Raw genomic sequence first — 55,612 nt, forward strand, 5'->3', positions numbered from 1 at the left:
AGTAATTTTGTTTATCTTGCACGACACCGTTATTAATGACTGTACCGGGCGTTCCAGATAGTGTTTCAGTCGCTACAGAATACCCAGATCCGTTCCTCTTAATCCCATTGAGCTTAACAAGTATATCAAGGCCAGAACCAATAGCAGTTCCCGGTCCTCGGCTATCATAGACAAGCTTAATTGCTTGTAATGTATCGCTCATTTTTAATGCAAACGTAGAAATATACTGATAATCTTGACTGTCTGTTCCAAGGTAAATGTCTTGTCCATAGATGGCTCTAGCCTGTTGGATCTGTTCTTCCATGATATCTTGATAGGTCGGGCAGTGGAGTCCCGTAGCATCAATATATGGCGCGAAGTATGCCATCTAAAAGGTCACCCCCGTTACCGTTACCGTCTGTCCAGTGTTTGTTAATACTGTGCAATTCTCTACGTTGTATCTTCGGTTTGCGTATGAACTCTGGAAGCTCTGAATCTGTGAAACACCTTGGGTGCTTAGAATTCGATCCTTAATAAGTAAGTCTGTAGAGGTTAAATGCTCTTGAGTTCCAGACTGTCCCAAGATATTTTGAAACAACGGAAGCCCGTCACCCGTATCTTCCCACCACTCGCCACGTAAGAGCAGGAGGCTTGTCTTTATGGCCTGTGCGACTGCATCCTCATCTGCGAGAAAGTCCTGCATACTCTTACCAAAGGAGTAGTCCCCGTTAGCGTCGAGTGTACGATATTTAATTTAAACCACCCCCTCCTCAACTAGGACCGCTAGTCAATCCTGCTGGCAATCCTGCCGGAGCCATGTGCACATGATTACTGAAATTAACGCCATTAATCTTCACTGTATTCGACACGATATCAATCTCATTGTCTTTGATATCGATAAGTGATGAGCCATTCTCTGATCTTAGCTGGGCTGAGGTCGTGCTGTAGTCCGCTAATCGACGAGGTTGACTCCATGTCCCAAGGATAGCGAAACCGTCGCTCAGGTCATGTCTGCGTTTCTCCGCCTGAACCTGCACTCCACCCTGTGACCACCATGCATCCATGCACATATCAGAAAAAATTACTAGGCACTCATCACCTGGCTTTACGGGCATCGTTAAAGCAAATCCACCGGCCCTTGGGATAGAGATCGGAACATCGAGTAGTAAGGGTAGGTTTACTATGCTCACGTTTCCTTCCCCATCAACGATTCTCTCTTTTATTGATGGTTGGACAGTTACGGTCTGCTCAACAGGATCAAAGCTTTGAACTATCCCGGGCATTGCTACCCTCAAATCAGTTCCCCATTTTTCTCCCATGCGTTGGTAAAATTCAAACTCGCTCTTGATTCTCTCCGCGACTGTTCTCACGTTATCACCTCACTTACCACGCTGATTGCGTCCCGTTTGCTACCATGGCCGGAAGCTTACCGGCTTGCGTTACTGTTTCAACTTCTGTATACCAGTCATTACCACGCGTATCTCCAATGGTTGTGATCTGTATCACGCGATAAATACCATCAGGATCTAACGCATAAACCTGTTGCCCCTGCTCAAATTGTTGGGCCCGAACTAGGGTATTGTCCACATGGACTAACATGTTACATTTAATTCGAGGATTTAAGAGGCATCGAATAGTAATCCCATAATCTGACTGATTCGGAATGTCTACTAAGCCTGATGCCGCAGATAAATCTATAATTTCGCCCTCTGGAATATCATCCGCCTTAACGATGTTTACTTTCCCGCCATCGATATACGCCGTTGCGTTTTCGGATTGAGCTATTTGCCGAATATAGTCTCGTGTAAGTCCAAAAATCACCTTTCCACGCGTTAGCTTAGATGTCGACAGTGAATCAGATATACTGCCCAGCTCCGAGGGTATCGACGCTTTGCTTGCGCAACCTTCAATGACATTACGAGAGTTCTGCCCTCTGACCATGGAGAAATTTAAGGTACTGTAGCTCATCCACCTATCAGCATCGGCGGCGACAAGCGTTAATGTGTACGTCGTTCCATCCTCTTTACCCCGGATCGCTTGCACAACATCTCCGTCAAAGATTAGACCATACTGACTTCCTTCGTACCCAGCTTCAACCGTTACGCGGAAACCTTCTTCAATCAGTATGTTCTCAGACTTCGGTGAAAGGTTATAGATCACGATACTAGAAAACTGAGGCTCCAGTTGCATCGACTTAACACAATTAAACGTGATCCTTAGTTGTGATACATCGAGTGCCTTTTCTCCGTCAAGACTACTAACAATGATTCGGTATCGTCTACCCCAAAGGACATCGAGTGATGTCCATGTGCTGTTCGGGATTATGCCGTATTGTGTTTCCGGAACCGCCAATTCGTTGCTCATTAGGCCGAAAGAATCAATTGTCCTGCCCGTGTAGCTTCCAATATCGTATTTTGTTAGGTTATTGGCTTCTATCGTAGAGATGAGAGCGTTGGCATAACCCTGATCCGTCGCATACCCATCAGACTGCAGGTTATTCGCAACTGAAACGTAATCAGTGTTCCCGATAATATTTGCATACCGAGAATTATTCGCAAGAAAGAAGCCATGGTCCGTCATTGAATCGGACCATGACAGATAGCGTCTATAGTATCCACCGTCATCTGTGGCGTAAGAACCTTGAACTATGGACATTCCATGAGGTTTAGCCCCAGACATTTTTATTCCGAAGAGGTTTTTATCGTAGTTAGCGCAATATGAGGTACCCCAACCACTCTCTAAGATCGCCTGAGCTATGGTTATTGAGGGTAATACTCCATATAAGGAGTACCCCTGCTGGGCCCCTGCAACTAGACTCGATACGAATTCAGAACTACCCAATGGTATCCCCCCAAGCGAGTAAAAAATCAGTCCCTAGATTCGTCGAATCAGGACTATCCATTACGCTATTGCCAACGTTAACGATAGTGGCGCTCCCTAATCCGAGATACTTAAACTGACCTAATAAGTCCGCTGCTGGATAACCTCCCGTGAGCAAAGGGATATTGTCTAAGATTAAATTACTTGTGCTTGGGTCCGTTATTGACATAGTCCAATAGTTTGCCGCCGAATTGTAAGATATACCGAGTTTTAATTTTAAGTTTTTTCCGTCGACGGGGATTGTTGTCGTAAGTGACTGGTAGGGGGCAGATGTTAGCGGAATTATTTTCACAGATTATATGCACCTCCTTAAAAAAGGATAAAGAAAAAACACCCGAAGGTGTTTGGTGGTTTCATTAATTTACTTTTTCAAGATGTCCAAAATGAATCTCCAAGTACTGGCTATCCTGAGTTGTAATATATTTTTGTCCATAGACTGCTCCATTATCAATTATGCTGTTCTTATTTCCACTGGAGTCCTTTGATAATTTAAAATAACAACTTTTATCGTCTGAAATTATCTTATATTCACCCGCAGATATGTCTTTACCAATCCTATACTCCCCTTGCGGGATAGAACTTAAGGTACTACCATTTATATTCTGTTTTGGGGATACTGCTTGCGCTTGTGCCTTTGCTGTTCCATTACGAAAACCAACATAAGCTCCAGTCGAATAACTTATAGCAACCAACACGATAATGATTATGATTTTCCCGTATGCTTTCTTCCCCTTAATTCCATCTTCCATAAAAGCACCATCCTTGCTACTATAATAACATATATTAACAAGAGTGGTGTTATAGAATATAATTTATCAGTGTGTTAACTACCCTCACTATGCGTTAAAACTTCCAAGCATTTTATCTACATATCCCTTGAGGTTTTGCTCTATTTGATATAAAGCACTTGCGTTCGGCTCCTGTGGCACAACCTCCCCTCTATTCGTAGTATCCGTAACGTGTGGCCTTGCACTTGTCTTCACGGTCTTAACTGAGGCCACGAAGACTTCCTTCAATGAAACTGTGGCCTTTAGAGCGTTGCCTGTCGTGTAATCATCCGGCACCGCAATTGTCTCAATCAGCATGTTCTTGAATAGCCCAAATTTTGTTGACATAACATCCATCGGAATCCTTAGGCTCTGTAACTGAGTAAGCACCTGAAATGCCGTTTGCGATCGTGAGCTACCTTGCGCGAACTGACCAGGAATAATACTTGTCGCACAATCTGTCATCCCAATCAGCATCGTTAGCTCAACAGGATTTACATAAGCATGGTCTGAGATAGCGGCTCCTGTCTCCACAGGATGCTGGGTAATAGTCAATGAACGTGTATAGTTCGTCTGCAGGATGGCATCAAAAAAGTATCCTGCGATATTTGTCTTAACATAGACGAGCTGCTGGGCCAGTGCACTACCTGAAGGATCACCAGATGAATCGCTAAGAGTCGTAAACTCTGGTGAGCGCACTAAAGCACTTTCTCCTGTACCGGATGTATCGTATTTAGAATGGAGAGCACACACGTATTTCGTGCCGGGAGTTAAGCCGTCTATCATGTCAGAATAATATTGAGAATTAGGAGTGTGGATATTAAGGCGCCTAAAGACTACTGTGTTGGGATCAAAATATGACATTGTGTTGGTACCTGACAGAGGGTAGCATACGATATCTGTGTAATTCGTATCGGTTCCCGTTGAATACCATTGAAGATATACAGATGTTTGAGTTAATTTATAAAACGAAAAATCCTGAGGAGGGGTAGGCATTATCGGATCACCCCCTGGAACGTCCTAGTCATCATGGCTGTACTGGATCTGTTAACAGTTGTTGCCACTGCCTCTGGGTTAGAAGCACCATATATATGATAGGTCTGTTTCATGGATATGGGGGACAGGGATGTATTGTTTTGTGGGTAAAGATAGTTCATGGATGCTCCTACACCTGCTAATGATCCTGAATCGCTATAGCCCTTGATGCTCTGAAACAGGCCCTTAGTAATGTCACCGAACTCTTTTGGGATAGAGTTCATAAAGGCCACGAAGCCTTTCCTTAAGGAAGACCAGTCAACCGTAGATACGTCAGATGCTCCAGGTATACTATCTCTGAAAGAACTCCATGAGGGGGTAGGTCCTCCCCCAGAATCAGACGTATGGCTTGACCTTGGAGTCATAGCCTTCTTTAGTTTATCAGTCGCTTCATCCTTGGAATCCTCACCTCTAATAGCCTTACCTATTGGATTATCCAAAGCCCTTGAAAGACCCTTTCTGAATAATTCAGCACCTTTTTCTAGGCCACTGAAATCACCCGTTGTTAGCCCCTTGATTCCACCGGCAATGATTGTCACTAGCCCTGCGATCTCTTCTAGCGTTCCTGTGAAAACGTTTAATGCTGAAATAATACCGGACGTAAGAAGATCACCTAGCCCCCCTTCTCCACCAAGGGAATTAAGTAGGTCCCCAATAGCGTCTGTAAGGTCTACTACGCTGCCCCACGCCTCACCGAGAGATTCTCCAAAACTATCTAAAGCACCGCTATCTCTTAATTGCTCTCCAAGGTCCATTAACCAATTCCATGTATTTTGAATTCCATGCCAAAAGATTACGATTAAATCATTGCTATCACTTAAAAAGTTCTTAAAGGTATCAGACTTACCTATTTTCTCTAGCCAATCTCCGAATTCCTTAACGTCTACCAAAACGTCCTGTAGAAGATTCTTAAATTCACCTATGGTACCATCGTCCTCTAAGCTCTTTTTAAATCTCTCTACCCACTCCCAAAGCCTAGGAAATGCTGACTTCCCGCCGTCTTTGAAGGTATTGAAATCGTCAACTAAGAGCAGTAACGCTGTCATTCCCAAGATAAGCAACCCTAACGGATTAGTCAGCATGCTTATCATCTTAAACCCGGCAAGCACTCCTACCACAGCACCTAATGCATCCCTAATACTCCACGCTGCCTTCCCTAGTCTAACGAACCAACTGGCAACTTCGGCAACCCTCTTGGTCCATATTGGCATTGTTCTCTGGACCTCATCGTTCACCTTAGTCAGCCACCCCTTAATATCTCCCAACGGCCCAGCAAGATACTTCGTCAGATAATAACCGATCCATTGTAAAGCATACGTTCCTTCGAGCTTCAATCTCTGGAACTGGAAAGTTATATCTCGAACGCCACGCATTTGCTTATCATACTCTTCCGCAGGGACGCCCATGTCTCTGGCTTGGCGATTAAGGTCAAGGTATTTATCCATTAACTCTGTGCTTAGGTACAAATCATTCACGCTAACCCCGAGCGCATCGATCGAAGACTGGTACGCCTTGGCCGCATCCTTGGACATCCACATTTTTCGTGCAAACATTTCAGTTTGTAGATCAGCCTGAGCCAACTCTACGATAAACTTACCCAGCGCAAGATTCGCGGTTGCCACAAATGTCACGACTCCCACAGCGGCCTTGGCAAAACTCTTGACGCTTGAATTGGCAAAGCTATCAACTGAATTCTCAGCTTTCTTCATGGCGGCCTGTGCTGCATTGAGGGAGGAATTGTCTGTCTTAAATCCTAGGGATACAAGATACTCTTTAATGGTTTCTATCATTGCCTTTCCTCCCTCCCAGCTTCGTTCGCCCTCCGCTCGTTTTCGGCCTTAACCGCAAGCATCTCATGCGCATTCGCTAGATCATCTAATGTATACGTTCCATCCCAAACCTCATGTTGCTGCCACATACCAGCCATTACCGGTCCGTACAGAAAATCATCTACATTTTCGCAGTAGACAACTTCGAACCGAATAATCCCCCTAGCACTGAACCCAAGGGGCTTCCGGAGAAAAAACTTGTCACGTTAAAAATCAGAGTATGAGCAACCAATGCGAGTGTTGTTGCGGAATCTGTTTCTAGGCCGATTACGCCAAAGTTACCGTCTGGGTTCAATACCCGGGTGGCTCCCGATGGAAGAGTCTCAAAACAAACCTGTAGGCATTTGTCGTGGATGTAGTTAAAGTCTGGCTCAGTCAGGGATGTTAAGCCCGACACTACGCCGGCAATATCAATGTCTTTCAAGTTGACCTCTTCCCCTTCCTTAGTTTGGAGATTATTCAGGTCGAGTCCTTTGAGCATTGGAGCAATCAATCCTGTGACCTTGATAAGCATAAAAGAACCGGTTCGTGCGTCAAACTTACGAATAACGAACTTCCGATTCTTTATCTCAACTTCTTTGGTATCTTCATAATTTCCCATGAGCTCCTCCTTTGATCTCCAATTTTGGAGATTCTCATTGATTAAACAACGTCTCGCTGAATATCCGCGGCCATAAGGGACCATGTTAAGTTCTGCCCCTGCGCTTGGCGTGGGTTACTTGGCAGCTTGGTAAATGCTACCCCTGTGCATGTTTCGAGTTCTCTCATCCCTGGAGTTCTGATAATAATTTTCGTCTCTGCCCATTTTGAAGTGCTGGACGTTTGAAGATAGTTGTAGAGCTTGATTAACCACTGGTGGAAGGTTGATGTTTGTTGTACAGCTATAGCCACTGTTCCATTTTTCGCTTTAATCTTAGAGATCATTACTTTCCCATCAGCTGCTACGTCTTGTATTGTTTGTTCTGTCGTCATCTCTGTTGTTATTGATCCGATACCTTCTCCCGTGGCGACAAACTGACCAAAGCTCGGATGAGAAATGGCAATTGATACATCACCAAAGCTGTATGTTTCGTAAGACATTTAGGCAACCTCCTATCTATTAACATTAATCTGGATCGCCACGAACTCGATAGCTCCAGCAAGCTTGACGCACACATAAATCGGAGGAGCAATGCGGTTTGTCCTGTCCGTTTCACTTTGGCTATCAATTGACTCGGTTAAGATGAGGTAGCCCTTAGACAGCGTATCTCCTGTGTTTAGGTTTAAAATTGATGCAGCATTCCAAACTCCGGGGGATAGGAACCCTCTATTTAGTGCTGACTCGCATGGTTCCGTGATAGCTGAGATTAGAAGTGTCACACCGCCTTCATTCTGAGGTATCTTAGATATTCCAGTAAGCAAATCCATAACAGCAATCTGGATATCATTTTTGAGCATATCGAGATTAATTATCTCGTCAAAGGGCATACCATTTGCCATAATTCCTTGCTGGAATAAGTTGTAGGTGTTACCACGATTGACGTAATAGTTACCGTTCTGTTCCTTCATGAGGGTTACCTGAACTGGAGTCATATCTTCCGGTATTACACCAATTTCCTTCTTATGGGCTAATGTATAGGCCGTATTAGCTAGACCAGTATTAGCTCCCATTGCATAGCCCATAATAGACACTGCAGCATCTTGATAAGTTGAATACTGACCGATCGTGCGCATATATCCTGCGGCTTTTAGTGTGAGCATTACGTTTCCTGCTGTTCCAGCTAAAACGTCAGCATCGGCAGTCGTATAAAAGAATGCTGAATCCGGCTCAACAACTTCGATATATGGTGCAATCGCCAAAATATCAGCCTTAACCGCTCCGCATAAATAGCACGCATACCAATCTGTATTCTTAGCCCTGCATGCCGCGACCGCTTGCAGGGCTGTCTCTGATCCCGTCTTATCCCATCTCCCTATCGCGACCTTGCTGGGCTTAGGTATTTGACGAAAATACAGGTCTGCAGCCTTATACTCAGCCTCGGATACAGTGAAACCGTCGGCAATCATTCCGTCTGCGCTCGTATATAACTTAACCCTGTCAGACGCTGTAATGTGAGTACTTGAGCCAACAATAAGTCCGAGATTGAATCCCGAGCGAATAGTGGCAACTGGAGAAACGACTACGCTTATATCAACAATATCGCTAAGTGGTAGAGTCGACATCGATAGTCACTCCTTTCTCTGTTTTAATTTTGATATTTACTCCATGGAGCGTTGGGATGGTTTCCTGTCGACGTACTTTCTCGTAAAACATGGCCGAAAAGTCCGAACGCTCCCACCATTGTCCACTGAATAAATCAGGGCAACGTATCGGGACTGGGACATCAATCACGAGATGTAAGTTAGAAGCCCGAAGGATATCGCCTGCACTGAACAGCCCATTACGAATTGCCTCTATGTTGTCAAAACTGTTTGGTCCATAAGCAATCCATGAAACTTGACGTGGGAGAGTGTAGGAGGTTATTTTGTTGGCCTCAGTCTGGCTGTTTAAAGAGTACTCAACGTCACGTTGCTTGGAATAGGAGTTAGCAATAGACACAACCCTCAAAAATACTACATCCTCAGTTATCTTCCATCCCGGAGCGCCGCCAGTAGGCCAAGCTATACGGACCTTACCGTTATTTGCCGGACTGACAGGGTTAAGGCCTAGGAGTGTGCAAGTAAGTTTCCTGAATATATCTTCTAGTTTTTTAAGAGTTAATATTGTATCGGCCATTACGCACACTCCTATCTACTGCTTAAGTCCCGCCCATTGAGGTACCGACCATTCGATAGTAACCAAAATCAGACCAATCCTTACCCTGAAATAGCCTATATCGTTGTCCGTGCCACTCAATCTCGTCCGATGTTCCCTTGCCTTCGACATCATCGTGTGTAACGTACAGCGGTAAAGTGCTGTGAAATACCACGATTTGAGAGACCCGATCACCCTCGGGTACCTGCATGATATCTTCAGTTCCCGCCGCCGTTACCACTCCCGACATGGGGATCGGGTTCTCCGTCTGAACGAAGCGTCCTTCAACCCAGTCCCCAGCTTTGCGCCAGACTATGAAGGGTTTTGGCTGAGCTAGGTTTCGACTATTAACAACTCTTCCGACGTTGATCATGCTATCACTTCTCCCGAATTACATAGGTTACGGCCTTACGTAGCTGATCAGTGTCAATCATAGGTCTTGTCATTCCCTCGAGCCCAGTAATATCTGATAAACTTCCACCCTCGTCAACATACCTTACTGCGGCCTGTGCGATAGAAGAATTATCTTTCCTGAGCTTTGCCAGAACAGTTCCTGGAGTATTAGGAGGCCATCCGTTCTTAGAATTCGTAAACCAATCTCGAACAACGTTTTGTCCCTGCAAGCCCGCTCTAGCCAAGAATCTAGACACCGCTTCGGAATCTTCGTCAAGTGCAGACTCGGCTGCTTTTCTCAATTCCACTGCGATCATTTCTCTATTTTCAGGATCTTCAATTGCTGGCTCAACGAACGGCCTTGGTGGAATCTTATTAAGTGGGGATCCTTTGGTGTGAATGAAGGCAAGCTCAGCATTCGTAACCTTGCCGCCTTCACGACTGGATTCTTCCTCGGGAATGCCTACAAGGACGTCGATCTTGGAGAGTGATCTAAGACTGTCTAAGATACCATTTAGGCCATCTCCAGCGGAGCTGACACCTGCGTTTCCGTTGATCATTTTACATACATCCCACCCATGCCAACCATCTTACCAATCGTAGCAAATTGCTGTCCATAGCTAGTAAGGTTGAACGCTGCCCAGCTGCTCAGTGATGCCGCAATAGTGGTGTAATCCATACTCACGGATACATCACCGACTGACTCCGAAGTAACAAGTCCCTGCGCCCTCCCAGCTTCGATAACTTGCCCGGCTGTGCTTCCCGGGCTTGCGGTACCTTGTAACCAAATCGTTGCAAAATGGGCCATAAAGAAGCCCATGCATAATGCCCAGTAACTTCGGTAGCGAGTCTGCTTGACGCAAGCTGTGGCAAGGTTGATATACATTTGTAGAATGATCTCCGGGATAATGTCGTTACCATCAGCACCCTGCCCGAATTGAGGATACATAGCAAGAAAATCACTCAGTACGTAACTAGGATTTGTTCCGGATAAAACATTAGACGCGATGGCCGTCAATTGATCGACCCTCGAGTCTACATTTTGCCCGTATGGGCTGATATTTCCATACAGCATGGCTTACACCTACTTTGTAGTTTTGCTTAGCTTGGAAGTCTTGGCCTTGGCGTCATGATCTGGGTTTAGATCTGCGTCAGAGTTAGCGTCAGCGTCAGAGTCTGGATCACTAGCCTCACTACCATTCAATACAGACATCATATCCCGTTTTTCTTCCAGCGCTGCAACCTCTGCCTTAAGCGCCGCTAACTTTTCTTGCTCCTTAAGGACAGCTTCTGATTCCCCTGGAGAGGTAAACGATTTCACTGAACCATCGATAGTGGCTAGTTTAAAGTAATCCGTTTCAGCTGCCCAATCAGGTAATTCACAGAAGCCTATGTTCGTCCTGACGGTCTTCAGGTTCCCTTTGGCATCCTTCTCGCCTCGGTCGAAGGCTAGGACCTTATTTGCTAGAACTTTAATTGTCATGATTGTAATCCTCCTTAAAGTAATAAATACACAACAACAATTTAAGTTGTTGTGTATCATCATGAAATCGCTTAGATACCGTCTGTATAAGCCGCACACGTATAGAACAAGAACTTAACTTGTGAGAACTGTGAAGCGAAGATCGTTTCATAGCTCCCACTGGTGGTATTCGGAGCCGTCATTACGCGGGAGAGAGGAACTGGCAAGTCGATATTAACCTTACTTTCCTCTTTAACATACGCCATCATACGTTGTGTACCGCCTACGCCTGCACCGGTGCACCATTGCAACGGAAAGATCTCTAGCGGTCTACCTTGCTTCGTTGCGATGTTATTCTCCAGCAGATAGCTCAGGATAGACTGCGTACCAGCGATCGTAACAGGAGTATTGGCTATATAGCCATAATTAGACCAATCAATTAGGATACGACTTGCCATACCGGAGAGATCGTACCCAGAGGCGATGACCGTATTGGTAAGCAGCTGATTAATGTCATTCATGATCTCGGTCGGGGTCTTATTGACCCATAAGCGTGAAGCAGACGCTCCCAGTGCTGCATTTGCAGCTACGATTAAAGGATTGTTAATTAATCCATACGTTCCAGTCTTTGAGATACCAACGTAGACATTACGGTCAATCATCTTGCTGTGCTGGAGACGGATACCAGTATCGAGGATTGTGGATAGGCTTTTACCAATTTGCTGAAGTTTCAGCTCGTCGAAGAGTGGCACGCGTAAGATCTCAGAGAACGTGTGGACCTTGAATACGTCCTTGGAGATATTAGCTTGGGATACTGGGATGTTATTTGTCTCGCTACCGATAATAGAGTCCTCATCGGATCCAGAAGTAGCATAATCGACAAAGACGTTTGAGGTGATCGATGTCCATCCACCACCTGGCTTCATGTCGATGTCGCGAGGTGCTGTTAATGAGGTCATTGGCTCAAGTAGACGAGGGTCTTGTTTTTCGAGTTCTCCAGCCAAGAACACTAAGCCAGTGCTCGTTCCGCCTGCGTCCATACCAGGTCCATAAATCGCACCGGGTGATTGTGGCATAATCCCACGTTGACCAGATAACATGACGGCATCCATGGCCTTTTTGTAAGCTGTTTCCATGTATATCATTCCCTCCTTACGCGTTTGCTTGGGTAAGCAATACAATTTCGGCAATTCCTGATGGGTCCATTTTTCCGTTTACCCATCGAGCATTAGTAACTTGGACAGCTGTTCCACCGTCTGGGGTTGCTGTTGCCACGAGATCTCCAACAGCAGCAGCGGTACCTTCAACCGTCACGATATACACTAGGCCATTAGCCGTTGGAGTACCTTCCTTGCAGAACACAGTCGTTGTGCCAGTCTGCAGGACATCGCAAGGAGAGTTTGGTTCGAACTGCCCACCGCTAACATTAGAACCATAGCTATAGGTCATAGATTGCTTGACCTCGGATACTGCGATACCTGCGAAGTTCGCAAAGGTTGCAGCTGATACGCCGGATCCGGTAGCACCAAAGAGAGAGTAGGTGTTATCAGGATTCGTCACGACAGTGGCACCAAATGGGATTACGGGCTGAGTTTCATTGCCGCTACCATCAAGGATTGACTTTACCTGACGTGCATTAATTTTATTGATGCCATTGCGGGATACCTTGCCCGCATAACCTAAGCTAAGATTTTTACCAATTACTGATCCTGGCATTGAAAACCCTCCTTCATTTTGTCGCCAGCTTCATTCCATTTCGAGGAAGCTTGCTGGCTTTCTTCGCTTACCCCACGTTCTTTCTTAAGCTTTTCATATTCATCAGAATAGAACGCCGTTGTTCTGATTTCAGGCATTGACGTTTCCACGGATTCGGGGGGCATATTATTTACCCCCTCTCATTTTTTCGCCTGCGGCAGACCAATTCTTGCAGGCCTCCTCGGATTGTTCGGCGACTGGTTTTCTCTGTACGTTAAAGGCGTCCATGGCCGCTTTCTTGTTCGCGGCCGTTGCTAGCAAGATGTCACCGTAACCATTATCCGCACGAGATGAGCGTGCATCGTGGACGGTAGAGGCGAACTTCTTAGCAGTTTCAAGCCGAACCTTCTCATCAGGAATCGCCATGATGATCGGCTTCATGTCTGCTACGAATTTACGAAGACCTGCGTCGGCAGCTGGTTTTTTCTCGGGATCAGGATCAGCGTCTTTGGCTGGCTCTTTCTTGTCGTCCTCTTCGGGGTCAGCATCTTTAGCTTCCTTGTCAAGGTCTTCTTCGATTGCATCCATAACCGCTTCGGCGTCTTCCTTGCTATCGCCAGCTTTACCCTTCTTGAGCTCAGCCACTTCATCTTCCAAGGCCTTGATCTTGTCGGCGAGCTTTTTGAACTCAGCATTTTCCTGCGCTTGGTTGTCAGGAGCAGGATCGGCGTCTTTGGCTGGCTCTTTCTTCTCAGGCTCAGCATCCTTGGCTGGCTCCTTCTTTTCATCTTCCTCGCTCATTGCATCCATTGCCTTCGCGATATCCTCTGGCTCCGCATCGGCGGCGTAGTGCTTGAATCCAAGGGCTGTTAAAAACTGTTTAGACATTTTACCCATCTTCTTTTTCCCTCCCGTATTTGGTTTTGAATCCGTGTTCGGTAGCGGATTATTCGGTGCCAGATCATCGGTCAGCGCAGAATCCATGATCGCGATCTTAGGTCCCGCTCTTCCCGCAGAGACTACTGCAACATGATTTCCGATGATCTCGCGTTGCTCATACACTCCTTCACTGACTTTATGCCAACTGCAGTCGTAACCACTTGATACCTCGCGCTTAAGCTTGTTCTGGATCTCAGATATCAAACCAGCGTCATTGACGTGTAGGTCGGCAATTAAAAAATCGCCATCACGGCGAATGTTTTGAGTATGACCTCGTTCGATCATAGATACTGTATTAACGTCGAGGTTTGCAGTCGGGTGCGTGTTTGTGACTGGTTTTCCCTCGAAGCTCGCTATGGTCGCTACGCTGAATAACTCTTCCGGTCTTCGATAAACCTTGAAGATATCACCAGATGGCTCATTGAAGGCCGCAGGCAGTTCTCTCCCAAGGTATTCCATGTATCCGGTGCGTCCAATTGGAACGTTCTCGCATACTAGGTAACCCTCGGGTGTCACTCTCATGTTTTCTGATATCTTATCGCCGTAATAATTCACGGATACACCTCCTTTGCGGCGATGGTAATTAGGCTTGGCTTAGGATCCTACTTAGGATCCTACTTAAGACCTATCTTCGACTTACGAGTTGTCTTCCTCAAATTCAACAGCATACGTAATCGTCCCACCAGCGGGTACCGCTTGACCGTTTAGGTTAATCGCTAACGCTTGAGTAGCGCCACGCAGGATAAGGGCTTTGTCGTTGCGAGTTGCAAAATCAAAGGTAACTGAACCACCAGCTCCAGCAAGACCTAAGTTAAGTTTTTTGGTTGCGATAACCACCCCTGCTCCTAACGCTGTAGCATTTGCTGAGTACTGGGCTAAGGCAGCAGTTGCGGCAGCATCGCTTGAATCGAACTTGCCTGGTACCGGGGCTGATGCTGTTCCAGCTGTATTAACTGCGGTACGCTTTACAATTGATACGTCCATGCTACCGGCTGTCGTTGCCTGACCGCTTACTGTTACGCTTTTAACACGAACCGTTTTGGTTGCTGATCCGCTGATGGTAAGAAGGTCTGTTGGAGTCGCTGCTGGTGTAATCGCGACTGCAGCATAGCCATAAGTCGATTGCAATCCCTCGACATTCGTTACTTTCAGATTGCCGCTTGCGTCATAATTACCCATGTTTAAATCTCTTGACATTTAATTACCTCCCTATGTTTTAGTTTATAAGCAAGAGTGGTTTACGTGGGTGATCTCGTTTGTGATAGTGGCAGAGAAATCACCGCCTTTCGGATTTTGGCATAAGAAAAACACCTCGTTATGAGGTGCTCAGTTGTTACGTTTAGATTGGGTATACCTTACTTACGCCTAGTTCTAGTAGTTTACCAACGTGAACTTCGCAAGTATGGGTTTCCATGTCACTAGATTGACCTTCACTTAATATCCCGAATTCAGCCTTACTTGTACATCCGATTACGCAACATTCTGGCACAATTAATCCCTCCACTACGCTATTCGCTCGAACTGTATCCTCGTCATCATCGTTATCGACCCGCCTCTGTACACCTTCACGGGCCACTTAATATAATCAAGATTAACCACTGGCTCAGGGTAACAACGACAATTCGGCGCTTCACCTGCGTGATATTTACCAAGGGTTGATTTAACGCTGATTAAGGCTTCAGGTGCAGGTGGATCGCTCCAGAATACTATCACACCATCCATATGACGATGACTTTTTCTGACCCTGCCATCCTCTGAAGTTCTCCAAGTGTATGCCGGAATATTAATGCTTTCAGACCTTGACCTCGTCAATGCTGTTGATGTCTTACTAACCTCACTCCTAGCAATTAACGCCGCCTTATTTCTTGTTATACTAGGGAACTTCGCCCGTATGTCATCGGCTATATCCTCAGATCTTCGGCCATTGATCGCCTCATCGCTGATATAGTTTGTCACCTGTCGAGCGATGTCCAGTGGCATTGACTTAATGATCTCAGCGTTACGATTAATCTGAAACGCGACTGATGAGCCGACAGGACCTTGTAGCTCTTTCCTGAGCGCATCGTAAATCACGCGACCGTTTGAGTTCTCACGAGCCGCCATTCGCCATGTTGTGGCACTGGTCTTAAGGAGCGTAGTAACGAGTGATTCCGCAGTTTTCTCTGCATAATGATGAAATACCATGTTTTTGAGCCATGATCTGATTACGGTTGTGATCTCGAAGGGATCCGTTAGACCTTCGATGGATTCCAGCATACTCTCTCCAACCTTGGACAGTGAGCGCTGGAGTTGATGCTCAATGCGTCGTTTGGGTTCCCATTGGTTGTTGTCCATTAGACATCACTTCCGCCAGTCTCGAAGTCACCAAAATTCCCACCGTCGGGAATCGGCATATCCCCCATACCAAACGACTCATCAGCCTTCTCGATATCCTCATCAGTAATCGAAGTAAACATATTCGTCGTATACGACAGCTCGTGCAGCTCAGTCATTGCCATTCTCTGATTAATGATGCCATCGTTATACGTCTTGGATATAGACTCAACCTTCTTGCCGACAATCTCAGCAACCTTGTCCTCTGTCGGCGTATCAATTGGATTAAACTTCGTGCCCAGGTCATCTGGTATATAACCAAACTCAGACATAAACATAACGGGCAAGAGTTTATTTAAGTGAGGTTTCAACTTTGTTATCTGCTGCTGGCCGACCATATCGCGATAGTTCTGCATATCTGACTCACCAGTTGCATTCATACCCGCCGGTGACCTACCGAATAACCTAGTCATGGGTATGTCAGCTGATCCAGATACGTCTAACATCTGAGTTTCCGAGATATCCGAAAGACCAGCGAAGGTGTAGTTAAGAGCCGTTAACTTCTCATCCTTTCCAATGATCATCATGCCGTTGTTTGACCTCATCTGATTCTGAGCAGATTTAACGTTGTAAAAATTCGCCTGTATCTCTGGATCAGTGGCCGCGAGCATTTGATCCATACCGTCAACCTGATCAACGAGTAGATTGGCCTGAAACACCAAGGAAGCGATATTCCACGAGGTGGAGTCTCGCTTGACTAACTCCTCGTAAACATGCTCCATGATCGAAGCCCCCCAACCTATCTCCGTGACTTCCTCATAGAAAGGGAGCTTCTTCCCGGTAAACCTCAGTACTCTGGAGTGATGGACCTTTGAGATAAATCTTCCCGAGGAGTTGTCCTTGACCTCGTAGTACTTCGGCATTCCCATCTCTGGGTCTCTGTGATCTGTGATTAGCTCTAGCGATGGATAAATTCCGGACCATCGATCAACGACCATTAACCCACAAAACGAGTTCGGAAGGATGTCATCGTACTCAAGTGGTTCATCGAGCTTATCCTCATGGCCGTCAATGATCATAATAGCACCGGCACCACCATACAGGCGACCCCAATATAATCCCTCAAGGAGCTTCTCTTTAACGAGCGTGCGCTCCTCTAGCTTAACGATGCGGTCCGTCTCTTCCGGCTTAAGTTCAGCCGTGATCGACCAACCATTCTTCATCATATCCTCAGGAATAACGTTGACGATCTTGTTACAGATCCATGAATTACGATACAACGAGTTCATGAGCATGTAGTTTCGCGTTAATCGTGTGAGGGGATACGTAGCTGCTGAAATAATATTCTCCGATGCGCTACCAAGTCGGGCGAGTGGATTATTGAAAGCGTCGAAGACTGATCCGCGCTGTTTGGTTTGTGGTGGGGTGGATGTATGGGAGTCCTGCACAGCACGGTTTCCTCGGTTTTTTCTGCTTCGTTTACTCAATTCATCACCCCCTAAAATAACGGACTAGTTTTTATGCTTTAAAATACTTAACTATTGTCTTAGCCCAGTACCTCAACGCGTCAAGGCAGTGGTCATTTTCCTTAACCGGCTCCTCTACGCCTCTCTCGGCCGACTTTGCATTCCAAATGTAAGCCGGGAATTCTTTAAGTAAATTAGGGCATCTAGTCTTATTTACAAGTAACTTCACAACGTGTAGTAATGTTGATACAAGGCGAATACCATTCAGAACTTCGTTGTCCGCGTTTATGAGTTCATCTGCCTCGCGAGCCTTAAGCGAGCGTTTTCTTAGCTCTGCCTTAAAGCTAGCTGCGCTTGGATCGATGATGATTCCTGAATATCTCCCGTCCCCGATAAACACCTTTAAGTCATCTGCATATTCTGCATCTGTTTTCTGCTTGTTGTGTTTTTTGGAGTCATAATAAAACTCATCGGCAACATAATACCGAGTTACTCGTTCAATGGTCTGCTCGATGATCTCAAGACAAGCGAAGGGATTGATTGTACCATAGTCGATCGTATACCAACGTGTATAATACAAGCTTAAGTTTGGTCCACCGCTGCCATCTTCGCGCCACTCTATGCCATCTTCATACTGATTATCAATACAAAAACCTGAGTAGATAACGCCTTCTGCGTTTTTCCTCAGGCCTAGAATATCTCTTTGGTACCAGACTGATTTCTTGTCATAACTTATTAACGCTTTTCTTATCTTCTCATCCGAGAGACTAAGGTTATCCGCTATGGTAAAGTGCTCATAATTTAGACCATAATTTTTAATCTTAAGATTGTTATCTTGATGCACATTAAGTATTTCTGTGTAAAACCAATGCAATTCAGCCTTGGGATTAAGGTCAAACAGGATCTTACGCCTACTACTCGATAGCGTGCGGTCAAATATTTCTTTCACGAAGGGTTGAGCGCACTCATTAACCTCCGAGATATAAACACTGCCAAGGGTTAAACCTTTAACAAATCTCTCGTCTCCATTTTTGCCGCCACCAGAGATAAGGATTACTTTCTCTCCCAAAGGGGTTTGTACTATAACTGCATCTTTGTCCTGGTATTTACCTTGTCTGCAGCGCCCCTTGAAGTAACTCAGGACACCAAAACCATCGCTGTCAATAATGTTAAGCTTAGCAGTCGCCACAGATACACCAGCGGCCAAATGGAGCTTGTCTGGATGATTATCTATAATCGTGCACCAAGCTATTATGTTAATTATGTTTTTGGATGCGCGCTTGCCGCCTTCAGCTACTGATAGCCAGTATTCATCCCGCAGGCAGTTTCTTATATAATCTGATTGCTTCTGGTTGAATGGTGCGTATTCACTCATCTTACTCAAGGTCCTTTATGCTGCGATTTGGTGCAGGATTATTAAGTAACTGGGCGAGAGTTTGGATTTTTTGGACGCTTTCGTCGATACCGCCACCTGTGGCCTTAAGTTTTTCTGACTCGAACTTGGCCTGGTCGAGTTTGAGTTTTTCTTCCTCAATGCGGCGTTTGTGGTGATCCGGCAAGAGGTCTGTGTAGAGCTCGAGTTTCTCTAGGGCCTTCATTTTGTCGTGAAGTTTAACTGAGATGCCGGAGCGTCCCTCCTTAACTTCACTGATAAGAGCGCCATCAACATCCTCGTGATTTTTTAGATTAATATAGTTGACTGGCTCCTTTAGATACTCTCCGTTATCACCCTTAACTTTCGACCCTTCTCGGTACACGAACTGCTCAGCTTGTCCAAACTCTACAAAATCAGTTACGTCCGCAAAGGCTATGTCTATATACCTTTGAAGGACATCTCCCTTCTCCAGCATTACTCCTCTAAGCTTATTCTGTTTAAGTCTTTGTATTTCTTTTTTAATTCTTGGATTTTCTAGGAGAGTGTAAACATCGGACAATGAATAACTTTTACTATATCCAGCTTTAAGAGCCGCCTTACTTGCGTTGAAGTACTTGACGTAGTAAATACAAAAAAACCTTTGTATTTCGCTTAATCCAGAATCATCGCCCTTATTTATTCCCCTATTATTTACAATGACTTTAATCTTAGGTTCACGCTTCTTAACGTTGCCCTTGGGTGCAACGTTCTTCTTCTTCGTTGCACGTTGCATCGTGCGTTGCGTTGCATCATGCGTCGCGTTGCGCGTTGCATTTTCGCGTGATCCGGCATCACGAAGACCTTGCCACTTTTCTCTATTTTTCCGACTCCGCATGGTGCTTTCACTTACTCCATGTTTGACGGCCAATTCCTTAAGTGATATTTCGGTGGATTCATATTCTTTGCGTAGTTTGATCCAATCCATTGCTACATGTCACCACCTCCGTTCAGATAATTTCATTAAAACAAATGGAATATTTTAATTGGAAAGATATAATATTTAAAGAGGGAATGACTAAAGGCAACTCTACATTGAGGAGTTGTCCGATATGACACGATTAAAATCTTTATTTAATCCTAAGACTCAACTTATCTTATTTATACTAGTTCGAGAGATTTCAAACAATTGCCATGTGCTAATCTACCTCATAGACCACCTGTTTGGGATATTCGTCTAACAAATTGTTTTATCAATAAGCCTTTAGTGATTGCCCTCCGAGAATAGAAAAAAACTATTCTCGGAGGGCAAATCAAACGGAAATAATAATTTTACTCTGAAACAGCTTCGAAATTAAGTCTAAGCTGTTTAATTTTGTCTTTTCGTCTCTTAAAATAGATTATCCTGAGATAGAAATCATTCCAAAGTCCACATAACCGAGCATTTCCTTAATCAAAAAGTACGTTTTTGCCCCGAAAACACTGAAAACCTATGAAATGAATGAACAAGAAATAATTAATTTTGAAAAAAGGTTATCCCACGGTTCCCTCGCATCATCCGATCAATCGCCTTAAACCCTGGACTCTCTTCATACTCTCTCAATATGTTTACATGATCCTTGCACTTGCTGCCTGTCAATTTACGACAATTGGCGCAGTTAACCTTGCAGCCTCTCTCTACCGGATCAAAGTATTTGCACTTAGCCAACTGCGCCACCATCCTTTTTGGGGTAATAGTAAGAGCGCCACCTTTCGGAAGCGCTCTTTTGATAATACTATTTTAGCACATTACAGTATGTCATTTAGTGTCACCTTTTACTGCAGCTGATGCAATGCTTCTGCGTGTATCCTGTGTATCTGTTTCCATGAATAATTCATGTCTACCGCAATCTGCTCCCAGGACAACAACTCAATGTATCTGGACCTAATCAGATATCCTTCTCTGGCCGGTAGTTCTTCGATAGCTTTCTCAAGCTTTGCAAGCACAGCATACGACCGCTTGATCTGTTCAGTCATCTCGTCTCTAACTAATTCCATATCTGCTACGGTATTACCAACCTTATCACTCGTATTGCCTTGGCCCATAATAGCGTCATGCTTATTCTTCAGCTGAGCAGTGATTTTGGTGGCCGCAGTCTCTAGTTCTATCAGTCTTTGTTCTGATTTAGTGATATTTCGACGGATCCAGTAATACTCTTTAAGCTCTTGCTTTGTCACGTACTCACCTTATTCCTTTTATCCACATTTAGATCACAGGTTGCCCACAGCTTTATCCACAGCTACTCCATCCGCAAACTAGGCAATGTACGCAGCCGCCTTGGTGGACGAGAGTATTTCCACAGCTGCAGGTTTCTGGTTCGTGCGATTTCACGACTCATCCTCCCACTCCCACAAACTCAGCGCACCCTTAGCAGGTATCGGCTTATCTAATCGCTTAACGTCTTCCAGGATCCAAGCATAACGACCGACTTCGTATACTCCGAACTCATATTCATGGCCCTTAGCCGATTTAACAAAGTCTATAAACTCAGGAGTCATCTTAATGCAATCGACTAAATTACAGGTGGCCACGATTGCACCAAGCGGTAGATTGTCCACATTTAGGCCAAATTTTGAGAGAACTGCTTTGAAGGGTTGTGTATTACATAAATCTCTAAGTAGTTTGGAGAATCCCTTACTCGCATGAATCGCTAACGGACCTCTGTATTTAGTCGCCCAACTTCGGGTTTCGATCATCTTGATTCCAACCAGTGAGGCCCATGGTTGGAGTAGTGAGATTGCTTTCATTCGGGTACATCCTCCTTCGGCTTCCAGTTTCCATGGTCATAACATGTATCACACGGATCTTCTTCCAGTTTGGCAAGTTCCTCCTTCGTCATAGAATGGTATAAACACTGCTGGCACTTCGCTACAGCTTGTAATTCCTTTTGCTCATCTTCAATCTCTGAAACTGGCTTCCAATCGTTCTCTATCGACAAAATGAACTTCATGGCCATAGCTGCAACTTGCACTGCTTCAGATCTCATATTTTTGACATCGGGTTGACGTTTCTTGACCTCATCCCAGAGTTCATCCAGCTCTTCGAGAATTATTGCATAGCCATGATGCGGAGAGGTAAATAACGAATGGGCTTCTATGGCTGCTTGAAGTTCTTTACTGACGTCAACCCCTATTTTGTAGAGAAGACCACTATAATCTATGTTCACGACTGTTCCCCCCTCTTACACATTCCCAATCTGCTTACTAGCCACCTGGATGCAATGATAAAACCTCGCCTGATCTCTGACCTGAAAACTGATATCCACTTCGGGGATCAAGGTTTGACACATCCACTCGATGTAAGGTTTTTTATGATCGTACTTCTGTCCCATTTCAAGTAACATTTGTCTTACGATCACCGAGTTAACTTCTTCATCCCATGCTGGTAAGGAGTGAACAACAGCATGTCTGGCTAACTCAAGAACGATGTCTAAGTATTTATCGGCGTATTGCTGCCGGATCTCTGGTGTAAGCGAGTCGGCTTTCTGTTTTCTGATTAGTAGGGCTATAATTTCTGGATTCATGGTGATCACCTCCGTTATGAGATCGATGTCTCATGGTATCGAAGTCTCTAAAACCGTTAACCACTACGAGTGGTTACCTTTTTAGATTCCTAAGCCTTACTCTCCCAAGGGTTTGAGATAATTTTTTACCGATAACCACTACTTTTCAAAAGGCACTCTATATATTTAAGACCTATGACTAATTAGTAAAATTGAGATACTAACCCTTTCTCTATAGGGGAAAAGTAGTGGTTATGGTGGTTAAGTGGTTATCAGTACTTAAAAACCTAGTAATACCAAGGGTTTCAGGGCTTGAAATAGGTAACCACTCCGGTAACCACCGTTAACCACTGTGAAATATATCACAGCCACCATATCTAATCCTTTTCTGAGCCATGTCGGTGTATTGAGGCTTTAGGTCAATAAAAATACTATCTCTTCCCAATTCCCTCGCCACCATCGCCACCGTCCCACTCCCTCCGAAGGGATCTAAAACCATGCCACCCTTTGGCGATCCTGCAAGAATACAGGGCCTCACGAGATCAGGGGGAAACACTGCGAAGTGTGCTCCCTTGAAAGGCTTAGTTGATATGGTCCACACGGTTCGCTTATTCCTTCCCTTGATGTTTTCCGTTGAGTCTTTCCGATCAGCTCTGTGGCTTACTTTGGCTTGACTAGGTATTGGGTTGATATGTTTTACATTAAATCTCTTAAAGGTCAATTGAATAGGGTCTTTGGTTTTCTGATGCTCCCTGATTGAATCTGCATCATAAAAATACCTCGAGCTTTTGCTAAGCAGAAAAATATATTCATGGGACCGAGTCGGTCTATCCCTAACACTCGATGGCATTGCATTTGGTTTTTCCCATATGATGTCCGTACGAAGGAACCAACCATCAGCACGAAGAGCAAATGCAACCATCCACGGGATCCCAACAAGGTCTTTATTCTTTAGCCCAGATGGTGCGCTCCTCCATCCCTTAATCTTATCTTTACCCTTCCATGCACTTCTCTCGGTAGTGAATGAGCCTCCTCCACCCTGACCCCCTGAGGCATAACTATCACCAAGATTTAACCATAGTGTTCCATCTGTCCGTAAAACTCGCCTAACAGCTCGAAACACATTAACTAACTTATTCACATACTCTTCCGGAGTTTGTTCTAATCCAATCTGTCCCTCCACACCATAATCTCGCAACCTCCAATAAGGCGGAGAGGTTACACAGCAATGGACAGATTCACTTGGTAAGGTCTCTATGATTTCCAAGGAATTTCCTGTTAGAAAAGTGTTCATCCTCTCTGCGCACCTCCCTCTCCTTATAATTAAAACAACCCTTCTGAATTTTCTTTAAACACAATACACCGGACAATTGCCCCGCCAAGTTTCTTCTGTATAGCAAATCTCATCTTCCCCTCCGAATCAACCCTTTGTATAATCTTCCCCTGCTCTGCCCACGCCTTAATAATTTTCTGAGCTGATGAATACTTCGTCAGAAACTCATCAACCACACGGCGTATGATGTAAATATTCGTACCGTCCTTGGTCCCTATTTTCTTAGTCGCAAAATCCTTTAGATACTCACTGTTCTCTCCAACCCAGTCCTGAAACTCCAACCACGCACGCTCCGATTCGCTCGCCTCGGATTTCTTAATTAATTTATTGGCAATTTCCGTTCCCATTGCCATCGCCTCTGCTCCAGCCACAGCCTGATCAAGGCCGAATACCCAGATGCTACTGTAATAATCAGCCGTCATAACACAGGCCAGAGCGTCCAGGTGGCTATCTAATCTATCTGGATAATACTGCTTTAGCCATCCTTGAGCTTGACGACAGTAATTAATTATTTCTTTGCGTTGCTCCGTCCCCAGAGCATCCATCAGAGCGCGCATAAACGCTAGGCCTGCATGACCATGGCATTGCGGTAGGAATCCGTATAGGTATTTTGAAAACTCTAGATTACCAGCAAGCGGACCTCCTTCTAATTCGATGGCTCGCGTCATTAATCCATCCATTGAACTTGCGTTCGTAAGGGGACCCTCTCCAGTTGTCATGACAATTGTTCGCCACATATTGAGTTCTTGCAGGCCTGTTTTACCGCCTCGCCCCTTGCCCTTTCCTTGAGCTAACATATACAGCATTGGGGAAATTTCCTGTTTCTGAGCCTGACTCAGGACCTCGCGCTCGTCAATCCCAAAAGGTATATCACAAAATAAACTCGCCCTGCGCTCAACAGATGTCGTAGTGTTGTTAAAGCTGTAAATAATCGGATCTGGATCACCCCATATAGACATCGCCGTCCAGAGCGTAGCACTTTTACCACCTGTGGAATCTCCGTGGTTATGGATAATAAAGTTACGTTGAGCAAGTGGTTTAAGTAGAGGAGCCGCAAACCCAGCTGCAATAATAAATCTCGCACTTGGAGAGTAATTACGAACTTGGTTGGCTACGTTTAACCAGTCGGAATACTCACCAACCGGAGAAAGACCCTTTACCGCGTGCCGTGACCCCATGTCGTCAACATCGATCTCGACCTCTTTTGTGAGTCCAGGGAATACGAATTCTTTACCCCTCCATCCGAGACGAGAGACAGCTTTTAACGTCGGAATGTGAGGATTGATATATAGGTAGTCATCAAGATATTTGGCCAAATATTTAGCACCCTCAGAAGAGACTCCAATACCTTTGTCTGCAAGCCCGATAACCTTGCGGGAGTCCACGGCCATCGATCTCGGGATAACAATGTCACGCCACTTGTCCATGTGCTGGTAAGATATCTTAAGCGACTCCGTCTCCGTGTCTGTATTAAACAGTCGGGCTGAAATATACAGAGGACATCCGCAAGCTCGGGTAACAATAGGACCGTTTTCTGACCACTTGACATGGTTAATTCCTGCCGGAGTTACTTTGAAATTGTCCGGAATCTTATCCTGCATGGAATCAGTGTCGAGTCCAGAAGTCTGCACACGCACTGGTAAATCCATTACTTCATCAGTTGGTATTTCCGCGACTTCTGAGTTAGTCATTTTCTGAGTATGTTGCTTAATAGCTCGCTCTAGGTCGACAAGGTTAATGATGCCCTTGAGCTTGTCCTTCGTGCGAGCATAAAGCGCTGCGTCTTGTTTTTTAACGATTGATAGCGCGGTCAGCATGTCGTCGTTGAATATTTTTTCGACACTCGGGATCCCGATCATATTAACTTTTGCACGAGCGATGCCTACTGTACCGAGGGAGAATGAGCAAGGAGATTTAACGCCACAGCCACCAGAGGGGCATATGAAGGAGTGATTCGAGCGAATGTACTCGCAAGTATGAGGATTCATCTTGAGGGCCTCAGAGAGTCTAAAGTCCGTCCCCTTCGGAGTATAACGACCTTTATCTGGAGAGGATAACTCATGACACTTATCGATCCCGTCTGTACCTCTGACAACGTTTGTGAGCATCGAAAGCCATTCACCGTAAGTAATTTTCTGAGCGTTAATCAGGCAGTGTTGTAAAAACTGACAGTTGGCTATCATTAAGTCCGAACTCGCGTCCGTGGATCGTCGCTCGAAGGATCCGTGATTCGTTATCTCCGAGCGAAAGTCGATATCTGGAATTAAGTCTTCCAGCTCCGATGGATCATAGCGTATCGTTTCGTTGAAATGCGTAATGTAAACCGACTGTTTCTGTCCGAGTTTATGGTTTAGCGTACCGGGTACACGGAGAACGCGGGAGAGATCTGCAGTAGAATCGAATTTCCACCCACGCTCACTTGCGAGAGTTTTGATGTACGCCTGAAGGCGAATCATGAGGTTCGAGGCCCGAAGGTTTTCTTCTTGAGTGTCGAATAGCCAGGCTTCCTTGAGGAGCCAGTACATGTGCATGCCGTTCCCGGACCAAATCGTGATGGAGGGTTGTAAAAACTCAGGTAATATCGAGAGCGCCTCTTCGACTGTATCCGGTAGATCGGTTTGTTTGTGAGCTGGCCCAAGTATGTCAATGTCCATCCAGAGAGCTGGGATGAAGGAAACGTTGTTGGCGAGTGGTCGCTTATTGTCTGAGATATCAACCATAGATCCACCAAGACCGAAGTATATATCTCTCTCATCCTGCATTGCCTGAGCAGCGTTTATCATGATCCGGAGATCATCGACAGGAAAGGACCATGTTCTGTGATCGGGCAGTGTCCAGAGATACAGGTTGCCCGATTCGAGATTACCGTATAGTGCGTTTAAAAATTTGTGAGTGTCCGTATTTGAGCCTGTATCTTGGTTCACTGGTACACCTTCCCTCAGCTGCCGTTGATAATATTGATAACGTCCTCGATAGATCGGGCTACACCTGCACAGGCACCTGTTTTAAGAGCCTGCGATATAAAGTTGATCTGCTCTGCTGACGGTTTACCCTTTAGGGCCTTAACTTCTACGAAGAGCGCCTTGCCTCCGGGAAGGACACCGACGAGATCTGGAAACCCATCTGGAACACCAGTATTAAAGGGGCGTGGGTTAAGGATTGTTATACTACCATCTTTATTCTTAATAATTTTTGAGCCAGTCCACCCACTCCCTACATTGACTCTAAACAGGAGGCCATCAGGGATTTGCTTAGAGAAGTCGATGCGGATTTTTGATTGGATGTCGTGTTCGCTAGTCATAACTGGGGACCAGTAATGAGTTCTGGATTGTCATGGGAGTTGCCGAAAACCTTCAGATGATATTTATATACTGCATTCCCTAAGAAATCACTCTGGGTATGAATCATGTAAGCTCCTAATTCTTTATCAAAAATAATACGAACTGGATAATTTAAAACTTTTTCATTGTGTAGTAAATCAGTATCATAAATTTCTTGACCTTCTGGATATTCCTTGGTTCGCGTTGAGTCTCTTAACCAGATAAACTGCCCGACTGTTTCAGGATCAACTTCAAACAATGGCGTATTTCTATGCAAGCGACCATTCATTACTTCGTATCGAGTACCGCATGGGATTATATAAGCCAACTGCTTACCTTCTGCCGTTTCCCCTTTAAATAAGCTGCCGTAAACAAATTCTCCCATTTCGTTATCAATTCGTTTCCCGCGAAACTTAATCTCTCTTCCCATCTCGTCACATCCCCCTCGCCCTATTCAACGCCTTGCAGGACCGTTCGTATCTCTTTTTCCCGAAGTCGGGAGCATTCCAATAGTTCTCATTAATCTCAACCCACTCTTCCAACGCTCCATACAGTTCATTAATGATCTCATCAGAACCCTTCGCCACGAACATAAGCGACATGGTAATCACTCCGATAATCACACCGACCATTATGCCAATAAATATTCCACCGTAGAACGTCATGTGGATCCACCGCCTTGAGCTTTGGTTAGGGCTTGTTTGATAATATTTGGTGTTTCCAATGCAGAATCACCGCTATCAAGATCAGGCATCTGAATATATCCGTTCTCGATTCCGTTTGTTATGAAGGTCAATGCCCTTTGTAATGCTTCGTACATATCGGGAGCAGCTGAAATGAGATTGGCATTAGCATAAGCTTCTTTTGCTTGCCTGATCTCTACTTCGTTGAAAACGTCGCCCTCATCGCCATCAAACAAACATCCATGGTCATAATCAATTTCCAGATGACTAGGAAACTCACTATGATTTTCAATAGCCTTGCCCATTCTAATAATGTGGCCATCTTCTGTTTCTTCGAGTTCCCATGGCCCAGGTGTAAACTTTGGCTTATCCTGCATCACTGGTGTCCTCCTTCGCCAAGAGTGCGGCTTTGCAGATTGCTTCAGGTATAGTTGGTGCCCATATTTCTTCCTGTCCAGGACTACCCATGTTACCCCAAGTAATAAGCCAACCGACATCACCCACATCATATTCATCTTGAAATGAGCTTGATATTTCATAGGATCTACCCTTACACATCTTCTCAACTACATCCCACGCTACTGATATGTCAGTTGAGTAGCATGGTGGAATAAACACTTTATGGGGTTCGCTGTAATTAATCTTCGTGCCGTTATTATCGACATATGGCGTGTAGTTATCTGCATTTTTTCTATCTCCATCAGTAAAAATAATCAATGGGCGTTCATGCTTTTTGCGGTCATCCCATCTATATACTGTCTTTCTTCCTGTCCATCCAAAAACTTTCTCAGCTACCAACGCATCCAATTCCCGACCAGGCACCATCGCCAGAATCTCATCTCTTGTCAAAACAACCCCTCCTTCCCTTCTAAAGCATAAGTCGCCTCCATATCTGCTAAGTGCAGGTACAGAGCCAATGGATAAGCCCTAAACGCATCTCCTAATGCCTGAGATAAACCATAATCCTGTATCCCTGGGGTAAATCCTCCCATGTGCCAACGGATCGCCATAAACTCCGAGGTCTTGAGTTTCATGAACCTGTTAATGAGTAGCGCCGATTTTTCACCGTGTCCGTAAGGGAATTGGTCTTTGACAACGTATCTTGGCTGTTTAGACCATTTTCCTTTTTCGTCTTGAACATTTTTCATCTCTACACCATAAAAATTAATCTTGCAGAAGTCGTGAGCTAAAGCGGTGATGATGACTGATTCCTGATCCAGCATGTCTCTCGTGGCTAGACAACGATAAACATTCAACGAATGCTCCAGTAACCCGCCCTCCCTCGACAAGTGGTATTTCGTTGAGCATGGAGCAGTGTAGAAATCGGTAGTTTCTAGCCAAGCGAGTAATTCGGGGACTCCTTCGCGCTTAACGCTTTGCCAGAGTTCGATGTAGCGGTTTTTCAAAACACTCGCCTCCTACGCCCTCACCAAGGACTTTAGTCCAGTTGCACGCTTCGGCTTTTTTCTCGAACTCTAGATAAATTCTCTCAAGCCTATCTGCTTCATCAAAGTCTTCTCGCTTGAGAGCTTTGACGCACTCTTTAAGTGCCTTTTCTGATTGGTTGAAGTACCAAGAAATTTTAAGCAACGCAACTAATTTTTTCAGAGATCCCCTTAACTCAATATTCAGGTTAACTAACGAACCGATTACGTGCCCAAGTATGAAAGCCATTCCAACCAATATCCCAAGACCAGCAATCATGTCAGCGAATCCCTCTGCTGCGCTCTGTGCGCGTAAGTTCCAACCGAAGAACCACGTTTCCAAGACGTTAAACACGAATGCCACTAGGATTATGAGTAAGCCTTTTTTGAGGTAGTTCATACAGGTTTCCTCCCCTTTATCACAAAATATCTCTACCTGTCTCAAGTCTGGCTGATCTTCTTCCTCTCTCCAATTTTGTTATAAATATCAGCAATGATAACCCCTGTCCTTGTTAGATCAGCGTCATTTTGAATCAGATGGAGCTTGTTTAACTTTACGAGCTGTTTTCGAGAAACAAGAATGAGATTATCTAACTCAAAATTTCGCCTGTTCCCATCTCCGAAAATCACTACATGTCCCTTTGGCACAGGACCGTTTGTAGACTCCCAAATTAAGAGGTGCTTACCTTTCCAGTTGTGCTGGAATTTGCCATCATCTATCTTCACTTGGATATATCCGTCCTTGGTGATTCTCTCAGAGCCAAGCGGGGACCAGTTGTGAGACTTATTTCCCTTCTTGAACTGCGTATGTTTCATCCCGGGATAACTGATTCCCTTTTGCCCTTTATTAGCCGGCACATGGCCTTTTCTGAATTGCGTAGGTTCGTAACCTTTATTAAGCCGTGTGTCACGTCCATTGTGCAGCCCGTGTCGATCAGATAAGGAAACTATTGCCGAAACCTTTAAGTCCATCCCAAATTTCCCATTGAACATTGCTGTTAATTCCTTGAAGCTTCGTCCATGGATGTGGGCTGTTAAATATTCGATATGCTCAGATCTGTATTTTCGATTAATAGTAATCACTCCCCTGTTGGAAGAAATGTTTCACGCAACATGGCTGGCATTCTTTTACTGTCACCACCCAGATATTCATCTTGTATTTTCATGGCATCGAGAACTAATTTGCCATTAGCAATAATTTGAGTGGAAACCTGAGTTATCGCCTTTGCCCTGTCAATTTCTTCTACCAACTGCTCACCCTTAAGCTCTTCATCTCCTAATCGCTCTAGCTGGGCGAATAAATGGTTATTTAAATCACCTAGTGAGTTTTTCATATTTATTCCTCTCCTTTATCAAAATATCGTCATCTGTCTCAAATCCACGGCCCTACCAGATCTGCCCCTTAAAATAATAGGGTTCCGTATTGTAGGTCTTCGAGTATGTTTTTCCTCGGTGTCAGCCTATCAAATGCGCATGGTCTCATATCTAATAGCCAATCATGCTCTAAGGCGTTTAGTTTTATGTCGTCACTGATAGCACAGGCAAATGTTTTCATTTCTCTTGCCATGCCGTATTTCATTAAAGCCGTCCATTTTTGTGGGTAATGTTTGCGTAGGATTTCAATGTTATTTCTCTCGTAAGCAAGGCCAGTTCCACAAACATAACAGCCATTACGCTCAAACAATTTTTTACCGCCCTCGTCTGTCAGGTCATACAACGCTGCATAAGGCACATCAAATTTGTGTATATAATCCCAAACATCAACATCAGTCCAAATTGATAAAGGGTTGGAGTACAAATAATTGTCAGCCGTATTGTACAGAAATCCATAGTCAAGAAAGGTAAAAGTCCTGCGCCTCGATTCACTTGCTAACAGGCCTCGAAAGAGCGTGTCACATCCAAGTTTCTTTTGGAGCTTTTGCGAAGGTCGTTCCTTGATGAAGTTACAACAACTATGCGATATTCTCATATCGGGGAACTTCCTCAGCATTTCGTAATATCTGTCGTTACCCTTCGACTGTTCCGGGCTGAACTCAAGAAACACGTTAATGTTAATCCGTGGCGCATCAAGTTTAGTAGCATCTTTACCGAGTATCGGGAAGCCGTACTGCTCAGCGATAAACCAAAAGCTGATGAGCGTTCCTTTTTCCCAAATGAGTTTTCGACTGCGAAAATTTTCCCACATCTCAGGAGTCACGGCTTCATTAAGCTTGTCGGTCGAAAGCAGACGTCCTTTCTTATTTAGATATTTTTCGACCTCTCCGCTCTCTTTGATCAGCGACCAGACTTCTTTTTGCGCTTCATATCTCAGTCGTGGTACTTTCAGTCGATCTAGTTTTGTTTCATGGAAGTTCTCTCCACCCCAATCCTTACCGATCTTCCTGGCAAAATTGAGGCTTTCTGAATACTCAACACCCGTATTGCCGAAAATAACAACCATATCCTTAGCTTGCTCGGGACAGGTTGTAAGGATTAAATGCCATAGAGCCGTTGAGTCTTTTCCGCCAGAAAAAGCAAGAGCTATCTTTTTACCCTGTTTAAATGTTTCGATGATTACTTCTCTGGCTTTTTCAATCTTTTTATCGAGTTCCCATGATTGCATTTCTTGTAGTTCGGCATATTTAAATATGCTTTGTTTTTTCAATACCTCGTTCACCTCCACGCCTGCTTACTCCGAACTTCCAATATCCTGTCAACCCACCTCAGCGAATACCCTCTCTTAATCGCGATCTGCTCCAAGTCCTCCCGAGTCCTCGCCCTGCCAATCTCGCGCTTCTGGTCCTTACGCTCGAGATCCTTAATCTGCAGCAACTCACCCTTCGTCTGCTCAATCGGAGCTTGGACCTGCACAGGATATTTGTAACCGCAGTTTGGGCACTCAGGCCTAGGCATATGCGCAAAGTAACATTTTGGACATTGCCTGACCGATATCTCGTTCGGTTCACGCTTCTTCATCTTCCCTTCCAGTGACCACTCTCTATCCTCATCAGGTAAACCATGTCTGTAGACATTTCCCACGTGATCGATGATGATCGCTCGCTTATCCGGATTATCATCATCCTTCCGCATCGCCCGCATGCTTTGCTGGATAAACAACGCCACAGACTGCGTAGGCCTAAGTAAAATAACTGCTTCCATCGCGGGAACATCGAAACCCTCGCTCACCAGATCAACGTTTGTCAGTATCTTCACAACGCCTGTCCGGAATTGCTCGATGGCCGTCTTACGAATCGCATTCGGTGTCTTACCGTCGATGTATGCCGCTGGTATACCTGCAAGATTAAACTCCTTAGCAACGTGTTCAGCGTGTTCACAGCTTGCGCAATAACATATCGCTCGTTTACCGTCTGCTAACCTCCTGTAAGTAGCGATCACATCCCCGATGATCTCCGATTTATCCATTTTTAGTGCGACATCGCTTGATTGGTAATCTCCGTATTTAACTTTTAGATCCGCGAAGTCCGCGACGACCGGAGGGCTGTAATAATCGAAGGGCGATAGGTTCCCCATTTCGATGAGTTCCTTAACACTCGGACCCAGTGCTAGTGCTTGAAATATCACTCCTAGCCCATCACCGGATAAACGAGCCGGGGTGGCCGTGAATCCGATGATTAAAGCGTTGGGAAAATGGTCTATGATCTTACGCCAAGTATTTGCTACCGCATGTGCACATTCGTCGATGATGATTAGATCCGGAGGTTTCGTGAACTGATCTAATCTCCTCGCTAATGTCTGAACACTTGCAACTAAACAATCACATGAGTTAATATTTTTCGAATTCAGCACTTCATGAGGAATGTAAAACTTATCAAACGTCTTGGATGTCTGATCGATAAGCTCCTGCCGATGTAGTATGGTAAGTACTTTCTGCTTTTTAGCTCGTGTCTGAGCTGTCATCCATGAGAATAGAACTGTCTTTCCGGCTCCGCAGGGTGCCACTGCGCATATACGGTGGAGTCCGGCACGAATACTGTACCGGATCTCCTCGATTAGATCGTCTTGGTAAGGTCTTAGCTCCATATCAGAACGGTATATCGTCAGGATTAATATTTACTTGGTGCCCAAATTTACTGGCAGGAGTTGCACCAGGTGGGTTCTGCGGTGGATTACCACCGAGCCATTGAGGTATCTGTCCCTGATGTTGACTGTATCCCTGTGGAGCCTGTCCCTGATACCCCGGAGGAGGAGGCATGTAGCCCTGAGGAGGTTGTTGGTATCCCTGAGATGGTGGTTGTCCTGCATAACCAGGAGGAGCGTATTGTCCGGGGTAAGGAGGTTCTCCTTGTGGTTGTTGCACGGGAGGTTGTTGATACGGAGCCTGTTGATAAGGGGGGTGCTGTGCCGGCGGTTGACCATACTGCGGAGGTGCGCCATATGGTGGTACATTGTTTTGTGCTGGTTGTTGAGTATGTGTCTGCGCTCCCTCATCCTTCGGACTTAAGAAATGTACATCCTCGCAAATAGCTTCCGTAACCCAATGCTTCTGGCCGTTGCTATCGTTATAAGTCCTGACTTGCATAGACCCATCAATTGACGCGAGCTTTCCTTTCGAAAGGTACTGTGCACATAATTCGGCAAGCTTGTCCTTGTAAGGAGGGACTTTGCAATTTATGAAATCCGTTTCCTTCTCTCCTTGAGCGTTCTTGAATTTGCGATCAATGGCTAACGTGAAGTCACAGGTGGCTTTGCCGTTCGGAGTGTGGCGTAATTCAGGGTCTTTTGTGAGACGGCCTATAAGTACGAGTCGATTTAACAATTTTTATTACCTCCCGTAATTCTCAAGCTCATTCTTCAGAACGCTGAGCTCAGATATATTTAACTGCTCGATCGGCTTCTTAAATCGCTGTAAAGCGTAATCAGGGAACAATGCAGTATCCCATTTCCAGAGTGCCTTTATGTGGGCTATGAGTTTGGATTCCGGAGTTTCAACGACGAATTCCGGAGTAACAACTTCACCGTCCTTAATAGTTACGACTACTGGTTCCCGTGATTCAATATTAAGCGCCGCCATCCAAGCGAACCTCTGCGCCATATCCTGCGCCTTGGCAACTGCTTTATCCCCTTGATCCATCCCTGACCCATAGGCGACATTAACAAGTATTTCATCCGATTCAACATCAATTATTGTTAACTCACAGGAAACTGTGACAAGTTGCCAGACGACCCTTTGAGAAGTAATACTCTCCTTTGTTTCCTCGATCTCATACTCCACTTTAGTGATAAGTTTTTGCTCAATGATCGCTTCGTTTAGTTTTCCGAATTCCTGTTCACTCGATATCGCTTTCATGACTTCAAGAATCTTACTAGCGATTTTCATATGACTCATGGCTGCACCTCAGGAAGTTCGTCCCACGTCCGACCGTCAATCAAGCGACCAGCTACTTTTTTGCCGACACGTTTCATATTGATGGTCCCCGGATAAACAGACTCATTACAAGCTTCTCCGCTTGAGAATGATCTCCCAGGACTCCAACAGCCAATTGCTCCACTTCCGCCCAATGCTTTAAAGGGTAATTTAATCCATTCTCCCCACTGCTTAAAGAAAAACTTCGTCCCAGCCGTTTGGCACTGATCTCTCAAACTTCTTACCCAATCTGGATGCATTGGTCGGGCCTTTGGTCCTGATTCTCCGCCAGTGATAACCAAGTCGAGACCAGTCCACCCTTCCCCAACAAGAGCTTGTTTTTCCCAATGGTACTTTCCGTAATCCCTGGGGTTTCCATCTTGGCCCCAATGCTTACATATGGGCCATTTCAAATACCTACTTATGTTAATCTCTGATAGCAACGGCTCTGCACTTATAAATCTTACCTCCGCCGGTGTCTGTAAAAGCAGCGGAATCCGCTCGTCTGCAGCTTCCTGATTCTCGACCGAAACTCCGAGCCAGACGTTTATCAATGGCCAGTGTAAGTCACAATCGAACTTCCCGGAGGGCTCCTTGGTTAGTCTAAAAACTTTACTTGCCGTGTACCTTGGATTATCTGGAGAAAGATATCTCTTCATCCTATCCGGACGTTTCGTCAGAATAATAAACGTGTGCTGTCCTGCATCTGACATGACCGCAAAGACCTCGTCGATAAACTCATCTGGTACATCCTCATGGAATAAATCACTCATGGAGTTTACAAATATCCTTCGAGGTTTCTTCCACCGCAAAGGCTGATCTAGTCGCTCGGGATGACATGCCACATCATTGAATTTTCGACCAAAATACGCTGTCATTGGGTTTGCGGATAACCTTTTCCATTCACGTTCGGCGTAACAGTTAGCACACCCAGCTGAGACTTTACTGCAGCCAGTTGTTGGATTCCAAACTGCATCAGCCCAATCTATTTTCGTTTTAGCCATGCCTGTTCCGCCTCCGTGAATCCTTAACCATTTTCCCTCGGCCTGACTTACCTTTTTTCCTTCTCTGTTCACTAGCCCATTTTGAAAGCTTACCGCCTGATGTAAGACTAACCATTGCTTCAGGTTTACCTGCTAATTTCTTCTGAGCTGCAGACTCCAATTCTTCTGGCAATGGCATGAAATCTTTCGGTTGTAACTCCTGAAACATCTCGCTAGTTATCAAATGACCAGTATTAATATTCATTGTTTCTCACCCTCTCCCTAAATCCGACTCTCCAAACTCTGCATCCTACGTGCTATCGAAGCGAAGAATTGCCATGTTGGATCCACGGCTTCTCTAACTGGCGCCCTAACCTTCATCCGACTCTCCCATTCGTCCTTTACTTCGATAAGCCCGGCTTCTGGTGGTAACTCACTCGCCTTAATCAGTCCTACAGGTGCTACGAAGTAAAATTGGTTCGACATCTGTAGCGCCTGAGTTCGCTTCTCAGGATGCTTAATCTCCTTCAAAAAGTCACTGCGACTTACTTTGATCTCATAGGCTATCCTTACGAAGTTCCTGCTCGGGTAGAGATTGATAGCCCATGCGTCGAAGCGCTGCTCTGGATTAAGTCCAGCTGCTACATTTCGATATCCAGTCCCCGCTCTTAACTCCTCAAAAAACGCCCATTCTCTCTCAGGATGCCTGCACCGCAGGGCCTTAAGAATCATCTTCGTATCCTGCGTCACGCCTGCATCCTCTCCCCTTCGTACACCTCAACCACCACGGGCATCGGTTTAAATCCACAACCACTGATAGGTCTCTCTGTACATACATCACGCTTTAAGTCACAGGCCTCATCTCCACAGATCAATAAGTTTCTGCCCTCAAATGTCACCCTGTTAGAATTGGCGCAGATTAGACATTTACACGGAGTCTTTGCTTTTGATTTTGAGTTATGGGTGGGTTTCCTCTGTATTTGCTTAGCCAACTAAGCCCTTCCCCCTCGTGACCGCAAGGACCAATTTAAACAGCCTATCCCTAAAGTCATCATCCGCTTGCTGATCGTACATAATACGAAGCTGGGTAATGTCGTCTTCGGTATCCTGCCAAACCTCTTCGAAGTTTCTGCGCAATGTAGGTACAGGATCAGGGGAGGTTACGGATTGGGGGGTGTTAACTGGAGGAGCCTCGGAAGTTGCAGATGGAGTATAGAAATCCTCAACCTTTGAGACGTCGATTCCTCGTGTCGGATCTGGACCAAACTTCACGTCGACCACTAATACCTGGTCTATCTCCACCTTCGGCAGCGCCTGTACAGGGGCATCCGTGTGGAATTGCTCGATATCGCTGAGCGTTGGGGTTGCATGGGCCATAAGACTACATGGTGGGGATTGATATATAACTTGCCGCTCCTCTTGAGTTGTTACCTCCACGCCTGAAGTCGTTGGAGGCATCATTGATTGTCTCGAGAGTGGCGTTGACTCCGGTTCCTTATCCTTCTTTTTCCCCTGAATCCCTATCAAGCGATAAGCTTTAATCCAGTTGTTCACGCTTTGAGTTGATGCGTCATATTTCTTCGCGATACTTGCGATGGTAGCTCCTGCCCTCAGATGATCTTCCAGTTTCTCTTTAGACGGCTTCTTTGATTTCATTGTTTTCTTCCTCCCTGCTTTTTCGGATTCAAGTTTCCGCCCTGCAGCACGCACGCAGTTATATCTGCAGTACCACATCGTTTTACCTTTCACATCTAACTTGTAAGCCCATTGACTGGTGATGATAAATTTTCGCTCACATTCAGGGCATGTTCGTTCTTGTGAACCGAGAATTAATTTATCTTTATCTAGCGCCACCTACATCACGCTCCCAGAATACGAGTCTTACCTGATATCCGATGAACGATTTCAAAACAATTAGGACAGTTCTTGACGATCATCCAGTTTTCTGGATTAAGTTTAAGTTTTTTAAGTCGTTGCTTCTGCTTCATCGTGGGGTTCTTGCCGTTTTTCATCTCGCCCCCGCCTTCCTCCACCACTTCGGATTCGCGTTCCGCCATGCCATGTATTTTTCGTAGTGGTTGAGTTTTATCTTGGACACAATAGGGTAAAGATTTATTGCAACAGACCAAAAACCTTCCGTAGCTATCTCCCAGTTGGATCCACATTGACAACTAGTTCTGATCTGTCCCTCTGGAAAATCAACTCTCCTCCCGCATACGCATATCACATGTTCTTGCTTTACTACCATGGATGAGCGCCCTCCTTTATTTACAAAAACTTGGTATAAGGCGGTACGTCCTGCATAAGCTGTAAAGATTGCCTGCTTGTCCTAGTGATGGTTAAAAAAAATATGTTATTCGATGTACCATTTGCCATCCGTAAAATTGGTTTTGTCTGCTATGAAATCGGGCCATGAGCCGAAGTATATTATTTCTCTGTCTTTTTTACAGCGAACTGTTTTCCCATCTACCCACGCCTGTATAGCTTCTTGCCAAGTAACTTCTTGGGAGATTAGTTCCCAATCTTCGTCAATTCCAATAACTTCACTCATTCCAGGTTCCCTATATAAGTACCCACTATTACCACAATAGAATATTCGACTATCACATAATCTCTTGAACTTAAGTTTTGGATTCTCCGTCAATTCCTTAATCATTTCCCACGTTTTCAATATCCCCACTCCTTATCTATTCCGCTTCTTCGACGCCTTGGCGATCTTGCTCCGAGATTTACGCTTAGTCCATTTAGAGCCGGTTAAACCTCTATACAGGACAGGATCGTTATACTCGCTAACTTCTGCCTTTGGCCCGCTTATGAGTTGCATGTCTAGCATCATGGGGTGCTTCATTACCCTTCCTCCTTGTGCACTTTTTAATTTTCAGGAGCGAGAACCGCACTTACGCGATTCTCACCTTCGATCCTTCATCACCCATATCCACGACTTCGATCTGTTGAGGAAACCTTGCTTTCATGGCTGGGTCGTGGGAGATAGCAGTTATCTTCATGTTTGGGTTCCTATGGTTTAGGCCTTCCAGTGCGTCACAGTAAGCTTCCATGCCTTCCGAATCCAAGAAGGGTGGTTCATCGATATGCATCATTCCCAGCTGTATTCCAGCCCTTCTCGCCTTAAGGTCCGCCAGTGCAAACGCATTTGCCAGAGCAGCCTTAACTTTCTGCCCTCCCGAGTGATTACCATAAGGACGTTCGCCCCTGAAGGTTATAAGGAAAACCTCGATAGCGTTGACCTCTTTCTTATTCCCTTGAACGCGCTCCGTCTCGATCTTTAGTGACATTTGACCGCCTGTCATTTGACCTAAAATGTCGTTGGCCATATACGATAACTCCGGCACCACTGAGCGCACGATGCTGAACGGGATACCGTCTGATCCGAAGGCTTTGGTGAGGATCTGGTAATGAACGAGTGACTTAGCCGTTGGATCCATGTCAGAGATTAGTTGTAGGCGTTCCCCATCGGAGATAGCGAGCGCCTTAAGTTGTGCTGTTAGGGCTCCGATCTTGGAGTGGAGATCGTTTAGTTGAATCTGCATGGACTTGAGATCTGAACGTGATGTACTTAATTCAAGCTCTACCCTGTATTGGGCGGCAGTTTCAAGTTGTAACAACGTGCGTTCCTCTTCCAGCGCCTTGATCTGGCCTTCTTTGACTGTTATGCCTGCCTCGATACCCTTAATAACATCAGCTGTCGAGAGAACGACTTGCCGTGCCGCTGGGAGCTCTTCCTTTGCGTTAACCCATTGCAGGAGTTTAGGCAGGCGTTCTTTGAGTTCGGGTAGGACTTTGAGTTCATCCTGCAAGAGGACCCCTGCCTGAATAATTCCATTGAGCTGCAGCTGTAATTCCGCGATCCGTGTTCGGAAATCTGACTCTTGATCCCTAAGCCCCTTAAGTAACTCAGCCTTGGAGTCTAGTTGTCCTGCAAGCTCAGCCTTGGGTCGCAGGGTGTTTACTAAGTTCCTGAGATCATAATGAGCTTGACCGTCCTGAATATTCGTATAACCTATAACCTTATACTGTATTTCTAAGTCCGCCACGATTTGTAAGAAAGGTTTTCTCGCTTCGTGCATGTCGGCAATTTCCTGCTCGATAACCTTGATTTCCGCTTCGATTATTGGAATTTGAGCCTTGGCTGCTTGCGCATCAGCAAGAAAGGCACACTTTGCGTTCTCGGGATCAATGCAATTAGCGCTGGCAAGCATAGCCGATTTTCGGAGTAACTCATCAACCTTTGAATATTTTTCTTTAAGGGTGCCTTGCTTAAGACCTATCTCTTCCCCTGTCCTATCAGTATCCTTCTCTGCGTTCATGATTAATTGGTTCATGTCCGCAGCCCTACGCGATAAAACGTCCATTTCTTCGAGTCTAGCGACCTCTGACTTGTATTGCTCAGCAATCGCATCCAGATTCGACTTGCAAGCCAAAACCTTCTCAAGTTCACTGATCGGTATTACCAACTCATTAATTTTGCTCTCCAACCCATTTATCTCTCCGAAGACTTTCGAGTGTTCCGCTCTAAGCTCCAGAACCTTAGGTTGTTTAGTTTCGAGCACCAAGACCTGATCCTTCACCGTCTCATATTCCGTAGCCTTGGATATAATCGTGGCTTCGTTCGCGATGATCTGTGTTGCACGATCAGCCTGTTTCTGCTTCTCGATGATATCTGAGTGTTTAGTCAGGAGTTCTCCTTTCAGAGTTTCTACCTGTCCATCGATCTCCTTGACCTTCTCAGACTTAGTCTTCAATGTCCGAACCAGTTCCTCGCCGTCGTTGATCTGAGCTTCTTTAAATGTTATGAACTCAGCGACTTGTTTGAGATCCGTTTCATATGTTTTCAACTCACTCTCGAGCCCCGGCTTCGCCTTCAACTTCTCATCCAGATCCATCAGCTTCGCCTTCGATATCGCTAGCGACTTATTCAACTCACTAACCTTTGCCTTAGCTAAATCTGTCAGCTGCTCATAAACTCCAAGACCTAAGATGTTAGCCAGAACACCCATGCGCTCTTCCTTACCAGCCTCCATGAATCGTCCATAAGCATCCTGCATAATTAAAGCCGTACAACAGAATGTCGCGCAATCCATCCCCAGTAACGCCTCGATCTTTGCCTGAGTCTCCCTAGTCGTAGTTCCAGAACGATTCTCCCACTTGTCGCCTATCTGCTCCTGAAGTGCCAGCGTGAGCTTACCGCTTCCCTTGATGCTTCGATTACGGATGATCCGCCAAATAGTTGTACCCATAGAAAACTCGAAATCTAGCATCCCATCCGTTTGCCCAGTCGTTATCCATTCGCCCGTTGTCTTAATGCGTGTTTCTTCGTAAATACAATCTTTGATAGCATCCATGAAAAGGCTAGATTTTCCGATTCCATTAGGTCCATTGACGATTGCAAAGTAGATATCTTTAAAGCTTAAAGTTTCTTCGAGATAGGATCTGTAGTTTTTTACCGACAGACTGCGAGGCTCGAATACTCCAGAGAGTGTGCCCGTTGGCATCTTAGCGCTGATCGTAGCGATGAGTGGTTTGGAAAGTTCAAGAATCGAATTAACATCCTCCACTTCGAATCCTTCCGCCACTAACCACGTTGCTAAATTTTCGAGTGGCCCTGACGTTTCGGTAAGCTCTTGCTTAGCGAGTGCTGTTACGATCCGCTTCGCCTTAACTTCTGATACGTGGAACGCTCCACCAGACATAATCAACTTCTCCATTTCTTTGTGATTAAGTAGGGGACGTTGCTCTTCGGTGCATTCGTATTCGAGGCGGACGATCTTGTTAGCCGTGGGAAAAGCGAGAAGTGTACCATCTTCACTGATGCCAGCCAGTTTCCACTTTAGATCAGCTTGGAGATCAGTGGATTCGGTGAAGTCAGCCTTAAGCGTTAAGAACTCTCGTGATGGAGTTTTGATGAACTCAGAAGTTTTGTAGCTGGATTTATAATCAGGGGGATACGCTGGATGCTCACCAATCTCGTGCATGTAAAATCCCTTATCCTGCCCCTCTTCATTGAACGTGATCCCGTTCGGAGGTCCCGAGTAAAACACTGGTTTACCTGCACACTCGACCTGCTGCTCCCTGTGGATGTGTCCCAGTGCAACTATGTCAAACGCCGATCCTGCGAGTGCCTCCTTAGGTAAAACAACTTCCGACTGAGTGAATACGTGCTGCCCGTTGTCCAGTTCGCATCCTACGACCGTGTAGTGAGCCATTAATACGCTCGGGATCGTGGGGTCTAACTGCGCGCTTAAGCCATTGACCATGTCACCGAGGAGTTTGCTGCACATCATGGATTCTTCTGCCGGTGCCATGCCTGGGAATTTAGCCCGGAAGTAGCCTTTGTCAAGGCCGGGCAAGCAGGCGACTTGGAATGGTCCTGATTCGGTGTCAAAGAGGATCAATGCTGGCTTAGTCACAACCCATAGCCCTGGTATGTTCATGCTTCCGATATTTTCAAATGCCTTCATGCTGTCGTGGTTGTCTGTACCGAACATCAATACTGTGGGTGCAATTCTAGCTAGAGATCTTAATCTCTGAGCCGCCACATCGATAAGCGAGAGCATGTTGTCGCCCCATAGTTTTGACTTATCGAACAAATCCCCAGCGATCAAAATCGCATCTGGCTGCTCTCTCTCGGCGTACTCAACCATGAAATCTAAGCATTTTAGGGTATCGAGTAGGCGTGCGTTCTGTCCGTTTATTACAGGTCCGGTAAGTTCCCCAATATGCCAGTCTGCTGTATGAAGTATCATCATTACTGACCACCTCCCGCTTGGCATCCAGAGCAGATAAGTCTGCCCCTCTTTGTCATCAAGTACTCAACTACCCTCTGCACTGGCCATTCAGGCCCAGCGGATTCGATTGGTTTTTGGCACACCTCACACCGAGGTATATCATCAACTTGCTCCCAAGGTGGGATATCTCCGCTCGTGTCCGGTGCGTCTTCTGAATCATCACCAACGACCACGAACTCGCTATTAACCGCCCCCTCGTTTAGTTGCAGGCAACTCCCAGTCGGCAACGCTACCTGAGATCCTCCGCCAAACAATGCGTCTTGGCCTGCAGCGTATCTCTGGATCAACGCTGCCTTCATATCGGGGTCTTGGGTGTTTAGTACAACGAGTGCGACAGCGAACGGCTTCGATAATTCAGCTAGCGTATATCCACCCTTAAGACCTAGCCCAGCACGGAGCGCCCTGAGGAGTGCCTTCGTCTCACAGTTTGCACCCATGTGCTCTACTGGGTTTTTCTTAGCAAGGGTATCCTGCTTTGTGACTTCTTTAGTAGCTGTATATTTACGGTACCCACCGCTCGGCTCCGGAACAAGGATAGAGACTTGATAAGCCACATCGTCTTTAGTTGGGCACGCCCCGCACTGAGGTGCTAAACGAGTTGCCTTAGCCATCTCTGCACATCTTCGGCAATCTTTTGGGAGTATAGATTCTGACTTCTCCATAACTACATTTGCGGCTGTCATAAGTTTTAGGCATCCAATTTTAGTTAAGGAAAATTCTCCGTTTTTCTGCTTGTAGATATCCTTAGCCGCTAGATCAGTGTCAATCTTCACAATATTAACCATGATCTTATGGAGCGGACTGATCTCCGTCATTGTTGCAGGGAAAAGACGGTTGAATGTCTCTGCTGGATAGTTGTTGACCGTTGTGATCGTTAGCGCGTTATCATCCAATCACGCCACCCCCTTAACGAGTTCCACGAGGGCTAGACTAATCGTTAGCTCTGTCCGAAGACCTGCGAGCACAACCTTACGACCCTCAAACTTGTATTCAGCGTCAATTACCTTCAGGCGATATGACTTAGTGGCCTCTCTCATTTGGGCCGTCCGAATCTCCGCATCCTTACTGTCGATCTTGATTCCATCGGCTTTATCGAGAAGGATCTCATCTTCAAAGGTTTGGAGATTTCGTTTTGCAAGTTGAACTTCGTTATATGCAACGAAAACTGCATTCTCAGCATTCTTGACAAGGGATTTTAATCCCAATAGTTCGGACTTTAATGTCTCACGCATTTGCCACAACCTCGCTTTCAGATGTATAATTAGATTGAATAATTTCCTCTGGGACCTCCGTTGGCGCGGGGGTCTTTTCTGCGTATGCGAACACGACTACTTCGCATTCAGAGTTTAGGATATTGGTTGTGGTAAATATTCCTAAACTGCCGTTTAGTTCTTTTGTGTCGGAATATCTGCCAGTGAGCACATTACTTATTGCGTCCTTCACATCACTTAGTACCGTTCCCTCATACGTGTGAATACTGACCACTGTGCGGATTTCACCAGATTTCAACTTACTATCTTCTACTGAAATAGATGAAATATGAGGGTTCAAGAGTAGTTCTTGGAGTTTTTCGCGAGTCTCACGGGTTAGCTGTTTTTTCATAATTACATTCCTCCCCAATTTACTGAATCAATGAATACTTGGTGATCGACATGGTCCTCAGCCGATTTATCTTCCTCCCTGATCGTGTTTCCGCTACGCATTAACTGTGCCCAATGTTCGTGATAACGTTTCTCGCTCTGCTGAGTCTGATGAGCGGATGCTGCTCGTTCGATGCAGTCTATTTTTAGCAGGATTTTACGGATTGTTTTGAGCATGAATTTCACCTCTCTTCCCTTTCTTCGAATCGCCTATAGCATTCTTCGCACCCGATCACATGCACAAGCGAGCAGTTAATGTATCCATCTTGGTATCGCACAACGACTGCTTCTAGGCAATCATGGACCTTTGTCCTAGAATCGTCGATTTCAATATACTTGGGGCAAGTGGTAAATAAGTTATCAAGATGAACTTGGTAGACGAATCCACCAGCACAACCCTGATCATGACATTTCCCCTCACATCGTAACGACCACCAGTAGAGACACTTCCTGCAGACACACCCAGGTTTCTCACCGCAGTGCAGGCTGCTAAATTGATTGAATTGGTTCATTATGAAATATCCTCACATTTGCAGGTTTTACAATTCGGTACGGTCACTCTATCGGCCCCTCCTTCCTCTTTGCCAGTACTCTCTGGCATATCTCGTAAGATTCACACTTCGAACAGATCTCCCACTTCCTACACGCCATCGCTCTCTTCAATTCGGTCAGTTCATCTGGGACACGGCTGTTTCTGGTGCAGACGATCATCAATGCACCGTCTTCGGTTCTCCTAAAGTTGCAAGTCATGCGCTATCCCTACCTCCCTCCTCGAATAATTTCACCCCCTTTCCCACATACTCATAAAACCTATCTGGGGAAATGTAATAAGTCCACTTCGTACTCAATTTAACTGCTGATCCAAAAGGTAATATTCCTCTTTGTAGGCCAATGCGAACAAATTGATCTGATTTCCCAAGTATTTCAGATGCTTCGCGTACAGTGATGCCCTTTGTTTTTTGCATGTCATCACCCTACCTTTGTTTCAATTTCTTCTGGTTTTATAAACTCATTAGCGGATACATTTAAAGCCCTGCAGATTAACTCAATATCCTCACCGGTAATTCTTTTTCTACCGGTCATCATTGCGCTAAACCGCTTATGCTCATAACCAGCCTTTTTAGCAATGACGTATTGTTTTAATCCGCAGGCCTTTATGTAGGAGCTAATTCGTTCGTGTACTTTCATGAATCAAACCTCCTTTATTACCCTCTAGGTACAGTTAATCTGTACCCTAAGGATATAATATATCAGTATTTCTGTACTGTCAACTAAAAAAATCAGTAATACTGAACTTTTTTATTTACAAAAATAAAGATATATTGTAGAATACTTGGTGGAGGGAGTGTTATATAATTGGGAAATATACCAAATATTATCAGAACCTATAGGCTGAAAATGAACCTAAGCCAGAGGGAACTAGCTCATACGTTAGGTAAATCAAAAAATGTTATATCCAATTGGGAAAATGGCGTAAATAAGCCAGATGCGGATATGATAGAAAAGCTATGCGCAATACTCAATATCCCAGTTGGAAATATTTTTGGAGAACACGAAGAATTGAACAATAAGCAAATTCAATCTGATCTAACTGAGCGAGATCTATATGCCCTTTCCTTATTTAAAAAATTACCAGATGACGAACAGCTTAAATTTATCGGTAGACTTGAAGTAATGACAGAAAGGTGATAAACGTTGAGAAATCCTAACGGATACGGAAACATTAGCAAGCTATCAGGCAAACGAAGAAAACCGTTCCGTGTAAGGGTTACTACGGGATGGGAACTTGATGAGGATAAAGGTAAGCTTAAGCAGCTTTACAAACCCATTGGCTATTTTAAAACACGTCCAGAGGCCATGCTTGCCTTGGCTGAATACAATAAAAACCCCCATGCCATAGAAATTTCAACGATAACATTCGCCGAGGTATTCCAAAAATGGTCAGCACAAAAATTCAATGATAAAACATCCAAGTCAACCCTTAATGGATATAATGCTGCCTATAATTATTCCGTAGAGTTATATGACATGAAGTTTGTTGAGATAAAAAAACCACACATGCAAAGTGTGATTGACCAATGCGAACGAGGACATGGCACACTAAAGAAAATCAAGGTTCTCTTTAATCAGCTTTTCAAATACGCCTTGGAAACTGACATCGTGACTAAGGACTATTCAAAGTTTGTAGACATCGGCAAGAACGAATCCGAAAGCACCCGTAGGCCATTTACGGCTGAAGAAATTAAGGTACTATTTGAGAACGTAGACCGCATGGACTTTATTGACACAGTTTTAATTTTGATCTATACCGGGTTACGGATCGGTGAACTACTGCTTATAGAAACGGCAAATGTGGATATCGTAAATCGCACCATGCGGGGTGGACTTAAGACGGAAGCCGGCAAGAACAGAGTCATTCCGATAAATAAAAAAATCCTTCCATTTATCGAAAAGCGACAAAAAGAAGGAAATAAATATTTAATAGTCAATCATGAAAACGCTCAGATGAAATACTGGAACTATAAAGATGAAAAGTGGTCAAAAATTATGGAACAGTTGGAACTGGAACACCTTCCGCACGATTGTCGGCACACTTTCGCCACGTTAATGGATAATGCAGGAGCCAATAAGGTAAGTATCAAACGCATCATGGGTCACGCTAGCTCGGATATCACAGATAAGGTTTACACTCACAAAGATATCGAAGAATTAAAAAAAGCAGTCGATTTGATCTAATTTTTTTGTGTCATACCGTGTGTCCTACTTGTGTCATGCGGCTAAAATTCCATAGGGTTTCATAGGGTTATAAAAACTAAAGAAACCCCCAACCAAGCATGGTTGGGGGTTTCGCTGTCTTTCGACAATTACCGTTTGGAGAATTGTGGAGCCTTACGGGCTTTTTTCAAGCCGTATTTACGACGTTCCTTCATACGTGGGTCACGTGTAAGGAAACCGGCTCTCTTCAAACTTGGACGGAGACTAGCATCCGCCTTGAGCAAAGCACGGGCAATGCCTAAGCGTATCGCACCGGCTTGGCCTGTGGTGCCACCCCCGTGAGCAAGAGCTATAACATCATATTTCGCAATCGTTTCTGTGATGTTGAATGGTTGATTTACAATCATCTCAAGTGTCTTCTTGCCGAAATACTCAGCTAATTCACGTTTGTTAATGATGAATTTTCCTTCACCAGGAATAAGGCGAACGCGAGCGACTGCATTTTTGCGTCGTCCTGTCGCAGCATATTGTAATTGAGTTGCCATGTTTTACTTCCTCCTTCCTAAATCTATTGAATTGTCCAGATTTCAGGTTGTTGAGCTTGATGGGGGTGTGATTCTCCCTTATACACTTTTAACTTTGTGTACATTTGGGCGCCCAACTTGTTATGAGGAAGCATTCCTTTAACAGCATGTTCCATAGCTCGTTCTGGCATAATTTGCATTAATTTTTTGTAAGGAACTTCTTTCAACCCACCTGGGAATCCAGAGTGACGGCGATACATTTTATCGTTGAGTTTATTACCTGTTAACACTAATTTTTCGGCATTGATAATAATGACATGGTCCCCTGTGTCAACATTAGGGGTGAATGTCGGTTTATGTTTACCTCTTAGAAGACGTGCTGCTTCAGTAGCAATACGACCCAAGGGGATTCCCGCAGCGTCGATGATAAACCATTTGCGCTCTTGGTCTTGTGGTTTCGCAAAAAACGTGGTCATGATTTTCCCTCCAATTAGCAGTTTTCTGTTTTTATCTCACTCACATGGGGCTCAATCATGCTCGCGGTATGCCAGGGGCATGGGGCTCAATCATAGCCAAGGCATAAAAACTCATAGTGATATTTTATTAAATTTTTACCTTTATGTCAAGTCATTTATTCTAAGGTCCTTAAAAACTTCAAATGGGCTTTCTTCAGTATAATTCACATGAACAAGTGATAAACCGTGAGCCGGAGCAATCATTTTGGCCCGTCGCCTCTCTTGACTTGCAATAATTTCGGGTATCTCTTGAGGGCGAATCCGACCTTTGCCCACGTCCATTAGTGTTCCGACAATAATTCGAACCATATGATATAGAAACCCATCCCCAACACAAGATACGATAATTAATCCATGATCTTCTTTGACTAGTAAGCGATAGATCGTTCGTTCAAATGTTTTACTAGCCCCACCGGCTGCTGCAAATGTTTTAAAATTATGACGTCCCTCCAGAAGATTTGCTGCTTCCTGCATCAGTGCCACATTTAAGGGAATAGGCACATGGCACGCATAAAGACGCGTAAATACATCTTGGATGGGCTTGTTGTCCATCTGATAATCGTAGCGTTTCCACTTAGCTGACCACCGGGCATTAAAGTCATCAGAGACACATTCTGCCTGGAGTATTTTTATATCCCTGGGTAACATACTATTAAATGCCTTTGGGATTTTATCTTCTGGAATTCTTGCTTGAGTCATGAAGTTTACGACTTGGCCGGAGGCATGTACACCTGTATCCGTTCGTCCTGCCGTAGCCAGAGTTACCTCTTCCTCAACTAATCTTGCCCATACTGATTCTAAAGTACCTTGAATAGTCGGGCCATGGGTTTCATGCTGTCTCTGAAATCCATGATAATTTGTTCCGTCATACGCCACTTTAAGCCGGATATTTCGCATTAATGGGAGCCTCCACTACGTATGGATTTAGTTTAACCCTAAAATTAAAAGTAATACCCCCCAAACCCCTACGGCTAGAACTCCAACAAGGTCCTCAGAGGTTCGTTCATGGAGAATGAGAGTGTGATAGGTACCTGAACCATATCCTCTACACATCAGGTTTTCAGCAAGCTCTTCTGCCCGTTTCAAGCTAAGTAGAATAAGCGGCACGATAAGCTGAATTACCTCTCTGGATTGTTTAACCCTTGAATGAGGCCACTCGCTTTTTAACAATCTAACCTTCCAAATCAAAGCTGCCTCTTCCACTATGAGGGGAATAAAACGCAGTGTCAAGGTCAGCATTAGTGCAAAATCGGCAGCTTTAGGCGTAATTCGAATAAGTGGATTGAAGAAGAACGCTATCCCCATCCCTTGCTCAAGGGGCATTGTCACAGCAGTATATAGGCGCGTCAATCCAAAAACCAAGGCTATACGCCATAGCATATCCCCTGCTTGAACAAAACCGTCTCGTGACCAATGTCCCTCCCATACTGCTCCGTTTTCTGGCCAAACCCACCCTGCTGCCAAACCGTAGAATAATCCCATCCACACAAGAACGACTATTAACATACGATAAATTTTCAAGGGGGTACGACTGGCGATCATAAGCCCGAGAAGCGCAACGGAGGTTAGCGCTAGCCCCTGCCATCCGGTCATTGTCATTAAGAGGGACAAGAAGGCTAACCCTCCAACCTTGACCCTTGGATCAAGTTGATGCAACATGCTGTTGCCTGGGCAGTAAAGTTCAAAGACTTTGATACTAGTCCCCTCCTTTAACAGCGGACGCCTGAGGCTCGAAATTGCTCCTGATGGTCTTTCCAACACTCTATAGGGCAATCTAATACCACATTCCCGTTCTCAACCAGCCAAAGTCGATCCGCATATTGTAAAACCTCTCTTAAATCGTGGGTTACATACAATATAGTAAGATTGGTCCAAGCTGAGATCATGGTCTGAATTCTTGCCCGACTCACTGTATCTAGTCCTAGTAATGGTTCATCTAGTAAAAGGATCTTCGGCAGGGTTCTCAGTGCCGAGGCCAGTGCTACCATCTGTCGTTCTCCACCACTTAGGCGCTCAGGAGCCTCATCTATTAGGCGCGAAGGGATACCAAAATCCTCCAAATAAGACAATCTAGCTTGCCTTTCTGACAAGAGATCTCGTCTAGAATCACCATAAAAAACTTCGTGATATACACTGCCGCCAATTAAGTACTCTCCCGCCTCTTGTAGAACTAGACGGGTTTTTCGGCGAACAATCTTTAAGCTATCCTTAGACATCTTTTCTCCGCACACCAAAAGTTTTCCTTCAGTTGGGAGGATAAACCCAATAGCACTGTCTAAAAGTGTCGTTTTTCCTGATCCCGAAGGGCCGACAATTCCGATAAACTCGCCTGCTCTTACGTTCTTATTTAACATTAAACGAGACTCATACTTGGCATGATTCCATTCTAGTACCGGTTGAGTCAGTTCACTTGGTCCTTGAACCTCCCCTACTTTAGTCTGCGGATGTTTCGGTACTAGCGAGTCCAAATTTGCATATGTTTCTCCAAGGCTATATAGAGAATGCAGCTTTCTGTTTGCGAAAGCGTCTCTAGGTTTACCCATATCAATAATTGTCCCATTATTAATAACCAAGAGACGATCTGCTAATCGTGCAAATTCAGGGTCATGCGTAATCCAAAGTTGCCCTGTTTCAGTCTGAGCTTGAAATAAAAGTTCCAGGACATTAGCTTGCGAGAGAGCATCAAGCATAGTTAAGGCTTCATCCAAAATTAGAAAGGATGGCTGTAGGGCTAAAATTGCTGTAGTGACTAGTCTTTGTCGCTCTCCACCCGAAAGGGTTGACGGGGACTGATCTTCTTTACCACCTAAGCCAACAGTAGAAGCTAATTCCCTTACTCTGTTACGTACCCAATGGATATCGTGACCCAGATTTAAGAGTCCAAAGCCTAGTTCTTCTGCAACAGTGGCACCAATGGTTTGACGCCGGGGATGTTGCCCAACAAGCCCAATCTCCTGCCACCTTTTCACTCTGTTCCAAGGGCACGGAGTTCCGTCAACCGTAAGGAGGATCTCCCCCGCAGTGGGTTCAATCAGCCCCGCGATAAGCCGGGCCAATGTGGATTTGCCAGAACCATTAGCACCCATAAGCGCAACGATCTCACCTTGGTGCCACTTAAAGCTCACTCCGTTTAAGATACTGCCATAACGGACGTTCTGTACTTGGAGCGCTTTCATAGGCCTTGATCACTCCCTTTACGACAAGTTTCCGTACCCAAGAGGAGGAGATTCTCGTAGGGGTAATTCAGGGATTGCCCCTACCCATATTTCTTGAACTGTCTTTACAACCAGGCAATCAGCAAAGGCCGGGCATGCTTAATATTTAAGCAACCCGGCCTTTAACAACTCGCATTAAACGAGTTCGATGATTACCATTGTCGCAGCATCGCCCCGACGTAAGCCGAGTTTCATGATACGAGTATAGCCTCCCTGACGGTCGGCATATTTCGGCGCAATAGTATCAAACAATTTTGTTACAACATCTTCGTCCATGAGATAAGCCAGTGTTAAACGACGTGCAGCCAAATCGCCTTGTTTGCCTAGTGAAATCATTTTTTCAGCTATAGCATTCAATTCTTTGGCACGTGCTTCAGTCGTCGTAATACGCTCATGTCTTAACAGGGAAGTGACAATGTTACGCAACATTGCCCCGCGATGACCCGTGTTTTTTCCCAACTTGCGGTAAGCCAATTACATTCCCCTCCTTTTGCACCGAATTAGTCCTCAGCCGGGCGAAACGATAAACCTAAGTTCTTAAGTTTGAATTCCACTTCTTCTAAAGACTTACGACCAAGGTTACGCACTTTAATCATGTCTTCTTCCGTTTTCTGGGTCAACTCTTCAACGGAGTTGATCCCTGCCCGTTTCAGGCAGTTATATGAACGAACAGACAGATCTAGTTCCTCAATCGTCATATCGAGGATTTTATCTTTGGCTTCCTCTTCTTTTTCCACCATAATCTCAACATTGTTGAGCTTATCAGTGAGTCCCATGAAAAGGCGCAGATGATCACTCAGAATTTTGGCTGCTGAACTAGTAGCCTCTTCTGGTGAGATACTGCCATTAGACCATGCTTCAAGGGTTAACTTGTCATAGTCCGTGATCTGACCAACCCGGGTATCCTCTACCGTGTAGTTAACCTTATAGATCGGGGCAAAGATGGAGTCTATGGGGATAACTCCGATAACATGGTCAGGCTTCTTGTTTTTGTCCGCAGCAACGTAGCCACGGCCACGCTCTACTGTCAATTCCATGAACAACCGACCATCATTATCTAATGTAGCAATCTTTAAATCAGTATTCAGAATCTCAATGTCTGGATCGCTTATGATATCTCCTGCTGTAACAACCCCTCCGCCTTGAGCTTCTATGCGAATAACACGTGGTTCATCCGTATAGCCTTTTAGAGCAAGGGACTTGAGATTCAGAATAATGTCAGTAACGTCCTCCAAAACACCAGGAATCGTAGAAAACTCGTGGAGTACCCCTTCGATTTTGACAGATGTCACCGCAGACCCAGGAAGAGAGGATAGGAGAATACGCCTTAGAGAATTCCCTAAAGTAATTCCATAACCCCTTTCAAGAGGCTCAACGACGAATTTTGCATAGGAGTCATCTTCAGAACGCTCGATACACTCGATCCTGGGCTTCTCGATTTCTAACATCGGAATGCACCTTCTTTCTCGAGAACTTGATACACAAACCATCCAACCCATATGGGTAGAACGTCAACATTAACGGGAGTACTTCTCCACGATGAGGTGTTCTTGGATGGGGATTTGGATATCTTCACGAGTAGGTAGTGCAACGACGGTTCCTGCAGCAATATTTGCATCCAAACTTAACCATCCAGGAACTGTTCGTGATCCTAGGTTTTCAAGAAGTTGTTTCATACGAGGTGAGCTTTTGCTACCCTCTTTAACTGCAATGGTTTCTCCCACACGTACGGAATAAGAAGCAATATCAACTTTTTTACCATTAATGGTAAAGTGACCGTGATTCACGAGTTGACGTGCTTCCGGACGAGAGGATGCAAAACCGAGATGGAAAATGACATTATCAAGTCGGCGTTCCAACAAGACAAGTAAGTTTTCCCCGGCCATACCCTTTTTCCGTGCAGCCGTGTCAAAGTAGTTACGGAATTGTTTTTCCATAACACCATACATACGACGTGCTTTTTGTTTTTCTCGTAACTGAAGACCATATTCAGTAGGCTTCTTCGCACGAGCTTGACCATGTTGTCCAGGAGCGTATGCACGACGGTCAATCGCACATTTTCCGGTATAGCAACGTTCCCCTTTAAGGAATAATTTCATTCCTTCACGTCGACATAAGCGACACACTGGTCCAGTATATCTAGCCATGATTACACACCTCCTATACCCTTCTGCGTTTCGGTGGCCGACAGCCATTGTGTGGAATCGGTGTCACGTCTTTAATTAAGTTTACTTCCAACCCAGCAGCTTGGAGTGCTCGAATAGCAGCTTCACGTCCAGCTCCAGGACCTTTTACAAAGCATTCAACATCTTTTAAGCCATGTTCCATCGCAACTTTAGCACAAGTTTCGGCAGCCATTTGCGCTGCAAAAGGAGTGCTTTTGCGAGAACCTTTAAAGCCAAGAGAACCTGCACTTGACCAAGAGAGTGCGTTCCCGCTGGTATCCGTAATGGTCACCATGGTATTGTTAAACGTGGACTTGATGTGGGCAATTCCACTTTCAATATTCTTACGTTCCCGGCGTTTTGTCCGGACAACTTTACGTGCCATCTCGGTTATCCCCCCTTTTTACTTTTTACGTTTTGCTCCAACAGTCTTAGCCGGACCCTTACGAGTACGGGCATTGGTTTTCGTGCGCTGTCCTCGAACGGGAAGTCCACGACGATGGCGCAGTCCACGATATGAACCAATTTCCATAAGACGCTTGATATTGAGGGAAACTTCGCGACGCAGGTCGCCTTCAATCTTAAACTCTTTATCAATACATTCTCGAAGCTTGCTGACTTCGTCTTCTGACAAGTCACGAACTCTGACATCTGGGCTTACGCCCGTTTTAGCGAGAATCTTATGTGAAGTCGGTAGCCCAATTCCAAAGATATAGGTTAAGGCTATCTCTAAACGTTTCTCGCGCGGTAAGTCTACTCCAGCGATACGTGCCATCTAAAATTTACACCCCCAACTATTTCAGTTCTGTTCTAATATAAAATCGGTGCAATTGAAGGAGATCCTCCAATCAGCCGCGCAGCCGAAACTTCTAGCCTTGTCGTTGCTTGTGTTTCGGATTTTCACAAATGACCATGACTTTTCCATGGCGACGAATAATTTTACATTTTTCACAGATCTTTTTGACAGAAGGCTTTACTTTCACTGTAATCCCTCCCTTTGCTTACTTAAACCTGTATGTGATTCGTCCTCGGGACAGGTCATAGGGGGAAAGTTCCACTGTGACCCGATCTCCAGGAAGAATCCGGATAAAATTCATGCGAATTTTCCCGGAGACGTGCGCCAATACCTTGTGTCCATTAGCTAATTCTACCTGGAACATAGCATTTGGCAGTGGCTCCAAGACCTTACCTTCAACTTCAATAACGTCTTCTTTTGACATGATTACACCCCTCCTCTGGCAATACTTTTGCCTAAGAACCTAACAACGAGTTAGAATTTCTGGGCCATTTTCCGTAATCGCAACTGTGTGCTCGAAATGGGCCGATGGCCGATTGTCCTTCGTTACCACAGTCCAGTGATCCTTTAGCGTCTGCACTTCATACGTCCCCATGTTTACCATGGGCTCAATAGCCAAAGCCATACCTACCTCGAGTCGTGGTCCCCGACCAGGCTTGCCAAAATTAGGGATCTGGGGATCCTCATGCATGGCTCTTCCAATCCCGTGCCCAACATAATCCCGTACGACGAACAATCCGTTAGCTTCCACATGTGTTTGGACCGCATGAGAGACGTCGTAAAGGCGATTACCTAACTTCGCTTGAGCAATACCTAACATCAAAGACTCTTCGGTCACCCTCAAGAGTTTCTGGAGATCTTCATTAACTTCGCCAATAGCTAAAGTTACCGCCGCATCTCCAAAATATTCGTCGATGACCGCCCCACAGTCTATACTGATAATATCCCCAGATTCTAAACACCTTAAACTTGGTATTCCATGAACGACTTGTTCGTTTACAGAGGTACACAGCGTTGCAGGGAAACCATTATACCCTTTAAATGCCGGTACAGCACCCTGTGCACGAATGTATTCCTCAGCCTTGCGATCCAATTCCAGAGTCGTAATACCAGGTTTAGCTAGTTCACGCATTAGGGCAAGAGTTTCACCCACAATTCGTCCTGCATTACGCATCCTGTCCAATTGGCTCGCATTCTTCAGCTCGATCATGCGATTTAGACCAAGGCCTTGAGAATATCCGCAAAAACCAGATCAATTGGCTGATCTCCATTAATACGCTTGATCAACCCTTGTTTCTGGTAAAAATCGATTAAAGGTTGAGTTTGCTGATTATAGACGTTCAACCGATTCTGAGCAGTTTCTACGTTGTCATCAGAGCGTTGATAAAGTTCTCCTGCACATTGTCCACAAACCCCTTCTTTTTCGGGTTTGTTAAAGATCATGTGATAAGAAGCTCCACATTTCCTGCAGACACGACGCCCGGTTAAGCGAGGTATTAACACGGCTTCATCAACTTCTATGTTGATCACGCCATCAAGCTTCATACCAAGTCGATCTAAGATCTCACTTAAAGCAGTACCTTGCGCAAGGGTGCGTGGGAACCCATCTAGGAGAAATCCATCTGTGCAATCCGGTTGGGCTAAGCGCTCCGCAACAATACCAATGGTTACTTCATCAGGTACTAAGCCACCAGCATCCATGAATGACTTAGCCTTTAGTCCTAATTC

General features: G+C 45.1%; 78 protein-coding genes (2 of these 78 cut by a window edge). 2 read left to right on the forward strand and 76 right to left on the reverse strand.

What is annotated here, in order from left to right:
- The 62 genes from E4K67_RS22385 to E4K67_RS22675 form a co-directional block, all read right to left on the reverse strand.
- Nucleotides 1-367, reverse strand: the 5' portion of a protein-coding gene (locus E4K67_RS22385; RefSeq protein WP_135550814.1) for a baseplate J/gp47 family protein. It extends 809 nt beyond the left edge of the window; only the first 367 of its 1,176 coding nucleotides appear in the window; its start codon is at nt 365-367; the stop codon falls past the left edge of the window.
- Nucleotides 368-733 carry a contractile injection system sheath initiator gene (locus tag E4K67_RS22390; protein WP_135550816.1) on the reverse strand — a complete coding sequence of 122 codons (366 nt, stop codon included), beginning with the start codon at nt 731-733 and terminating at the stop codon, nt 368-370.
- 16 nt (nt 734-749) lie between these two features.
- A complete protein-coding gene (locus E4K67_RS22395; RefSeq protein WP_243454585.1) occupies nt 750-1,349 on the reverse strand; it encodes a Gp138 family membrane-puncturing spike protein in 600 nt (199 codons plus the stop codon).
- Nucleotides 1,350-1,362: 13 nt separating this feature from the next.
- Nucleotides 1,363-2,820 (reverse strand): glycoside hydrolase family 73 protein, encoded by a 1,458-nt coding sequence (locus tag E4K67_RS22400; RefSeq protein WP_158408550.1) that lies wholly within the window; start codon nt 2,818-2,820, stop codon nt 1,363-1,365.
- On the reverse strand, nt 2,813-3,151 hold the full coding sequence (locus tag E4K67_RS22405) for a phage baseplate plug family protein (RefSeq protein ID WP_135550820.1): 339 nt from the start codon (nt 3,149-3,151) through the stop codon (nt 2,813-2,815). The genes E4K67_RS22400 and E4K67_RS22405 overlap by 8 nt, the downstream gene beginning before the upstream one ends.
- A gap of 64 nt (nt 3,152-3,215) precedes the next feature.
- A complete protein-coding gene (locus E4K67_RS22410; protein ID WP_135550822.1) occupies nt 3,216-3,608 on the reverse strand; it encodes a hypothetical protein in 393 nt (130 codons plus the stop codon).
- An 87-nt stretch (nt 3,609-3,695) separates the two neighbouring features.
- The gene (locus E4K67_RS30270; protein ID WP_199242631.1) at nt 3,696-4,622 is read right to left on the reverse strand and encodes a fibronectin type III domain-containing protein; all 927 of its coding nucleotides are present in this window, start codon (nt 4,620-4,622) and stop codon (nt 3,696-3,698) included.
- A complete protein-coding gene (locus tag E4K67_RS22420) occupies nt 4,622-6,451 on the reverse strand; it encodes a phage tail tape measure protein (protein WP_135550824.1) in 1,830 nt (609 codons plus the stop codon). The genes E4K67_RS30270 and E4K67_RS22420 overlap by 1 nt, the downstream gene beginning before the upstream one ends.
- Nucleotides 6,448-6,588 (reverse strand): DUF6889 family protein, encoded by a 141-nt coding sequence (locus E4K67_RS31635; RefSeq protein WP_158408551.1) that lies wholly within the window; start codon nt 6,586-6,588, stop codon nt 6,448-6,450. Before E4K67_RS31635 ends, E4K67_RS22420 begins: the two co-directional genes overlap by 4 nt.
- A 23-nt stretch (nt 6,589-6,611) precedes the next feature.
- A complete protein-coding gene (locus E4K67_RS22425) occupies nt 6,612-7,091 on the reverse strand; it encodes a phage tail assembly chaperone (RefSeq protein ID WP_135550826.1) in 480 nt (159 codons plus the stop codon).
- 41 nt (nt 7,092-7,132) lie between these two features.
- On the reverse strand, nt 7,133-7,570 hold the full coding sequence (locus tag E4K67_RS22430; protein WP_135550828.1) for a tail tube family protein: 438 nt from the start codon (nt 7,568-7,570) through the stop codon (nt 7,133-7,135).
- Nucleotides 7,571-7,582: 12 nt separating this feature from the next.
- Nucleotides 7,583-8,692 (reverse strand): DUF3383 family protein, encoded by a 1,110-nt coding sequence (locus E4K67_RS22435; protein WP_135550830.1) that lies wholly within the window; start codon nt 8,690-8,692, stop codon nt 7,583-7,585.
- Complete coding sequence (locus E4K67_RS22440) at nt 8,673-9,245, reverse strand: phage neck terminator protein (RefSeq protein ID WP_135550832.1); 573 nt, start codon at nt 9,243-9,245, stop codon at nt 8,673-8,675. Before E4K67_RS22440 ends, E4K67_RS22435 begins: the two co-directional genes overlap by 20 nt.
- 22 nt (nt 9,246-9,267) lie before the next feature.
- The gene (locus E4K67_RS22445) at nt 9,268-9,636 is read right to left on the reverse strand and encodes a hypothetical protein (protein ID WP_135550834.1); all 369 of its coding nucleotides are present in this window, start codon (nt 9,634-9,636) and stop codon (nt 9,268-9,270) included.
- 4 nt (nt 9,637-9,640) lie between these two features.
- Nucleotides 9,641-10,216, reverse strand: coding sequence for a hypothetical protein (locus tag E4K67_RS22450; RefSeq protein WP_135550836.1), 576 nt, complete (start codon nt 10,214-10,216; stop codon nt 9,641-9,643).
- Nucleotides 10,213-10,731: a DUF4054 domain-containing protein gene (locus E4K67_RS22455; RefSeq protein WP_135550838.1), complete on the reverse strand. Its 519-nt coding sequence runs from the start codon at nt 10,729-10,731 to the stop codon at nt 10,213-10,215. The genes E4K67_RS22450 and E4K67_RS22455 overlap by 4 nt, the downstream gene beginning before the upstream one ends.
- 9 nt (nt 10,732-10,740) lie before the next feature.
- Entirely contained in the window at nt 10,741-11,139 is a 399-nt protein-coding gene (locus tag E4K67_RS22460) for a hypothetical protein (RefSeq protein WP_135550840.1), read from the reverse strand.
- A gap of 71 nt (nt 11,140-11,210) precedes the next feature.
- Nucleotides 11,211-12,254, reverse strand: coding sequence for a major capsid family protein (locus tag E4K67_RS22465; protein ID WP_158408552.1), 1,044 nt, complete (start codon nt 12,252-12,254; stop codon nt 11,211-11,213).
- A 16-nt stretch (nt 12,255-12,270) separates the two neighbouring features.
- Entirely contained in the window at nt 12,271-12,834 is a 564-nt protein-coding gene (locus tag E4K67_RS22470) for a structural cement protein Gp24 (protein ID WP_135550844.1), read from the reverse strand.
- A complete protein-coding gene (locus tag E4K67_RS22475; RefSeq protein WP_135550846.1) occupies nt 12,819-12,998 on the reverse strand; it encodes a hypothetical protein in 180 nt (59 codons plus the stop codon). The genes E4K67_RS22470 and E4K67_RS22475 overlap by 16 nt, the downstream gene beginning before the upstream one ends.
- 1 nt (nt 12,999) lies before the next feature.
- Nucleotides 13,000-14,307 (reverse strand): DUF2213 domain-containing protein, encoded by a 1,308-nt coding sequence (locus E4K67_RS22480; protein WP_135550848.1) that lies wholly within the window; start codon nt 14,305-14,307, stop codon nt 13,000-13,002.
- 81 nt (nt 14,308-14,388) lie between these two features.
- Nucleotides 14,389-14,949 (reverse strand): hypothetical protein, encoded by a 561-nt coding sequence (locus E4K67_RS22485; protein ID WP_135550850.1) that lies wholly within the window; start codon nt 14,947-14,949, stop codon nt 14,389-14,391.
- A 142-nt stretch (nt 14,950-15,091) separates the two neighbouring features.
- Entirely contained in the window at nt 15,092-15,241 is a 150-nt protein-coding gene (locus tag E4K67_RS29900) for a hypothetical protein (protein WP_158408553.1), read from the reverse strand.
- Between the two features lie 14 nt (nt 15,242-15,255).
- A complete protein-coding gene (locus E4K67_RS22490) occupies nt 15,256-16,086 on the reverse strand; it encodes a phage head morphogenesis protein (protein WP_135550852.1) in 831 nt (276 codons plus the stop codon).
- Entirely contained in the window at nt 16,086-17,552 is a 1,467-nt protein-coding gene (locus E4K67_RS22495) for a phage portal protein (RefSeq protein WP_158408554.1), read from the reverse strand. The genes E4K67_RS22490 and E4K67_RS22495 overlap by 1 nt, the downstream gene beginning before the upstream one ends.
- 31 nt (nt 17,553-17,583) lie before the next feature.
- On the reverse strand, nt 17,584-18,906 hold the full coding sequence (locus tag E4K67_RS22500; RefSeq protein ID WP_135550856.1) for a hypothetical protein: 1,323 nt from the start codon (nt 18,904-18,906) through the stop codon (nt 17,584-17,586).
- Nucleotide 18,907: 1 nt separating this feature from the next.
- Entirely contained in the window at nt 18,908-19,870 is a 963-nt protein-coding gene (locus E4K67_RS22505; RefSeq protein ID WP_135550857.1) for a terminase small subunit, read from the reverse strand.
- A 528-nt stretch (nt 19,871-20,398) separates the two neighbouring features.
- Nucleotides 20,399-20,590, reverse strand: coding sequence for a hypothetical protein (locus tag E4K67_RS22510; RefSeq protein ID WP_135550859.1), 192 nt, complete (start codon nt 20,588-20,590; stop codon nt 20,399-20,401).
- 107 nt (nt 20,591-20,697) lie between these two features.
- Complete coding sequence (locus tag E4K67_RS22515) at nt 20,698-21,099, reverse strand: sigma factor-like helix-turn-helix DNA-binding protein (protein ID WP_135550861.1); 402 nt, start codon at nt 21,097-21,099, stop codon at nt 20,698-20,700.
- Nucleotides 21,100-21,249: 150 nt separating this feature from the next.
- Nucleotides 21,250-21,669 carry an ASCH domain-containing protein gene (locus E4K67_RS22520; RefSeq protein WP_135550863.1) on the reverse strand — a complete coding sequence of 140 codons (420 nt, stop codon included), beginning with the start codon at nt 21,667-21,669 and terminating at the stop codon, nt 21,250-21,252.
- Complete coding sequence (locus E4K67_RS22525; protein WP_135550865.1) at nt 21,666-22,088, reverse strand: hypothetical protein; 423 nt, start codon at nt 22,086-22,088, stop codon at nt 21,666-21,668. The genes E4K67_RS22520 and E4K67_RS22525 overlap by 4 nt, the downstream gene beginning before the upstream one ends.
- A 15-nt stretch (nt 22,089-22,103) precedes the next feature.
- Nucleotides 22,104-22,445, reverse strand: a complete 342-nt coding sequence (locus tag E4K67_RS22530; RefSeq protein ID WP_135550866.1) for a hypothetical protein — start codon at nt 22,443-22,445, stop codon at nt 22,104-22,106.
- 322 nt (nt 22,446-22,767) lie between these two features.
- Nucleotides 22,768-23,718, reverse strand: coding sequence for a DNA-methyltransferase (locus tag E4K67_RS22535; RefSeq protein ID WP_135550868.1), 951 nt, complete (start codon nt 23,716-23,718; stop codon nt 22,768-22,770).
- A gap of 29 nt (nt 23,719-23,747) precedes the next feature.
- Entirely contained in the window at nt 23,748-26,681 is a 2,934-nt protein-coding gene (locus tag E4K67_RS22540) for a DUF927 domain-containing protein (RefSeq protein ID WP_135550870.1), read from the reverse strand.
- A 14-nt stretch (nt 26,682-26,695) separates the two neighbouring features.
- Nucleotides 26,696-27,058 (reverse strand): VRR-NUC domain-containing protein, encoded by a 363-nt coding sequence (locus tag E4K67_RS22545; RefSeq protein WP_135550872.1) that lies wholly within the window; start codon nt 27,056-27,058, stop codon nt 26,696-26,698.
- Nucleotides 27,055-27,507 (reverse strand): YopX family protein, encoded by a 453-nt coding sequence (locus E4K67_RS22550; RefSeq protein WP_135550874.1) that lies wholly within the window; start codon nt 27,505-27,507, stop codon nt 27,055-27,057. The genes E4K67_RS22545 and E4K67_RS22550 overlap by 4 nt, the downstream gene beginning before the upstream one ends.
- A gap of 4 nt (nt 27,508-27,511) precedes the next feature.
- Nucleotides 27,512-27,742: a DUF3789 domain-containing protein gene (locus E4K67_RS22555; protein ID WP_135550876.1), complete on the reverse strand. Its 231-nt coding sequence runs from the start codon at nt 27,740-27,742 to the stop codon at nt 27,512-27,514.
- Nucleotides 27,739-28,140, reverse strand: a complete 402-nt coding sequence (locus E4K67_RS22560; protein ID WP_206752222.1) for a hypothetical protein — start codon at nt 28,138-28,140, stop codon at nt 27,739-27,741. Before E4K67_RS22560 ends, E4K67_RS22555 begins: the two co-directional genes overlap by 4 nt.
- Entirely contained in the window at nt 28,127-28,609 is a 483-nt protein-coding gene (locus tag E4K67_RS22565; protein ID WP_135550880.1) for a BC1872 family protein, read from the reverse strand. The genes E4K67_RS22560 and E4K67_RS22565 overlap by 14 nt, the downstream gene beginning before the upstream one ends.
- Nucleotides 28,606-29,166, reverse strand: coding sequence for a hydrolase (locus E4K67_RS22570; RefSeq protein ID WP_135550881.1), 561 nt, complete (start codon nt 29,164-29,166; stop codon nt 28,606-28,608). The genes E4K67_RS22565 and E4K67_RS22570 overlap by 4 nt, the downstream gene beginning before the upstream one ends.
- Nucleotides 29,129-29,584 carry a hypothetical protein gene (locus E4K67_RS22575; RefSeq protein ID WP_135550883.1) on the reverse strand — a complete coding sequence of 152 codons (456 nt, stop codon included), beginning with the start codon at nt 29,582-29,584 and terminating at the stop codon, nt 29,129-29,131. Before E4K67_RS22575 ends, E4K67_RS22570 begins: the two co-directional genes overlap by 38 nt.
- 41 nt (nt 29,585-29,625) lie before the next feature.
- Nucleotides 29,626-30,267, reverse strand: coding sequence for an HNH endonuclease signature motif containing protein (locus E4K67_RS22580; RefSeq protein ID WP_243454586.1), 642 nt, complete (start codon nt 30,265-30,267; stop codon nt 29,626-29,628).
- Nucleotides 30,264-30,518, reverse strand: a complete 255-nt coding sequence (locus E4K67_RS22585; protein WP_135550885.1) for a hypothetical protein — start codon at nt 30,516-30,518, stop codon at nt 30,264-30,266. Before E4K67_RS22585 ends, E4K67_RS22580 begins: the two co-directional genes overlap by 4 nt.
- Before the next feature lie 68 nt (nt 30,519-30,586).
- Complete coding sequence (locus E4K67_RS22590) at nt 30,587-31,828, reverse strand: phosphoadenosine phosphosulfate reductase domain-containing protein (protein ID WP_135550887.1); 1,242 nt, start codon at nt 31,826-31,828, stop codon at nt 30,587-30,589.
- Nucleotides 31,829-31,836: 8 nt separating this feature from the next.
- Nucleotides 31,837-33,204 carry a DEAD/DEAH box helicase gene (locus E4K67_RS22595; RefSeq protein WP_135550889.1) on the reverse strand — a complete coding sequence of 456 codons (1,368 nt, stop codon included), beginning with the start codon at nt 33,202-33,204 and terminating at the stop codon, nt 31,837-31,839.
- A gap of 1 nt (nt 33,205) precedes the next feature.
- Nucleotides 33,206-33,940: a single-stranded DNA-binding protein gene (gene ssb / locus E4K67_RS22600; RefSeq protein ID WP_135550891.1), complete on the reverse strand. Its 735-nt coding sequence runs from the start codon at nt 33,938-33,940 to the stop codon at nt 33,206-33,208.
- Nucleotides 33,941-33,946: 6 nt separating this feature from the next.
- Nucleotides 33,947-34,510 carry a hypothetical protein gene (locus E4K67_RS22605; protein ID WP_135550893.1) on the reverse strand — a complete coding sequence of 188 codons (564 nt, stop codon included), beginning with the start codon at nt 34,508-34,510 and terminating at the stop codon, nt 33,947-33,949.
- On the reverse strand, nt 34,507-35,532 hold the full coding sequence (locus E4K67_RS22610) for a DUF5131 family protein (protein ID WP_135550894.1): 1,026 nt from the start codon (nt 35,530-35,532) through the stop codon (nt 34,507-34,509). The genes E4K67_RS22605 and E4K67_RS22610 overlap by 4 nt, the downstream gene beginning before the upstream one ends.
- A complete protein-coding gene (locus E4K67_RS22615) occupies nt 35,525-35,776 on the reverse strand; it encodes a hypothetical protein (RefSeq protein WP_135550896.1) in 252 nt (83 codons plus the stop codon). Before E4K67_RS22615 ends, E4K67_RS22610 begins: the two co-directional genes overlap by 8 nt.
- A gap of 17 nt (nt 35,777-35,793) precedes the next feature.
- On the reverse strand, nt 35,794-36,261 hold the full coding sequence (locus tag E4K67_RS22620; protein ID WP_135550898.1) for a hypothetical protein: 468 nt from the start codon (nt 36,259-36,261) through the stop codon (nt 35,794-35,796).
- The gene (locus E4K67_RS22625) at nt 36,258-36,503 is read right to left on the reverse strand and encodes a hypothetical protein (RefSeq protein ID WP_135550900.1); all 246 of its coding nucleotides are present in this window, start codon (nt 36,501-36,503) and stop codon (nt 36,258-36,260) included. The genes E4K67_RS22620 and E4K67_RS22625 overlap by 4 nt, the downstream gene beginning before the upstream one ends.
- The gene (locus E4K67_RS22630; protein ID WP_135550902.1) at nt 36,496-37,365 is read right to left on the reverse strand and encodes a helix-turn-helix domain-containing protein; all 870 of its coding nucleotides are present in this window, start codon (nt 37,363-37,365) and stop codon (nt 36,496-36,498) included. The genes E4K67_RS22625 and E4K67_RS22630 overlap by 8 nt, the downstream gene beginning before the upstream one ends.
- A gap of 5 nt (nt 37,366-37,370) precedes the next feature.
- On the reverse strand, nt 37,371-37,523 hold the full coding sequence (locus tag E4K67_RS30400; RefSeq protein ID WP_206752223.1) for a DUF6906 family protein: 153 nt from the start codon (nt 37,521-37,523) through the stop codon (nt 37,371-37,373).
- The gene (locus tag E4K67_RS30405; protein ID WP_206752224.1) at nt 37,520-37,759 is read right to left on the reverse strand and encodes a hypothetical protein; all 240 of its coding nucleotides are present in this window, start codon (nt 37,757-37,759) and stop codon (nt 37,520-37,522) included. Before E4K67_RS30405 ends, E4K67_RS30400 begins: the two co-directional genes overlap by 4 nt.
- A 105-nt stretch (nt 37,760-37,864) precedes the next feature.
- Nucleotides 37,865-38,182 carry a hypothetical protein gene (locus tag E4K67_RS22640; RefSeq protein WP_135550906.1) on the reverse strand — a complete coding sequence of 106 codons (318 nt, stop codon included), beginning with the start codon at nt 38,180-38,182 and terminating at the stop codon, nt 37,865-37,867.
- A gap of 12 nt (nt 38,183-38,194) precedes the next feature.
- Nucleotides 38,195-38,359, reverse strand: a complete 165-nt coding sequence (locus tag E4K67_RS29905; RefSeq protein WP_158408557.1) for a hypothetical protein — start codon at nt 38,357-38,359, stop codon at nt 38,195-38,197.
- 49 nt (nt 38,360-38,408) lie between these two features.
- The gene (gene sbcD, locus E4K67_RS22645) at nt 38,409-42,275 is read right to left on the reverse strand and encodes an exonuclease subunit SbcD (protein WP_158408558.1); all 3,867 of its coding nucleotides are present in this window, start codon (nt 42,273-42,275) and stop codon (nt 38,409-38,411) included.
- Entirely contained in the window at nt 42,275-43,207 is a 933-nt protein-coding gene (locus tag E4K67_RS22650) for a hypothetical protein (RefSeq protein WP_135550910.1), read from the reverse strand. Before E4K67_RS22650 ends, sbcD begins: the two co-directional genes overlap by 1 nt.
- Complete coding sequence (locus E4K67_RS22655) at nt 43,208-43,546, reverse strand: hypothetical protein (RefSeq protein WP_135550912.1); 339 nt, start codon at nt 43,544-43,546, stop codon at nt 43,208-43,210.
- Nucleotides 43,539-43,916 carry a hypothetical protein gene (locus E4K67_RS22660; RefSeq protein WP_135550914.1) on the reverse strand — a complete coding sequence of 126 codons (378 nt, stop codon included), beginning with the start codon at nt 43,914-43,916 and terminating at the stop codon, nt 43,539-43,541. The genes E4K67_RS22655 and E4K67_RS22660 overlap by 8 nt, the downstream gene beginning before the upstream one ends.
- Before the next feature lie 2 nt (nt 43,917-43,918).
- Nucleotides 43,919-44,131 (reverse strand): hypothetical protein, encoded by a 213-nt coding sequence (locus tag E4K67_RS22665; RefSeq protein ID WP_135550916.1) that lies wholly within the window; start codon nt 44,129-44,131, stop codon nt 43,919-43,921.
- Between the two features lie 792 nt (nt 44,132-44,923).
- Nucleotides 44,924-45,142, reverse strand: coding sequence for a helix-turn-helix domain-containing protein (locus E4K67_RS22675; RefSeq protein ID WP_135550920.1), 219 nt, complete (start codon nt 45,140-45,142; stop codon nt 44,924-44,926).
- Between the two features lie 168 nt (nt 45,143-45,310).
- On the opposite strand from E4K67_RS22675, the gene E4K67_RS22680 reads away from it, so the two are divergent.
- Together E4K67_RS22680 and E4K67_RS22685 are read left to right on the forward strand one after the other, a co-directional pair.
- Nucleotides 45,311-45,643: a helix-turn-helix domain-containing protein gene (locus E4K67_RS22680; RefSeq protein WP_135550922.1), complete on the forward strand. Its 333-nt coding sequence runs from the start codon at nt 45,311-45,313 to the stop codon at nt 45,641-45,643.
- Between the two features lie 6 nt (nt 45,644-45,649).
- Nucleotides 45,650-46,690 carry a tyrosine-type recombinase/integrase gene (locus tag E4K67_RS22685; RefSeq protein WP_135550924.1) on the forward strand — a complete coding sequence of 347 codons (1,041 nt, stop codon included), beginning with the start codon at nt 45,650-45,652 and terminating at the stop codon, nt 46,688-46,690.
- Between the two features lie 128 nt (nt 46,691-46,818).
- Here E4K67_RS22685 and rpsI read toward each other — a convergent pair whose 3' ends face one another.
- From rpsI to E4K67_RS22755, 14 genes are all read right to left on the reverse strand, one after another.
- The gene (gene rpsI, locus E4K67_RS22690) at nt 46,819-47,214 is read right to left on the reverse strand and encodes a 30S ribosomal protein S9 (RefSeq protein WP_135550926.1); all 396 of its coding nucleotides are present in this window, start codon (nt 47,212-47,214) and stop codon (nt 46,819-46,821) included.
- Nucleotides 47,215-47,237: 23 nt separating this feature from the next.
- Nucleotides 47,238-47,669, reverse strand: a complete 432-nt coding sequence (gene rplM, locus E4K67_RS22695) for a 50S ribosomal protein L13 (RefSeq protein ID WP_135550928.1) — start codon at nt 47,667-47,669, stop codon at nt 47,238-47,240.
- Nucleotides 47,670-47,810: 141 nt separating this feature from the next.
- A complete protein-coding gene (gene truA, locus E4K67_RS22700) occupies nt 47,811-48,605 on the reverse strand; it encodes a tRNA pseudouridine(38-40) synthase TruA (RefSeq protein WP_135550930.1) in 795 nt (264 codons plus the stop codon).
- 27 nt (nt 48,606-48,632) lie between these two features.
- The gene (locus E4K67_RS22705) at nt 48,633-49,367 is read right to left on the reverse strand and encodes an energy-coupling factor transporter transmembrane component T family protein (RefSeq protein WP_274594907.1); all 735 of its coding nucleotides are present in this window, start codon (nt 49,365-49,367) and stop codon (nt 48,633-48,635) included.
- Nucleotides 49,368-49,417: 50 nt separating this feature from the next.
- Nucleotides 49,418-50,884 carry an ABC transporter ATP-binding protein gene (locus E4K67_RS22710; RefSeq protein ID WP_135550932.1) on the reverse strand — a complete coding sequence of 489 codons (1,467 nt, stop codon included), beginning with the start codon at nt 50,882-50,884 and terminating at the stop codon, nt 49,418-49,420.
- Between the two features lie 174 nt (nt 50,885-51,058).
- Complete coding sequence (gene rplQ, locus E4K67_RS22715; protein WP_135550934.1) at nt 51,059-51,397, reverse strand: 50S ribosomal protein L17; 339 nt, start codon at nt 51,395-51,397, stop codon at nt 51,059-51,061.
- Nucleotides 51,398-51,423: 26 nt separating this feature from the next.
- Entirely contained in the window at nt 51,424-52,371 is a 948-nt protein-coding gene (locus E4K67_RS22720) for a DNA-directed RNA polymerase subunit alpha (protein ID WP_135550936.1), read from the reverse strand.
- A gap of 69 nt (nt 52,372-52,440) precedes the next feature.
- Nucleotides 52,441-53,070: a 30S ribosomal protein S4 gene (rpsD, locus tag E4K67_RS22725; RefSeq protein ID WP_135550938.1), complete on the reverse strand. Its 630-nt coding sequence runs from the start codon at nt 53,068-53,070 to the stop codon at nt 52,441-52,443.
- 13 nt (nt 53,071-53,083) lie between these two features.
- Nucleotides 53,084-53,473 carry a 30S ribosomal protein S11 gene (gene rpsK, locus E4K67_RS22730; RefSeq protein ID WP_135550940.1) on the reverse strand — a complete coding sequence of 130 codons (390 nt, stop codon included), beginning with the start codon at nt 53,471-53,473 and terminating at the stop codon, nt 53,084-53,086.
- 18 nt (nt 53,474-53,491) lie between these two features.
- Complete coding sequence (gene rpsM / locus E4K67_RS22735; RefSeq protein ID WP_135550942.1) at nt 53,492-53,863, reverse strand: 30S ribosomal protein S13; 372 nt, start codon at nt 53,861-53,863, stop codon at nt 53,492-53,494.
- A gap of 94 nt (nt 53,864-53,957) precedes the next feature.
- Nucleotides 53,958-54,071 carry a 50S ribosomal protein L36 gene (rpmJ, locus tag E4K67_RS22740; protein WP_009617550.1) on the reverse strand — a complete coding sequence of 38 codons (114 nt, stop codon included), beginning with the start codon at nt 54,069-54,071 and terminating at the stop codon, nt 53,958-53,960.
- An 18-nt stretch (nt 54,072-54,089) separates the two neighbouring features.
- Nucleotides 54,090-54,308, reverse strand: coding sequence for a translation initiation factor IF-1 (gene infA, locus E4K67_RS22745; protein ID WP_007778476.1), 219 nt, complete (start codon nt 54,306-54,308; stop codon nt 54,090-54,092).
- Nucleotides 54,309-54,347: 39 nt separating this feature from the next.
- Nucleotides 54,348-55,094 (reverse strand): type I methionyl aminopeptidase, encoded by a 747-nt coding sequence (gene map / locus E4K67_RS22750; RefSeq protein ID WP_135550944.1) that lies wholly within the window; start codon nt 55,092-55,094, stop codon nt 54,348-54,350.
- A 5-nt stretch (nt 55,095-55,099) separates the two neighbouring features.
- Nucleotides 55,100-55,612: the 3' portion of an adenylate kinase gene (locus E4K67_RS22755; protein WP_135550946.1), read on the reverse strand. Its footprint extends 129 nt past the window's final position; 513 of the gene's 642 nt are visible here — the last part of the coding sequence; its start codon lies off the right edge, out of view — the gene reads right to left on this strand; its stop codon occupies nt 55,100-55,102.

Source organism: Desulfosporosinus fructosivorans (genome assembly GCF_004766045.1).
GTDB lineage: Bacteria > Bacillota > Desulfitobacteriia > Desulfitobacteriales > Desulfitobacteriaceae > Desulfosporosinus > Desulfosporosinus fructosivorans.

Bases quoted from the DNA above. Each gene is read 5' to 3' on its own strand.
- E4K67_RS22410 (WP_135550822.1), bottom strand. From the start codon at position 3,608: ATGGAAGATGGAATTAAGGGGAAGAAAGCATACGGGAAAATCATAATC.
- E4K67_RS30270 (WP_199242631.1), bottom strand. From the start codon at position 4,622: ATGCCTACCCCTCCTCAGGATTTTTCGTTTTATAAATTAACTCAAACA.
- E4K67_RS22420 (WP_135550824.1), bottom strand. From the start codon at position 6,451: ATGATAGAAACCATTAAAGAGTATCTTGTATCCCTAGGATTTAAGACA.
- E4K67_RS31635 (WP_158408551.1), bottom strand. From the start codon at position 6,588: ATGGCTGGTATGTGGCAGCAACATGAGGTTTGGGATGGAACGTATACA.
- E4K67_RS22425 (WP_135550826.1), bottom strand. From the start codon at position 7,091: ATGGGAAATTATGAAGATACCAAAGAAGTTGAGATAAAGAATCGGAAG.
- E4K67_RS22430 (WP_135550828.1), bottom strand. From the start codon at position 7,570: ATGTCTTACGAAACATACAGCTTTGGTGATGTATCAATTGCCATTTCT.
- E4K67_RS22435 (WP_135550830.1), bottom strand. From the start codon at position 8,692: ATGTCGACTCTACCACTTAGCGATATTGTTGATATAAGCGTAGTCGTT.
- E4K67_RS22440 (WP_135550832.1), bottom strand. From the start codon at position 9,245: ATGGCCGATACAATATTAACTCTTAAAAAACTAGAAGATATATTCAGG.
- E4K67_RS22445 (WP_135550834.1), bottom strand. From the start codon at position 9,636: ATGATCAACGTCGGAAGAGTTGTTAATAGTCGAAACCTAGCTCAGCCA.
- E4K67_RS22450 (WP_135550836.1), bottom strand. From the start codon at position 10,216: ATGATCAACGGAAACGCAGGTGTCAGCTCCGCTGGAGATGGCCTAAAT.
- E4K67_RS22455 (WP_135550838.1), bottom strand. From the start codon at position 10,731: ATGCTGTATGGAAATATCAGCCCATACGGGCAAAATGTAGACTCGAGG.
- E4K67_RS22460 (WP_135550840.1), bottom strand. From the start codon at position 11,139: ATGACAATTAAAGTTCTAGCAAATAAGGTCCTAGCCTTCGACCGAGGC.
- E4K67_RS22465 (WP_158408552.1), bottom strand. From the start codon at position 12,254: ATGGAAACAGCTTACAAAAAGGCCATGGATGCCGTCATGTTATCTGGT.
- E4K67_RS22470 (WP_135550844.1), bottom strand. From the start codon at position 12,834: ATGCCAGGATCAGTAATTGGTAAAAATCTTAGCTTAGGTTATGCGGGC.
- E4K67_RS22475 (WP_135550846.1), bottom strand. From the start codon at position 12,998: ATGCCCCCCGAATCCGTGGAAACGTCAATGCCTGAAATCAGAACAACG.
- E4K67_RS22485 (WP_135550850.1), bottom strand. From the start codon at position 14,949: ATGTCAAGAGATTTAAACATGGGTAATTATGACGCAAGCGGCAATCTG.
- E4K67_RS22490 (WP_135550852.1), bottom strand. From the start codon at position 16,086: ATGGACAACAACCAATGGGAACCCAAACGACGCATTGAGCATCAACTC.
- E4K67_RS22500 (WP_135550856.1), bottom strand. From the start codon at position 18,906: ATGAGTGAATACGCACCATTCAACCAGAAGCAATCAGATTATATAAGA.
- E4K67_RS22505 (WP_135550857.1), bottom strand. From the start codon at position 19,870: ATGGATTGGATCAAACTACGCAAAGAATATGAATCCACCGAAATATCA.
- E4K67_RS22520 (WP_135550863.1), bottom strand. From the start codon at position 21,669: ATGAAAGCAATCTCACTACTCCAACCATGGGCCTCACTGGTTGGAATC.
- E4K67_RS22530 (WP_135550866.1), bottom strand. From the start codon at position 22,445: ATGAATCCAGAAATTATAGCCCTACTAATCAGAAAACAGAAAGCCGAC.
- E4K67_RS22535 (WP_135550868.1), bottom strand. From the start codon at position 23,718: ATGAACACTTTTCTAACAGGAAATTCCTTGGAAATCATAGAGACCTTA.
- E4K67_RS22545 (WP_135550872.1), bottom strand. From the start codon at position 27,058: ATGACTAGCGAACACGACATCCAATCAAAAATCCGCATCGACTTCTCT.
- E4K67_RS22550 (WP_135550874.1), bottom strand. From the start codon at position 27,507: ATGGGAAGAGAGATTAAGTTTCGCGGGAAACGAATTGATAACGAAATG.
- E4K67_RS22555 (WP_135550876.1), bottom strand. From the start codon at position 27,742: ATGACGTTCTACGGTGGAATATTTATTGGCATAATGGTCGGTGTGATT.
- E4K67_RS22575 (WP_135550883.1), bottom strand. From the start codon at position 29,584: ATGAACTACCTCAAAAAAGGCTTACTCATAATCCTAGTGGCATTCGTG.
- E4K67_RS22585 (WP_135550885.1), bottom strand. From the start codon at position 30,518: ATGAAAAACTCACTAGGTGATTTAAATAACCATTTATTCGCCCAGCTA.
- E4K67_RS22595 (WP_135550889.1), bottom strand. From the start codon at position 33,204: ATGGAGCTAAGACCTTACCAAGACGATCTAATCGAGGAGATCCGGTAC.
- E4K67_RS22605 (WP_135550893.1), bottom strand. From the start codon at position 34,510: ATGAGTCATATGAAAATCGCTAGTAAGATTCTTGAAGTCATGAAAGCG.
- E4K67_RS22610 (WP_135550894.1), bottom strand. From the start codon at position 35,532: ATGGCTAAAACGAAAATAGATTGGGCTGATGCAGTTTGGAATCCAACA.
- E4K67_RS22615 (WP_135550896.1), bottom strand. From the start codon at position 35,776: ATGAATATTAATACTGGTCATTTGATAACTAGCGAGATGTTTCAGGAG.
- E4K67_RS30400 (WP_206752223.1), bottom strand. From the start codon at position 37,523: ATGAAAAACGGCAAGAACCCCACGATGAAGCAGAAGCAACGACTTAAA.
- E4K67_RS30405 (WP_206752224.1), bottom strand. From the start codon at position 37,759: ATGGTAGTAAAGCAAGAACATGTGATATGCGTATGCGGGAGGAGAGTT.
- E4K67_RS29905 (WP_158408557.1), bottom strand. From the start codon at position 38,359: ATGAAGCACCCCATGATGCTAGACATGCAACTCATAAGCGGGCCAAAG.
- sbcD (WP_158408558.1), bottom strand. From the start codon at position 42,275: ATGATGATACTTCATACAGCAGACTGGCATATTGGGGAACTTACCGGA.
- E4K67_RS22655 (WP_135550912.1), bottom strand. From the start codon at position 43,546: ATGCGTGAGACATTAAAGTCCGAACTATTGGGATTAAAATCCCTTGTC.
- E4K67_RS22660 (WP_135550914.1), bottom strand. From the start codon at position 43,916: ATGAAAAAACAGCTAACCCGTGAGACTCGCGAAAAACTCCAAGAACTA.
- E4K67_RS22665 (WP_135550916.1), bottom strand. From the start codon at position 44,131: ATGCTCAAAACAATCCGTAAAATCCTGCTAAAAATAGACTGCATCGAA.
- E4K67_RS22675 (WP_135550920.1), bottom strand. From the start codon at position 45,142: ATGAAAGTACACGAACGAATTAGCTCCTACATAAAGGCCTGCGGATTA.
- rpsI (WP_135550926.1), bottom strand. From the start codon at position 47,214: ATGGCAACTCAATTACAATATGCTGCGACAGGACGACGCAAAAATGCA.
- rplM (WP_135550928.1), bottom strand. From the start codon at position 47,669: ATGACCACGTTTTTTGCGAAACCACAAGACCAAGAGCGCAAATGGTTT.
- truA (WP_135550930.1), bottom strand. From the start codon at position 48,605: ATGCGAAATATCCGGCTTAAAGTGGCGTATGACGGAACAAATTATCAT.
- E4K67_RS22705 (WP_274594907.1), bottom strand. From the start codon at position 49,367: ATGTTGCATCAACTTGATCCAAGGGTCAAGGTTGGAGGGTTAGCCTTC.
- E4K67_RS22710 (WP_135550932.1), bottom strand. From the start codon at position 50,884: ATGAAAGCGCTCCAAGTACAGAACGTCCGTTATGGCAGTATCTTAAAC.
- E4K67_RS22720 (WP_135550936.1), bottom strand. From the start codon at position 52,371: ATGTTAGAAATCGAGAAGCCCAGGATCGAGTGTATCGAGCGTTCTGAA.
- rpsD (WP_135550938.1), bottom strand. From the start codon at position 53,070: ATGGCTAGATATACTGGACCAGTGTGTCGCTTATGTCGACGTGAAGGA.
- rpsK (WP_135550940.1), bottom strand. From the start codon at position 53,473: ATGGCACGTAAAGTTGTCCGGACAAAACGCCGGGAACGTAAGAATATT.
- rpsM (WP_135550942.1), bottom strand. From the start codon at position 53,863: ATGGCACGTATCGCTGGAGTAGACTTACCGCGCGAGAAACGTTTAGAG.
- infA (WP_007778476.1), bottom strand. From the start codon at position 54,308: ATGTCAAAAGAAGACGTTATTGAAGTTGAAGGTAAGGTCTTGGAGCCA.
- map (WP_135550944.1), bottom strand. From the start codon at position 55,094: ATGATCGAGCTGAAGAATGCGAGCCAATTGGACAGGATGCGTAATGCA.